This is a genomic window from Escherichia sp. MOD1-EC6475 (genome assembly GCF_003046645.1).
GTDB classification, from domain to species: Bacteria; Pseudomonadota; Gammaproteobacteria; order Enterobacterales; family Enterobacteriaceae; genus Escherichia; species Escherichia ruysiae.
The window spans coordinates 1-57671 of record NZ_PZKQ01000023.1; the positions used below are offsets into that span (position 1 = coordinate 1).

Sequence of the window (57671 nt, forward strand, 5' to 3'; positions counted from 1 at the left end):
AGCGAATCAGCAAGCTGATTCCTGTTACCGTTCGACTTGCATGTGTTAGGCCTGCCGCCAGCGTTCAATCTGAGCCATGATCAAACTCTTCAATTTAAAAGTTTGATGCTCAAAGAATTAAACTTCGTAATGAATTACGTGTTCACTCTTGAGACTTGATATTCATTTATCGTCCGAGGACGTTAAGAATCCGTATCTTCGAGTGCCCACACAGATTGTCTGATAAATTGTTAAAGAGCAGTGCCGCTTCGCTTTTTCTCAGCGGCGCGGGGTGTACATAATACGATTTCCCGCTTCGAAGTCAAGCATTTAATTTTGCTTTTCTTCGTGAGGTCCTCCGTGGAACCCCGCTGACCCGGCGGCTTGCGTGCCGTTGTTCCGTGTCAGTGGTGGCGCATTATAGGGAGTTATTCTGAGCTGACAAGAGGAAATTTAAAATAAATTTCCAACCGCGCAAGTTTCAACCAAATCAGTCTAAAACTGCCAATTTTTCGAGCGTTTTGAAGCCATAACGCTGTAAAACGGGCAATAATTGTTCTGCTTCTGGCGTCATTGCCATACAAAAGGCAACATTCGCATCGGCAGATTTTGCTTCCGGGGCTTCATGTTCTAACAACCAGGCCGTTCGGCGCGCAATTGCTGCGCCAGAATCTACCAGTCGGGTTCCCTCTGGCAGCACCTGTAACAGTTCATCTTGTAATAGAGGGAAATGAGTACAACCCAGAACAACGGTATCTGGTGGCTCTTTCATTCTTAACCATGGGCGCAGGATACGTTTTAGCGCATCCAGAGAAATTTCTTCGCCATGCAGCTTCGCTTCAGCCAGTTCAACCATTTCTGCCGAGCCCAGCATCTCTATCTGGCATTCATTAGCGAAACGCGCAATCAGCTCATGGGTATAAGAACGTTTCACCGTACCGCGTGTTGCCAGCAATCCAACAATACCATTAGCGGTCAAACGCGCTGCGGGTTTAATCGCCGGCACGACGCCGACAACCGGGAAAGCGAACTTTTCGCGCAAAGCAGGAAGTGAAACGGTGCTGGCGGTGTTGCAGGCCACTACAGCCAGCGCAAGGGGATAACGCTCTTGCACCGCAGTGACAATTTCCACTACGCGCTCAACAATAAACTCTTCGCTTTTTTCGCCATACGGGAAAGCGACATTATCGAAAGCATAAATGTAATGGAGATCCGGTAAGAGACGCCGGATCTCGTCATAGACCGACAGCCCACCGACGCCGGAGTCAAACACCAGCACGGTGGGACGTGGTTCAGAAGGTGTAGCTGCCAGACAAGGTGTATTCCCGTCCTGCAGTTTGGTAGCCATAGACTGTCTCGTAATCTTTGTCGAACAAGTTGGCTATTTTACCACGAACAGTCAGATGAGAGGTGACCGGATACGCAACCGCAAGATCCCACAAGCTCACACCGCCCATTTTAACGGTTTGATAAGGATAAGATGAGTAATCCTTATCATAGCGAGTGCCTAAATACTGATAAGTAATACCCCAGTCGAAGTCATACAGTTGCCAGTCGAGCTGATATTTCACCTGCTGTTTAGCGCGACGTAACAACGGCGTGTCGGTAATCGCGTTACGCGCATCGACATAATCATAACTCACCGTATGCGTCAGCGGTCCGGTATCAAAATTGGCGGTCGCCTCGACGCCCTTAATCCGCGCTTTCCCTTCGTTGTAGTATTTCAGGGTGTGATCATCGTAATCGATCAAGTCACTAACATCGTTACGATATCCGGAAATACGCCAGTTCACTCCAGCTGTTAAGCCTTCAAACGCCCCTTCCCACTGTTTGCTTTTCTCAGGATTCAGATCCGGATTACCGTAGAAGCCGTAGAGTTGCCCAAGATTAGGTGCCTTGTACGACGTGCCATAAGAAGCGATAAAACGATAGCCTTCGATGAATTCCCAACCGGCACTCGTTTGCCAGGTTCCATGACGACCAAACTGTGAGTTATCGTCGCTGCGTGCAGCACCTTCAAAGGTAAAATCGCCGACTTGTTGCAATCCGGTCAGATAGAGACCGGTGTTACGTTGATCATACCCATCCTCAACATAACCAGTACCCGGCGTCGTAGTCTGTTTCTGCCAGTCAACGCCCGCGCCAATATTACCGTGGCCAACGGTAACGTTATTTGCCCACTGGACGGTATATTGCTTCATTTCATCAAGCGTTGCGGACGAATCATAACGACCATAATGCGGATCGTAGTTGTAATCTTTGCTGTGGCTGTAGCTGGTAATCAGTTGTGATTTAATCAGCTCGCCGTTATAGCGCAGCCCGGCATCCCAGCTTTGGCTATAGAGTTTGCGAGTATCGAGCAGCGGCGAGCCTGGAGAATAATACGCGTCATAATTAGTACGATTATCATAGCCATAGCCGCGCACAAAGCCGCTCCAGGCATCGGTAAAATTATGTTCCAGCGCACCATAAAGCGTTTTGCTTAAGAAACCATCGTTATCTGGCTGCGCTTGCGTTCCGGTATTGCCATAGGCGACAACATCATAACCATGGGTATAAGCGTAATCGCCCAACAAGGTTACCCGAGTCTTATCCCCCAACTGCTGTTGCGTAGAGACATCGTAGTTCTGATAACTATTGCTTCCCCATCCCGCTGAAATTTCCGTTCCGGGTTCATCGCGTGTCGTGATGATATTCACCACCCCGCCTATTGCATCGGAACCATAAACGGCGGATCTCGGCCCACGGATATATTCAACACGCTGGACAAGCGCAATAGGGAACTGGCTAAGGTCAGCAGAACCACTCACCCCTGCCAGATTCAGGCGTACACCATCAATTAACACCAACACATGACTGGCGTTAGTGCCGCGAATAAAAATAGATGAGAGCTGACCTGAACCGCCGTTTTGGGTGATATCCACGCCCGGGAGACGGCGCAGCACATCATTGACTGAGGTCGATTGCCAGCGGTCGATATCCTGACGCGTCACAACGGTAGTGGGAGCAAGCACAGTGCTGCGCGGCTGTTCAAAACGGTTAGCAGTAACGACGAGAGTATCCGGGCTGGTATCCTGTGCCCAAGCGGAAAAGGCTGTGACAGAACACGCCGTCAGCAGCGAAGCTTTTTTAATCATTGTAAAGCATCCACAATAGAAGAAGGATGCCGCAGGTTTCATCAATATTACGCGATGATGAGAACCAGATGCGACGTTAGCCGGCAGGTCTTCGGGCTTGGAGGGGTATCTGAAGATACAAAGAGATGATGACTTCCCACCGGATGGCAGTGTCCGCATTACGCAATCATCGCACCTTTCCTTACCGCTGCGCGTCAGCTCCAGATTCGCACTGGATTCCCTATTAACTCACAGGACCGGCGAGAGGATGCTACAGGTTGTAACAAGTTGCTGTCCAGACGTAGCTCACAAATAGGAATACATCAAGATCTGGACATCTGATGAGCAATCCCTACAATCGCCGCGTACATTTCATTTTCAGGATACATCATGACCCCCGAACACCTTCCAACAGAACAGTATGAAGCGCAGTTAGCCGAAAAAGTGGTACGTTTGCAAAGTATGATGGCGCCGTTTTCTGACCTGGTTCCGGAAGTGTTTCGCTCGCCGGTCAGCCATTACCGGATGCGTGCAGAGTTCCGCATCTGGCACGATGGCGATGACCTGTACCACATCATTTTCGATCAACAAACCAAAAGCCGCATCCGCGTGGATAGCTTCCCCGCCGCCAGTGAACTTATCAATCAGTTGATGGGCGCGATGATTGCGGGTGTGCGCAATAATCCTGTTCTACGCCATAAGCTGTTCCAGATTGATTATCTCACCACGATGAGTAATCAGGCGGTGGTTTCCCTGCTGTACCATAAAAAGCTGGATGACGAATGGCGCCAGCAGGCAGAAGCCCTGCGCGATGCACTGCGAGCGCAGAACCTGAATGTGCATCTGATTGGTCGGGCAACGAAAACCAAAATCGAGCTGGATCAAGATTACATCGACGAACGTCTGCCGGTCGCAGGGAAAGAGATGATCTACCGTCAGGTGGAGAACAGTTTCACTCAGCCGAACGCGGCGATGAACATTCAGATGCTGGAATGGGCGCTGGACGTAACCAAAGGCTCAAAAGGCGATTTACTGGAGCTGTACTGCGGCAACGGTAATTTTTCATTAGCTCTGGCGCGCAATTTTGATCGAGTATTAGCCACCGAAATCGCTAAGCCGTCGGTCGCTGCTGCGCAATACAACATTGCCGCTAACCATATTGATAACGTACAAATTATTCGTATGGCAGCGGAAGAATTTACCCAGGCAATGAATGGTGTGCGCGAATTTAACCGTTTACAGGGTATCGATTTAAAGAGTTATCAGTGCGAAACCATTTTTGTCGACCCGCCGCGCAGCGGTCTGGACAGTGAAACCGAGAAAATGGTGCAGACGTATCCGCGTATTTTGTACATTTCCTGCAACCCGGAAACGTTATGTAAGAATCTGGAAACATTAAGCCAGACGCACAAAGTTGAACGTCTGGCTCTGTTTGATCAGTTCCCCTACACGCACCATATGGAGTGCGGCGTGTTACTGACGGCGAAGTAAAACCCATGCCGGATGCGCCAGCATCCGGCATCTTACCGATTACTCAGCAACTTCCTGCTTACGGTTACGCATCTTCGCGCCAATCCAGAACACCATAATGACCGACAACACAGCCGGGAAGAAGTTAGAACCGATATCCGGATATTCCGCACGAACCACGGTGCTGTACAGCAGAACGCCGAGAATAAAACAGGCGGCAGCCAGCCCCGGCAAGCCTACTGGCATAGTACGATTAAGATAACGTTGATGCAGGCAGTAAACTGTCAGCACCAGGGAAATAATCGGGAATACAGAAAATGGCACAATGGAGCTAAACAGCGCCGCAAAAGTACCATTGATCGATAAGCCTGCAACCAGCGCCAGCAGCAGCGTACCTCTATCTTGATTTGCTTGTTTCATTACTCGTCCTTCACATTTCCCGGAATAATTGCGGTTTTTTCTTGTTCACGGCGATACCAGTAATAAGCCCCTTTCGAAATCATTCGCAGTTGCAGTACCAGTCGCTCTTCTAATTGCCGACGTTGTTCGACGCCGACGTCCAACGCCTCAGCACCCGCACTGAAGACAATCGTCACCATTGCTTCGGCTTGCGCTTCAGTAAACGCACGAGGCATATGGTTTTCGAGTTCCAGATAGTCCGCAAGTTCCGCAATGAAGTGCTGAATTTCACGCGCAACAGCGGCACGAAACGCAGCGGAAGTGCCGGAGCGTTCCCGCAATAATAACCGGAAGGCGTTAGGATTATTACCGATGAACTCCATAAATGTGGAGACCGAGGTGCGGATCACACTCCCGCCTTTGGCAATACGCTGACGCGCCTGGCGCATGAGTTGGCGCAGCATCAAACCGCTCTCATCAACCATGGTCAGACCAAGTTCGTCTACGTCGCGGAAATGCCGGTAAAAAGAGGTGGGAGCAATGCCCGCTTCTCGCGCCACTTCACGCAAACTCAGGCTGGCGAAGCTGCGTTCAGCACTTAATTGGCTAAATGCGGCTTCCACCAGCGAACGGCGGGTTTTTTCTTTTTGTTGCGCTCTTACGCCCATCACAATGTCTGAATCCTTGCCAAAAGTACTGCTGGCACTATACCAGAGAATGAACATACTGGATTGCTCCAGTGTTGTGAATGAACGGTAACGCAATAAAACATATTTACTGAAGCTCTTTGGCTGGTTCTTTCACAAACAACAACGCCAGCATCGACAGCAACGTGCCTCCGCCCAGATACCACGCCGGAGCCGTCAGGCTATCCAGTAACACGATAGATTGCGTGGCGAAATATTGTGCAAAACCACCAAAAATTGCCACACCAATGCTATAAACCAGCGCGAAGCCCAATGCCCGAATCCGTTTCGGCAATAGTTCGGAAATCAGCAACATTACCGGCACACCGCCAAGCGTAGTAAAGCTGACCATCACGAAAACCACCGTCAGCAACATGCCAGGGCTTGGGTAATTCACCAACAGCCAGAACGAAGGCCAGCTACAGAGAAGCACCATCACACGGGAGATTAAAATCAGCTTTTTACGCCCGACCGAATCACACAGCATCCCCACCAGCAGCGCCCCCACAAAGGTAATAACACCCGCCAGTAACATCGCTGCATGAGAATAATGTTGAGGCATCGCCAGATACTTCGCCGCCCAGGTGCCGTAGTAAAAGAGGGAGATATAGGTTGCTACCGTACTGCCAATCGCGAGTAAAACACCGTTAGCGAGAGTCGCTTTATGTTGCAGAAGCAGGGAAAACGTACTTTCGCTGGCAGCAGCACTCTTCTTATTCGCCACTTCAGGCGCATCATTTTCCAGACTCAGGCGTAGCCAGCAACCGATGGGTGCTAACAGCACACCAATAAAAAACGGCACTCGCCAGCCCCATTCCGCCATTACGGTCTCTGAACCTGTGGCAAACGGCAGCCATGCACTCAACCCTAAAGCGACGACGCCACCAAAGGTCGTTGCCAGCCCCTGGGTCGCCAGCGACCAACTGCTGTAAAAGCCGCGACGATTTGCCGGCGCAGACTCAACCAGCAAAGACATTGAGGCGCCGACTTCACCACCTGCCGCAACGCCCTGAATCAGACGCGCCAGCACCAGCGTCGCCGTTCCCCAGTAGCCCGCCGTCGCATAGGTCGGCGCAATACCGATCATCAGCGTACCGAGGCTATCAGGGCAATAGTGAACACCATTGCCGGTTTGCGCCCGAAGCGATCGGCCCAGGCACCAACGATAATCCCACCGAGCGGGCGCATAAAAAAGCTCACGCCAAAAGTCGCAAATGCCAGTAACAGCGCGACGTTATGATCGGCACTGGGAGGAAAGAAAAGTGTACTGATATAGACCACAAAAAAGTTGTAAACGCCAAAATCAAAAAATTCGAGCGCATTGCCAAACGCCGAAGCAAAAATCACCCGCTTACCGCTGGGCTTTTTCTTTACGCCCACCGATTCATTTACGATCGCCGTCATTCCATGTTCCTTGCCAGAATGTGTTGTTGTGTGTTGTTTTATTTATTGCAACCAGGCTTCCACCAGCGCGCCCCAGTAGCTACTTGCCGGCACCAGACTTGCATCGTTGAAGTCGTATCCGGGGTTATGCACCATGCAGGAACCTTCCCCGACATCACCATTACCGAACAACAGGAAAGCGCCTTTTGGCTGGGCCTCCAGCATGAAAGAGAAATCTTCACTGCCCATCAGCGGCTTGATGCCAAACTCAGCCCTGTCTTCACCAAACGTTTCACAGGCCACCTGGCAGGCAAAGCGCGCCATCGCCTCATCATTCACTAATACCGGAGTGCCGTTAACATGCGTCACATCAGCCGTAGCGCCAAAGCTGACGGCCTGGGCTTGCGCCAATGCAGGAATACGGGACAGAAGGAGTTGCCGGGTTTCACGGCTAAGAGAGCGGACGCTGATTTTCATCTCAGCACTATCCGGAATGACGTTAGCAGCCTCACCCGCAACAATGCTGCCGACGGTAATTACCGCCGCTTCCAGTGGATCGACATTGCGCGACACAATGCTTTGTAATGCGGTGGTGATATGTGCCGCGACCAGCACCGGGTCGATGGCTTTGTGGGGGATCGCACCGTGTCCACCACAACCACGAACCGTAATGTGGAACTGATCCATTGACGCCATCAGCGCCCCGGGCTGGAAGTAAAACTTGCCAACCGGCAGACCCGGCATGTTGTGCATACCGAAAATCACATCGCAGGGGAAACGGTCAAAAAGCCCCTCTTTAACCATAATCTCACCGCCGTTGATCATCTCTTCGGCTGGCTGAAAGATGAGACGCAACGTGCCGTTAAAGCGGCGGGTTTCGGCAAGATAGCGCGCGGCACCCAGCAATATTGTGGTATGTCCGTCATGCCCACAGGCATGCATCAAACCAGGTTGTTTGCTGGACCAGGGTTTGCCGCTATTTTCATAAATCGGTAACGCATCCATATCCGCCCGCAAACCAATACTTTTCTCTCCGTCGCCCACTTTTAAGGTGGCAACCACGCCGGTCGTCGCCAGCCCTTGCTCTACCTCATAGCCCCACTGTCGCAGCTTTTCTGCTACCAACGCGCTGGTTTGAAACTCCTGTAACCCCAGCTCCGGGTTTTCATGGATCCGATGGCGAATCTCGCGCAGTTCTTCCTCAAACCCACGAATATAGTGTTCGATCATCTGCTATTCCCTTATTTATAGATAAACAGGCTAATTGACGGATTTTATTGATGGTATAAATACAAATGCGCCATCAATATAAAATATTTATATATTTGTTTTATAAGAAGATTTCACAAAGACAATAACAAAAAAGCACACTTCAGCAAGATAAAACTGCCAGTCACAAGAAAAAGCGATTAATAGTGAATTAATGAAATGAAAAAGGGGCAGACAACACAAAGGCCGCTCACGATATAGCCGGATAAATGACGGGGATCAATTGGCTTACTCGCGATAAAATGTTACCATTCTGTTGCTTTTATGTATAAGAACAGGTAAGCCCTACCATGCCACATTCCTACGATTACGATGCCATAGTAATAGGTTCCGGCCCCGGCGGCGAAGGCGCTGCAATGGGCCTGGTTAAGCAAGGCGCGCGCGTCGCAGTTATCGAGCGTTATCAAAATGTTGGCGGCGGTTGCACCCACTGGGGCACCATCCCGTCGAAAGCCCTCCGTCACGCCGTCAGCCGCATTATAGAATTTAATCAAAACCCACTTTACAGCGACCATTCGCGACTGCTCCGCTCTTCTTTTGCCGATATCCTTAACCATGCCGATAACGTGATTAATCAACAAACACGTATGCGTCAGGGATTTTACGAACGTAATCACTGCGAAATATTGCAGGGGAACGCCCGCTTTGTTGACGAACATACGCTGGCGCTGGATTGCCCGGACGGCACGGTCGAAACGCTGACCGCAGAAAAATTTGTTATTGCCTGCGGTTCTCGCCCATATCATCCAGCAGACGTTGATTTTACCCATCCACGCATTTACGACAGCGATTCGATTCTTAGCATGCATCACGAACCACGCCACGTGCTTATCTACGGAGCCGGGGTGATCGGCTGCGAATACGCATCGATCTTCCGTGGAATGGATGTGAAAGTGGATCTGATCAACACCCGCGATCGTTTGTTGGCTTTTCTTGATCAAGAGATGTCAGATTCTCTCTCCTACCACTTCTGGAACAGCGGTGTGGTCATTCGTCACAACGAAGAGTACGAGAAGATTGAAGGTTGCGACGACGGCGTAATCATGCACCTGAAGTCAGGCAAGAAACTGAAAGCCGACTGTCTGCTCTATGCCAACGGTCGCACCGGTAATACCGATTCACTGGCGTTACAGAACATTGGGCTGGAAACTGACAGTCGCGGACAGCTTAAGGTCAACAGCATGTATCAGACCGCACAGCCGCACGTTTACGCAGTGGGCGACGTGATTGGTTATCCGAGCCTGGCTTCGGCGGCCTACGACCAGGGGCGCATCGCCGCGCAGGCGCTGGTAAAAGGTGAAGCCACCGCGCATCTGATTGAAGATATCCCTACCGGCATCTACACCATCCCGGAAATCAGCTCAGTCGGTAAAACCGAACAGCAGCTGACCGCGATGAAAGTGCCGTATGAAGTGGGGCGCGCCCAGTTCAAACATCTGGCGCGAGCGCAAATCGTTGGTATGAACGTGGGTACGCTGAAAATCTTGTTCCATCGGGAAACAAAAGAGATTCTGGGGATCCATTGCTTTGGCGAGCGCGCTGCCGAAATTATTCATATTGGTCAGGCGATTATGGAACAGAAAGGTGGCGGCAACACCATTGAGTACTTCGTTAACACCACCTTTAACTACCCGACAATGGCGGAAGCCTATCGGGTAGCGGCACTAAACGGCTTAAACCGCCTGTTTTAACGCTTTATCGAAATGGCCATCCATTTTTGCGCGGATGGCCTCTGCCAGCTGTTCATAACGACTACGCAGCGGTGAGCCAGGACGATAAACCAGACCAATAGTGCGACGCGGTTCAGGTTTAATGCACGGCAGATAGACAATGCCGTCGCGTTTACGCTCCGGCGGCACTGCCAGCGCAGGCAGCAAGGTGATGCCGCTACCTGCCGCCACCATATTACGCAGCGTTTCCAGGCTGGTCGCACGGAAATGTGTATCTTCATCCGCCCCCGCTTCAAAGCAGAAGCCCATCGCCTGATCGCGCAGACAGTGACCATCTTCCAGCATCAGCAGTTTTTCCCCTGCCAGATCGGCCATTGGTACACATTCGCGGTTGGCCCACGGATGATCTTCGTAGATTGCCAGCAGCATTGGCTCATCAAACAACGGCACTTCAATGAATGCTTCGCTCTCTTTTACCAGCGCGAGGATCACGCAGTCGAGTTTGCCACTGTCCAGCTGCGTCAGTAACTGGTGGGTCTGCGCTTCATGCAGATACATTTCCAGCTTCGGGAAAGTCTGGTGCAGCATCGGGATAATATGCGGTAGCAGGTAAGGCCCGACCGTAGGAATCAAACCAATGTGCAACGGCCCGGACATGGTCTCGCCCTGCTGGCTTGCCATCTCTTTAAGGACTTTCACCTCGCGCAGCACGGTACGCGCCTGATCCACCAGCAGCATTCCCGCCTGGGTGAATAACACTTTACGGCTGGTCCGCTCCAGCAACATCACACCCAGCTCATCTTCCAGCTTACGAATTTGCCCGCTAAGCGTCGGCTGGCTAACGTGGCAGGAATCTGCCGCTCGCCGAAAATGGCGGTGTTCGGCCAGTGCCACCAGGTACTCAAGATCACGAATATTCATTATCCATCCTCCATCGCCACGATAGTTCATGGCGATAGGTAGCATAGCAACGAACGATTATCCCTATCAAGCATTCTGACTGATAATTGCTCACAGAAACGGAGCGGCACCTCTTTAACCCTTGAAGTCACTGCCCGTTTCGAGAGTTTCTCAACTCGAATAACTAAAGCCAACGTGAACTTTTGCGGATCTCCAGGATCCGCTTTTTTTTTATTTATTCCGACCCTCCAGCGGAGGGCCAGGCTGCCAGACTTACTCAATGCGATCTTTGACGATAAAGAAGTAACACAGTGCGCCAGTGAAGGTCACACAGGCTGCGATAACCAGCGCCAGATTAAATGAGTGCGTGGTATCCACCACCCAGCCGGTCACTATCGGGGCAAAGGAAGCAAAGACAAAACTACCAAAGTTTTGAATCCCGGCGATGGAAGCCACTTTTGTTTCTGACACCATCACCTGAACCAGTCCCCATGCAGATGTTCCCGCAAAATGCACACAGAACAGCGCCATTGAGATAAACGCCACCGCTTGCGCAGGCGAGGAAGATTGCACGACCAGCAACGTTCCTAATGCCGACATCATTAAACCGCAAACAATAGCCGTTTTACGCGTCTTCGCCAGGTCGTAGCCTTTTTTCGCCAGTCGATCGACAACAATACCGTTAACCCACATTCCGACTGCCGCCGCGAGGAAAGGAATCGCCGCCACCCAGCCCGTTTTCGCCAGACTGAAACCTTGCTCAGCCTGCAAATAGCCGGGTAACCACGCGATGTAGAGCCAACCGGTATAGTTAACGCCAGAGAAACCTAAAATCATCCCCCAGGTTGTCCGGTGCTTAAACAGCGCCAGCCACTCGCTAAATTGCAGCTGTGGACGCGGTTTAACCGACGCGGAGAGATACGTCCGTTCTTCGTCGGTCAGGACAAACTGCGCCCGGTTGCGATACCACGCGTACCAGCAGATCCCAACCAGAATCCCCGCTACGCCGATGATAACGAACATCGCCCGCCAGCCCCATGCCAGTTGCATCAATACAAGAGCAGGAGGCGCGATGGCCTGGCCGATAACGGTAGATGAGTTAAAAATCCCCAGCGCCGTGCCGCGTTCTTTTTGCGCATACCAGTCGGTAATAGATTTCACTCCCGCAGGCATAAACGGCGCTTCGCCAATACCCAATCCAATACGCATTAAAATAAAGTGGCTAAAAGAATTAACCATTCCTGTTAATGCCTGCATTAATGACCAGAATATTAAACCTGCGCCCAAGACTATTCGTGGACCAAAGCGGTCTAGCAAAATACCGGAAGGAAGTTGTGAAAAACCATAAGACAGAGAAAATGCAGAAAGCAAAACGCCAAATTCTGTCGCCGATAATCCTAACTCGCCACGAATTGCTTCTCCTGCCACACTCAACGACGAACGGTCGAGGAAATTAACGATCCCCGCCATAAATAATAAAACCAACGTCACTGTCTGAATACGACGAATCCGTTGCGGTTTATTACCCGCAACACTGGTTGACACATCAACGTCCATTTTTAGCTCCTTGAGCGGAATTAATCGATTTGATGATTATTCAGAAAATAATTAAGCGAACCGTTATTACCAGTTCCACAATGTGCCATCTTCCAGTCGTGCGACGGGGAGATACGCCGGGCCATACGGATATTTCGCCGCCAGTTTCTCATCGAAAGAAATACCCAGCCCAGGCGCGTCGCCCGGGTGCATATACCCCTCCTCGAAGCGCCAGCTATGCGGGAAGACTTCAAGCATTTGTTCGGAATAGCCCATGTACTCCTGAACGCCGAAGTTTGGCACCCAGAGGTCAAAATGCAGCGCCGCCGCATGGCAAATGGGCGATAAATCAGAAGGACCGTGCGAACCGGTACGTACCTGATAAAGCGATGCGAAATCAGCAATCCGCCGCATTCCGGTAATGCCGCCTGCATGGGTAATCGTCGTGCGAATATAGTCAATTAACTGCTCTTCGATTAACTGCTTGCAGTCCCAGATACTGTTAAACACTTCACCGACCGCAATCGGCGTCACGGTATGCTGGCGAATCAAACGGAAACATTCCTGATTCTCGGCAGGCGTTGGATCTTCCATCCAGAACAGGCGGTAATCCTCAATGCTCTTTCCAAAACGCGCCGCTTCGATGGGGGTAAGGCGATGGTGCATGTCATGCAACAGATGTTCGTTAAAACCGAACTTATTGCGCACCGCCTCGAATAACTTCGGCGTGAAATCGAGATATTTTTCCGTCGACCACAACTGCTCTTCCGGCCACTGACCTTTGGTTGCCGGTTCGTACGCCAGCCCTTTGCCCTTCGCCAGGCCATAGGTAGTTTGCATCCCAGGCACACCGCACTGCACACGAATCGCCTTAAAGCCCATCTGCTGATGCTTCGCATAGTCTTCAAGGACTTCATCAATCGTGCGCCCGGTGGTATGGCAATAAACCATCACGCCCTCACGAGAAGCACCGCCAAGCAATTGATACAGCGGCATATTGGCTGCTTTCGCTTTGATATCCCACAACGCCATATCAATGGCAGAAATGGCCGACATCGTGACGGGGCCACGTCGCCAGTAAGCGCCTTTATAAAAGAATTGCCAGATATCTTCGATACGGCTGGCATCGCGGCCAATTAATTGTAGGCAAAGATGATCTTTCAGATAAGAAGCGACCGACAATTCGCGACCATTTAACGTGGCATCTCCCAGCCCACAAAGTCCGCTTTCAGTGGTTATTTTAAGCGTAACGAAATTACGCCCGGGGCAAGTAACAAAAACGTCCGCAGCAATAATTTTCATTATTGCAATCTCCTGTGTTGTAAATAGACGCTTCAAACTTAATTTTGCGCCTACTACCATACAAGAGAGAAAGGGTGATTATTCAACCGTGATCACATTAAAAATAAAAATTTCCACCGAGGAGCAAAAACATCCTCAAATTTGACCTACACTATTAATCATCATCGTTAAAACAACGTGTTAAATAATCACATAATAAATACCATCAATCTTAAAAACAAACACAACAATAGAAATTAATTATATTCAATTAATTAAACTGTGTATCGCCTGGTATATTTAAAAATGATTTTTATAGAGAGAGTAAAGCAAGAATAAAAAGGCATGTAACAAATAATGGTTCTGGTTGGGCGTTAAATTTAAGGTCAACAGAATACTGCCTGATGCGACGCTGTCGCGTCTTATCATGCCTACAAAGTGCAACACTACGTAGACATGATAAACAAAGCGCATCAGGCAAACGCCCCATTCTCAGGGGAGCGTTACCCTAACCGAGCCTTTGCAAAAGCAATCGCCTGTGCCACCTGCTGCGGTGAAACACCGCCTTTTGCCGCGCGCTTGTCGAGGCACGATTGCAGCGACAGAATCGGATAGACATCTTCGCCAATCACCTGGCTGAATTTCTGCAACTCGGCGAGCGGCAGATCTTCCAGCGGTTTGCCCTGACGAATGGCTTCCACCACCGCCTCACCCACGATATGGTGCGCCTCGCGGAACGGCACGCCTTTCGCCACCAGGTAATCCGCCAGTTCAGTGGCGTTCGCGTAACCCTGCTGCGCCGCTTCCTGGCAACGCGGGCGTTTCACCTGAATACCGTCCAGCACCAGCGCCGCCATATGCAGGCAGTCCAGCCAGGTGTCGAGCGCGTCGAACAGACCTTCTTTGTCTTCCTGCATATCTTTGTTGTAAGCCAGCGGCAAACCTTTCAGCGTCATCATCATGCCGGTTAACGCGCCCTGCACCCGACCGCATTTACCGCGAATCAGCTCCAGCGCATCCGGATTTTTCTTCTGCGGCATTAATGATGAACCGGAAGTCACGCGGTCAGAAAGCTCCACAAATCCCGCTTCGCCGGTGTTAAAGAAAATCAGATCTTCGGCAAAACGCGACAGATGCACCATGCCGATGGCGGCAGCAGAAAGCAGCTCCAGCACATGATCACGGTCAGAAACGCTGTCCAGACTGTTACGTGTCGCCGAGGCAAAGCCCAGCCAGCCTGCTAACTGTTCACGATCGATTTCATAGGCCGTTCCCGCCAGTGCGCCACAGCCTAACGGGCTGACATCCAGACGCTTAAGCGCATCCTGCAAGCGGCTTTCATCACGCGCCAGCATCTCAACATAGGCCAGGCACCAGTGCGCGAACGTTACCGGCTGGGCGCGTTGCAGGTGCGTGTAACCCGGCATTACCGCATCCTGATTGTTTTGCGCGGTTTCCACCAGCGCCGATTGCAGCTGCCGGTTAGCCGTCAGCAACTCGCCAACGGTATCTTTGCACCACAACTTCAGATCGGTTGCTACCTGATCATTACGGCTACGCCCGGTATGCAGTTTTTTGCCTAACTGACCCACTTTGTCGATCAGTTTGCCTTCCACCCAGCTATGGATATCTTCGGCGTCGCTTTCAAGGATTTGTTGTGGCCTGGCGCGAACCTCTTCCAGCAGCACGTTCAGCGCCTCTTCCAGTTGCGCCTGCTCTTCTGCGGTCAACACGCCTACCGTTACCAGGGCTTTGGACCAGGCCACAGAGCCAACAATATCCTGCTCCGCCAGACGGTAATCAAAGCGCAGTGAGTCGTTGAATTGTTTGAACCGTTGATCTGCTGCCTGGGTAAAACGCCCGCCCCAAAGTGCCATAACTCTGTTTCCTTATTTTGAAATTCAATGCCGGAAAGCTGCGCCTCCGGCCAACAAAACTTAAGCTAAAATCCGCGTACCCATCGGCATACCGTTAAACAGTGCCGGAAGCTGTTCCGCATGACGCCAGGAGGCGATATCCACCGGGCGCCCCAGCGTGCGTGCAGCATCCAGCGCCGCATTCACTTTCACAATCATGCCGTCAGTAATAATGCCCTGCTCAATCAGTTGTTCTGCTTTCGCGGCGGTCATCTCAGCAATACGTTGCCCTTTGCCGTCGAGAATGCCGCTGACGTCGGAAAGCAAAATCAGATCCGCGCCCAGCGTTGCCGCCAGCGCCGTCGCGGCCTGGTCAGCATTGACGTTCATCAGTTGCCCTTCGTCGGTTACGCCAATGGAGCTAACCACCGGGAGATAACCGTTTTCCAGCAACGTATTGATAAGCTTAGGCGAACCTGGCTGCGCCAGTCCAACATGACCTAACTCTTCATCAAGCTGGGTCACTTTGACGCTGTCGCCGTCACCAAGAAACAAACCTACGGCAGCAATCTGATGTTTCTTCGCCCACGCCAGCAGGGTTTTATTTGCCGTTCCCGCCAGCGCCCCGGTGATAATGTCTATCTGATCCGCAGGCGTCACCCGCAGGCCGTTTTTCTTTTTCACCGGCAGATTCAGCCCTTTCATCAGCTCATCCACCACGCAGCCGCCGCCGTGGACAATCACCAGCGGACGCTGATGTGACTCACGATAATTCACCAGTGCGCTAAACAGACGTTCCAGCGCCTCTTCACTATCCAGCAATACGCCGCCCAGTTTTATAATTAATGGATTCATCATTGCACCCTTAAATAAGAGACTGCGTTTGGGCATAGCCAAAACGAATATTGGCGCACTGTACCGCTTGTGCCGCCGCACCTTTCAATAAATTGTCTTCGGTCGCCACAATAATCAGATGCTCGCCCTGAACGGCAAACCCGATATCGCAGAACGGCAGCCCGACGACGTTTTTTAGCGCCGGAACGCCTTTGTCATACAGACGCACCAGCGGTTGATGGGCATACGCCCGCTGTAACGCTTGCGCCACTTGCGCCTGGTTCACGCCAGGCTTCAGGCGGCAAGTAATGGTTTCGAGAATGCCGCGCGGGAAATTGCCCAGATGCGGGGTGAAGATAACGTCAGCACCGAGATGCGTGGCGATCTCCGGCTGGTGGCGATGGGTAAAGACACCATACGGTTGCAGGCTAACTTCACAAAAGCTGTTTGAAATCGCTGCCTTACGTCCCGCTCCGCTCACACCGCTGGTGGCGTTAATCACCGGCCACTGACTGAGGTCGAGAAGATCGGCATCAATCAACGGTTTCAGCGCCAGTTGTGCCGCCGTCGGATAACAGCCCGGCACCGCAATCAAGTTCGCTTCTTTTAATTTATTGCCACACCACTCCGCCAGACCATAAGCGGCCTGTTCCAGCAGTTCCGGGTATTGATGGGTAAAGCCGTAATATTTTTCATAGAAGGCAGCGTCGTTAACACGAAACGCGCCGGAAAGGTCGAACACCACGCAGCCCGCTTCAAGAAATTGCGGTGCTAAATCGTGGCTGACTTCATGGGCGGTGGCGAGAAACACCACGTCCACCCCTGGGCTAAACTCGCTGATATCCGACATCGGCTGCAACGGCAGATCAACGATGCCTTTTAGCTGCGGATGCAAATCGGAGATTAACTTTCCCGCATCATTGCTTTGCGCTGAAACAGTCAAAGCGGTTATGTTCATATGCGGATGGCGATTTACATAGGTCACTAGCTCTGCGCCAGCGTAGCCGCTGGCACCCACAATCAGCGTATTCAACATCGGGGCTATTCACCTTCTTATGTCTGGTTGCCAGGTTAAACGTAAAACATTCACCTTACGGCTGGTGGGTTTTATTACGCTCAACGTTAGTGTATTTTTATTCATAAATACTGCATGAATATTGATACTATCATGACCAGAGGTGTGTCAACAATGAAAAACAAATTACCGCCATTTATCGAGATTTACCGTGCTCTGATTGCCACACCTTCAATAAGCGCCACGGAAGAGGCACTCGATCAAAGCAATGCAGATTTAATCACTCTGCTGGCGGACTGGTTTAAAGATTTAGGCTTCAATGTGGAAGTGCAGCCTGTGCCAGGAACTCGCAACAAATTTAATATGCTGGCCAGTTGCGGACAGGGGGCTGGCGGCTTGTTGCTGGCGGGGCATACCGATACGGTGCCATTTGATGACGGTCGCTGGACGCGCGATCCGTTTACACTGACGGAGCATGACGGCAAGCTTTACGGCTTAGGCACCGCCGACATGAAAGGCTTTTTTGCGTTTATCCTTGATGCGCTACGCGATGTCGACGTCACGAAGCTTGCAAAACCGCTCTACATTCTGGCGACTGCCGATGAAGAAACCAGTATGGCAGGAGCGCGTTATTTTGCCGAAACTACCGCCCTGCGCCCGGACTGCGCCATCATTGGCGAACCGACGTCGCTACAACCGGTACGCGCGCATAAAGGCCACATCTCCAATGCCATTCGCATTCTGGGTCAGTCGGGGCATTCCAGCGATCCGTCGCGCGGAGTTAACGCTATCGAACTGATGCACGACGCCATCGGTCATATTTTGCAATTGCGCGATAACCTGAAAGAGCGTTATCACTACGAAGCGTTTACCGTGCCATATCCCACGCTCAACCTTGGGCATATTCACGGCGGCGACGCCTCTAACCGTATTTGCGCTTGCTGCGAGTTGCATATGGATATTCGTCCGTTGCCTGGCATGACGCTCAATGAACTTAATGGCTTACTCAACGACGCGCTGGCTCCGGTGAGCGAACGCTGGCCGGGTCGTCTGACGGTCGAAGAGCTGCATCCGCCGATCCCTGGTTACGAGTGCCCGCCGAATCATCAACTGGTTGAAGTGGTTGAGAAATTACTCGGTGCAAAGACCGAAGTGGTGAACTACTGTACCGAAGCACCGTTTATTCAGACGTTATGCCCGACGCTGGTACTGGGGCCGGGTTCCATCAATCAAGCCCATCAGCCTGATGAATATCTGGAGACACGGTTTATCAAGCCCACCCGCGAACTGATCACCCAGGTCATTCACCATTTCTGCTGGCATTAAAACGTAGTCCGGATAAGGCGCTCGCGCCGCATCCGGCACTGTTGCCAAACTCCAGTGCCACAATAACGTCGGATGCGATGCTTGCGCATCTTATCCGACCTACACCTTTGGTGTTATGTATGGTGATTTTTTAACATTCCCATAAGTTACGCTTATTTAAATCATCGTGAATTTAATGGCGTAAATTCCTGCTAGTTATTCGTTTGCTGAAGCGATTTCGCAGCATTTGACGTCACCGCTTTTACGTGGCTTTATAAAAGACGACGAAAAGCAAAGCCCGAGCATATTCGCGCCAATGCGACGTGAAGGATACCGGGCTTCAAACAATAAGATGGGGTGTCTGGGGTTATATGAACGAACAATATTCCGCATTGCGTAGTAATGTCAGTATGCTCGGCAAAGTGCTGGGAGAAACCATCAAGGATGCGTTGGGAGAACACATTCTTGAACGCGTAGAAACTATCCGTAAGTTGTCCAAATCTTCACGCGCTGGCAATGATGCTAACCGCCAGGAGTTGCTCACCACCTTACAAAATTTGTCGAACGACGAGCTGCTGCCCGTTGCGCGTGCGTTTAGTCAGTTCCTGAACCTGGCCAACACCGCCGAGCAATACCACAGCATTTCACCGAAAGGCGAGGCAGCCAGCAACCCGGAAGTGATCGCCCGCACCCTGCGTAAACTGAAAAACCAGCCGGAACTGAGCGAAGACACCATCAAAAAAGCGGTGGAATCACTGTCGCTGGAACTGGTTCTCACTGCGCACCCAACCGAAATTACCCGCCGTACACTGATCCACAAAATGGTGGAAGTGAACGCGTGCTTAAAACAGCTCGACAACAAAGATATCGCTGACTACGAACACAACCAACTGATGCGCCGCCTGCGCCAGTTGATCGCCCAGTCATGGCATACCGATGAAATCCGTAAGCTGCGCCCAAGCCCGATAGATGAAGCCAAATGGGGCTTTGCCGTAGTAGAAAACAGCCTGTGGCAAGGCGTACCGAATTACCTGCGCGAACTAAACGAACAACTGGAAGAGAATCTCGGCTACAAACTGCCCGTCGAATTTGTTCCGGTGCGTTTTACCTCGTGGATGGGCGGCGACCGCGACGGCAACCCGAACGTCACCGCAGACATTACCCGTCACGTACTTCTGCTCAGCCGCTGGAAAGCAACAGACCTGTTCCTGAAAGATATTCAGGTGCTGGTTTCTGAACTGTCGATGGTTGAAGCAACCCCTGAACTGCTGGCGCTGGTCGGCGAAGAAGGTGCCGCAGAACCGTATCGCTATCTGATGAAAAACCTGCGTTCCCGCCTGATGGCAACCCAGGCATGGCTGGAAGCGCGCCTGAAAGGTGAAGAACTGCCGAAGCCGGAAGGTCTGCTGACGCAGAATGAAGAACTGTGGGAGCCGCTCTACGCTTGCTACCAGTCCCTGCAAGCGTGTGGTATGGGCATTATCGCCAACGGCGATCTGCTCGATACTCTGCGCCGCGTGAAATGTTTCGGTGTACCACTGGTGCGTATTGATATCCGTCAGGAGAGCACCCGTCATACTGAAGCACTGGGTGAATTGACCCGCTACCTCGGCATCGGCGACTACGAAAGCTGGTCAGAGGCCGACAAACAGGCGTTCCTGATCCGCGAACTGAACTCCAAACGTCCGCTTCTGCCACGCAACTGGCAACCGAGCGCCGAAACGCGCGAAGTGCTTGATACCTGTCAGGTGATTGCCGAAGCACCGCAAGGTTCAATTGCCGCCTACGTGATCTCAATGGCGAAAACGCCGTCTGACGTACTGGCTGTCCACCTGCTGTTGAAAGAAGCGGGTATCGGGTTTGCAATGCCGGTGGCTCCGTTGTTTGAAACTCTCGATGACCTGAACAACGCTAACGATGTCATGACCCAGTTGCTGAATATCGACTGGTATCGCGGCCTGATTCAGGGCAAACAGATGGTGATGATTGGCTATTCCGACTCGGCAAAAGATGCGGGCGTGATGGCGGCTTCCTGGGCGCAATATCAGGCACAGGATGCGTTAATCAAAACCTGCGAAAAAGCAGGTATTGAACTGACGCTGTTCCACGGTCGCGGTGGTTCTATTGGTCGCGGCGGCGCACCGGCTCATGCGGCGCTGCTATCGCAACCGCCAGGAAGCCTGAAAGGCGGCCTGCGCGTGACCGAACAGGGCGAGATGATTCGCTTTAAATACGGTCTGCCGGAAATCACTGTCAGCAGCCTGTCGCTGTACACCGGGGCGATTCTGGAAGCCAACCTGCTGCCACCGCCGGAGCCGAAAGAGAGCTGGCGTCACATTATGGATGAACTATCGGTCATCTCCTGCGATCTCTACCGTGGTTATGTGCGTGAAAACAAAGACTTTGTTCCATACTTCCGCTCCGCCACGCCGGAACAGGAACTGGGCAAACTGCCGTTAGGTTCACGCCCGGCGAAACGTCGCCCGACCGGTGGCGTCGAATCACTGCGCGCAATTCCGTGGATCTTCGCCTGGACGCAAAACCGCCTGATGCTCCCAGCCTGGCTGGGTGCGGGTACTGCGCTGCAAAAAGTGGTCGAAGACGGCAAACAGAGCGAACTGGAAGCCATGTGCCGCGACTGGCCGTTCTTCTCAACGCGTCTGGGAATGCTGGAAATGGTCTTCGCCAAAGCAGACCTGTGGCTGGCGGAATACTATGACCAACGCCTGGTCGACAAAGAGCTGTGGCCGTTAGGTAAAGAGTTACGCAATCTGCAAGAAGAAGACATCAAAGTGGTGCTGGCAATTGCCAACGATTCCCATCTGATGGCCGATCTACCGTGGATTGCCGAGTCTATTCAGCTACGAAATATATACACTGACCCGCTGAACGTACTGCAGGCAGAGTTGCTGCACCGCTCCCGCCAGGCAGAAAAAGAAGGCCAGGAGCCGGATCCCCGCGTCGAACAAGCGTTGATGGTCACTATTGCCGGAATTGCAGCAGGTATGCGTAATACTGGCTAACCCCCATCCTCTCTCAACCCTCGTGCAATAGCGCGAGGGTTTTCTGAAATACTTCTGTTCTAACACCTTCGTTTTCAATATATTTCTGTCTGCATTTCACCCAGATTCTGGATATCCCTTCAGATATCCTTAAGGTTTTGTCCTTACATTCGGCGCTATTATCCAAAACGGGTTCTTACTATGCATTCCACTGAAGTCCAGACTAACCCCCTTTTTAGCTGGAAAGCCCTGGGTTGGGCACTGCTCTACTTTTGGTTTTTCTCTACCCTGTTACAGGCCATTATTTACATCAGCGGCTACAGCGGCACCAACGGCATTCGCGACTCACTGCTGTTCAGTTCGCTGTGGTTGATCCCGGTATTCCTCTTTCCGAAGCGGATTAAAATTATTGCCGCAGTGATCGGCGTGGTGCTGTGGGCGGCCTCTCTGGCGGCGCTGTGCTACTACGTCATCTACGGTCAGGAGTTCTCGCAGAGCGTTCTGTTTGTGATGTTTGAAACCAACACCAACGAAGCCAGCGAGTATTTAAGCCAGTATTTCAGCCTGAAGATTGTGCTTATCGCGCTGGCCTATACGGCGGTGGCTGTTCTGCTGTGGACACGCCTGCGCCCGGTCTATATTCCGAAGCCGTGGCGTTATATCGTCTCTTTTGCCCTGCTTTACGGTTTGATTCTGCATCCGATCGCCATGAATACGTTTATCAAAAACAAGCCGTTTGAGAAAACGTTGGATAACCTGGCATCGCGCATGGAACCTGCCGCCCCGTGGCAATTTCTGACCGGTTATTATCAGTATCGCCAGCAACTTAACTCGCTGACGAAGCTGCTGAATGAAAATAATGCATTACCGCCACTGGCTAATTTCAAAGATGAATCGGGTAACGAACCGCGCACCCTGGTACTGGTGATTGGCGAGTCAACCCAGCGTGGACGCATGAGTCTGTACGGTTATCCGCGCGAGACCACGCCGGAGCTGGATGCGCTGCATAAAACCGATCCGAATCTGACCGTGTTTAATAACGTGGTTACGTCTCGTCCGTATACCATTGAAATCCTGCAACAGGCGCTGACTTTCGCCAACGAAAAGAACCCGGATCTGTATCTGACGCAGCCGTCGCTGATGAACATGATGAAACAGGCGGGTTATAAAACCTTCTGGATCACCAACCAGCAGACGATGACCGCCCGCAATACCATGCTGACGGTATTTTCGCGCCAGACCGACAAGCAGTACTACATGAACCAGCAACGTACGCAGAGTGCACGTGAATACGACACTAACGTGCTGAAGCCGTTCCAGGAAGTGCTGAAGGACCCCGCGCCGAAGAAACTGATCATCGTTCATCTGCTGGGTACACATATCAAATACAAGTACCGTTACCCGGAAGATCAGGGCAAGTTTGATGGCAATACCGATCATGTCCCACCAGGATTAAGCGCAGAAGAGCTGGAGTCGTATAACGATTACGACAACGCTAACCTGTATAACGATCACGTGGTGGCAAGCCTGATTAAAGACTTTAAAGCGACCGATCCGAACGGTTTCCTGGTTTATTTCTCTGACCACGGTGAAGAGGTTTACGACACGCCGCCACACAAAACCCAGGGGCGTAACGAAGATAATCCGACGCGCCACATGTACACCATTCCGTTCCTGCTGTGGACGTCGGAAAAATGGCAGGCGACTCATCCGCGTGATTTCTCGCAGGATGTCGATCGTAAATACAGCCTGGCAGAACTGATCCACACCTGGTCGGATTTGGCGGGCTTATCTTACGACGGTTACGATCCAACCCGTTCGGTGGTGAACCCGCAGTTCAAAGAAACCACCCGCTGGATTGGCAACCCGTATAAGAAAAATGCGCTGATCGATTACGACACTCTGCCGTATGGCGATCAGGTGGGTAATCAGTAATTATCAGTCAGGTGCTATTTGCCGGATAAGGCGTTTACGCCGCATCCGGCAATACAACTGCCGCAATGTTTACATCGAACTCTCATCAGGCCACACTTTTCAGGTGGCCTTTTTTCATAATGCCAGTTACTGTTTTCCCGTCTACATACCTAAGGGAATAACATGTATCACGACGTCAGCTATCTGCTCTCCCGCCTGATAAACGGCCCGCTGTCGCTGCGCCAGATTTACTTTGCCTGCACCAACGGTCCGGCTCCCGATCTCGCATATCGGGTCGATTTTCCACGGCTGGAAATTGTGCTGGAAGGTGAGTTTGTTGATACCGGCGCTGGCGCAACGTTAGTTCCCGGCGATGTACTATACGTTCCCGCTGGCGGCTGGAACTTCCCGCAATGGCAAACACCCGCCACCACCTTCAGCGTACTGTTTGGCAAACAGCAGCTCGGATTCAGCGTCGTGCAATGGGATGGAAAGCAATACCAAAATCTGGCAAAGCAGCACGTCGCCCGACGCGGCCCGCGCATTGGTTCATTCTTGTTGCAAACGCTCAATGAAATGCAAATGCAGCCACAGGAGCAGCAAACGGCAAGGCTTATCGTCGCGAGTCTGCTTAGCCACTGCCGCGACTTGCTCGGCAGCCAAATCCAGACCGCCTCACGCAGCCAGGCACTATTTGAAGCGATTCGTGATTATATCGATGAACGCTATGCCTCCGCGCTAACCCGTGAATCTGTCGCGCAGGCATTCTATATTTCGCCCAATTACCTCTCCCATCTGTTTCAAAAAACGGGTGCGACGGGCTTTAACGAATACCTGAATCATACACGGCTGGAACATGCAAAAACGTTGTTGAAAGGCTATGACCTGAAGGTAAAAGAAGTGGCGCACGCCTGCGGCTTCGTCGACAGTAACTACTTCTGCCGTCTGTTTCGTAAAAACACCGAACGCTCGCCGTCGGAGTATCGTCGGCAGTATCACAGTCAACTGACAGAAAAACCGACTACTCCAGAATAAGATGGGTTTGCTGCGGCGCAGAGAGCACTTTTCGTACCGCGCTCATTACCCGCTGCGGCTCTCGCAGGAACGCGTAGATACCGCACTGAACATAGCGACAATGCTCAAATCGCTCGGCACCGGCAAGCTCGATATCCGTAATCAACAGCGCGACATCTGCCCGACGGATATCCTCGTCCGCTAAACGATTCTCCGTTCCCAGCGCCCCCTGGGTTTCAATGCTGACGCCCCACTTCTCTTGCTGGCATAATTTTTCCAGCCGTTCTGCCGCCATATAAGTATGCGCCACGCCGCTGACGCAGGCGGTTACTGCCACCAGGTATGCCATTTTACCCCCCCACGGTAACCTCAAATCCGGCTCGTTCTGCCATTTCGCGCATCGTTGCCACATCGGCTGACGAGGGCGCAGAAACCTCTTTCATCGACCATGTTTTCCCCAGCAGGCGGTATTTCGGTTCACCGTACTGATGAAACGGCAACAGGTGGATTTGCCTGATATTCAGCGGGATCAGCACGTCCAGCGCCTGCTGCATATTCTCCCGGCTGAGCGTGAAACCTGGGATCAGCGGTAAACGCGGGATCACGTTGACACCTTCGCTTACCAGCAAACGCAGGTTCTCCAGCACACGTGGCAGATTCATCTTCACCACATCCCGCGCCTGAGTCGCGTCCATAATTTTTAAATCGAACAACACTTCATCGCACAATTTCGCCAACGGTAGCAGCTTGCTGGCTGGCGCATCTCCGGCAGTTTCGATAGCGCATGAGACGCCCCACAGCCGCAGTCGCTGTAAAAAACGGGTCGCAAATTCCGCCTGCATTAACACTTCGCCGCCAGAAAGCGTGACACCACCGCCAGACGTGCGAAAGAAAATGTCATCTTTCATCACTTCCCGCTCCAGCGCATCGAGGCTGATATCGCGACCAATCCGTTCAAATGCCCCGGACGGACATTCATCCGCATCACGTAAACATTTCGCGCAGTGCAGACATTTCGCCTCTCTGCGTACCGTCTGGATTTTGCCGGAGATCGACTCCGGATTAGCACACCACGGGCAAAGATGCGGGCAGCCTTTAAAAAAGACCACCGTGCGAATGCCTTCACCGTCATTCAGCGAATAACGCTGAATGTTGAAAATGCGCGCCACGTCATCGCGGCGCGTTTCCACAACGTTACAGCTGATGCGCTGTCCGGCGGATGATGTCATCCTGGATCTCCTTCGACAGTTCGACAAAGAAGGCGCTGTATCCGGCAACGCGCACCACCAGCCCGGCATAGTCCTGTGGGCGTTGTTGCGCTTCCCGCAACGTGTCGGCATTCACCACGTTAAACTGAATATGCTGCAACTTAAGCTGGGTAAATGCCCGTAAGAAGTCGGCCAGTTTGCGTAATCCCGCTTCACCTTCCAGGGTCGCTGGAGTGAATTTCACGTTCAGCAATGTACCGTTAGAAAGCAGCGTGTTATCGAGCTTACTGACTGACTTCAGTACCGCCGTTGGCCCTTGTGCGTCCTGGCCCAGCATTGGCGACAAGCCACCGTCTGCCAGTTGCTCTCCGGCAAAACGACCGTCTGGCGTCGCGCCAACCACCGATCCCAACGGGACATGAGCAGAAACGGTATACGACCCCGGCGTGAAGTAGCCACCGCGCGGGTTCTGGTATTTTTCCACTTCTTTGCAGTAATGGCGCAGCAGTTCGGCGCTGATGTTATCCACCTCGTCAATATCGTTACCGTATTTCTCGAAGCGGTTAATTAAGCGAGCGCGGACTTTTTCGCCTTCTGGCGTTGCGAAGTTGGCTTTTAATACCGACAGCAATTCGTCAAAGCTTAAACGCTGTTGATCAAAAATCATCCCTTTCAACGCATGGAGAGAATCGCTCAGGTTAGCGATACCTATCCCCTGTACGCCGGAGAAGTTATAACGCGCGCCGCCATCGGTAATATCGCGGCCTTTTTCCAGACAATCGCTGATAAACGACGAAAGCAGCGGCACTGGCGCCCAGTCACGGTGACCGATATCGCAAATATTGCTGCCTTCAACCATCAGAGTGATGTAGTGGCTGATCTTGGCGCGGATCTGTTCCAGCAAACCTTCATAGCTCAGTGCGGCATTACCTTCATTTTCATGCAGGCAGATTTCCATCACTTTCAGCAGGTTAAACATTGCGATGTCATGCAAGCCGTAGGTTCTGCCAGGAATAGACAACTCTACGCAGCCCACGACGGAATAGTCGCGCGCATCTTCCAGCGAAACGCCACGGTTGAGGAACGCTGGCACCACCACTTCATCGTTAAAGATTTGCGGAATACCGGTGCCGAGGCGAATGGTTTCTGCGGTTTTCATCAGGAACGGCGTGTCGATCAAGGCGTTAGTGCGCACACCAAGGTTCGGTTGCGGTAATTGTACGCTTTGATAAGCATCGAGGCAGAGGAACGAAAGCACGTTCACCGCGCTACGTCCGTTCTCGGTTAAACCGCCGAGCAGTGCGGTATAGCCGGTCGGGAAACCTGCGAAATAGCGCGCGCTGCTGGTGGAGCGTAACAGCACGATGTCGTTGCACTTCACCCATAAAGATTCGAGCAATTCTTTCAGGAACGCCGGATCTTCGCCCTGGGTTAATGATGCCTGATAGAACGGCAACATATACTGGTCAAAGCGCCCTAACGACAGCGAACTGGCGTTGGATTCGTATTGCAGAATGATGTTCATGTACCAGAACAACTGGCACGCCTGCCAGAACGTCTGCGGCTTATGTTGCGCGTTATGACGGGAGATCTCTGCAATAGTCAGCAGTGCTTCACGACGCTGAGCATCGGTGCAGTTTGCCGCCATCGTTTCCGCCAGTTCGGCATAACGCAAAATGTGTTTTTGTGAAGCTTCCAGCAGTAACAGCGCGGCCTGATAAAAGTGATTATCCGGCTGTTGCTGGCAATGTTGCTGCATCTGCGCCACCAGTTCACCCAGCCCGTGATTCAGCAGGCGCGGGTAATCAATAATGATGTGCCCCTGGCCTTTATCCGTCTGGTTGATGCTGAAAATCTGCGTGCTGGTTGCGACTTTTACTTCATCCGTCATCTGCCCGTTGATGAAATCTTTCATCGAACGTTTTTCCCAGTACGGGAACAACTCTTCGCGGTAGATACGTTTATCTTCTTCGCTGATGGCGAAGCGATCCTGCGGTCGCGTCGGGAATTGATCCAGCTCTTTCAGCAGCCAGTAAGGGTCCATTTCCGGCGACATAATCCCGGCGCGAGGTTTTACGGTGCGGTTACCGGCAATCAGTTCTTCATCACGAATCGAAATTTCAACGTGTTCCAGGATATACGCTGTGGCTTTTGCCCGACGAATAATCACCGGTTCGCCTTCGGTTTGCTTATGGCTGGCGGTATAAAGCAGCGCACGCTCCAGCGAGATTTCACGGGTATTGGCAAACAGTGCAGTTTTAAGGCGAGAGATACGATTCGTCATGAGGAACTCCTGTAGGAAAGCGAACCCGCCCTTGCGGGCGGGATAAGAACTTAAGCGGTTTGCGCCAGGTGAGCTTCAATTTTGCTCATGATGGCATCAGCGCGTTTTACTGCATCGCTGATGTTGACGCGCACGATGGTCTTGCCAGCAAAACGCTCTTCAAACTTGATGCCGATATCTTTGGTCAGAATCACCATATCGGCGCTCGCCACGTCTTCAGCAGTCAGTTCATTTTCCAGACCGATCGAGCCCTGGGTTTCTACTTTCACTTCCCAGCCTTTCGCTTTCGCGGCACTTTCCAGCGCCTCTGCAGCCATATAGGTATGGGCAACACCTGAAGGACATGCGGTTACTGCAATAATTTTCGTCATGGCTCGTTCCTCAATTAATTAATTTCAAAATCCAGATCCAGGTCGTCTTCCTTCTCATCAGTCGAAGACCCATTTTTACGCGCCAGACTTTTCAGTACGTTCACGCAGACTGCCGTCACAACCGCCCCGACAGCCACTGCCGCGATATAACCCAACTTACCTTCAACCACCGGCAGCACAATCAGACCACCCCAGCCTGCATAGCACTGCGCACCGACCAGCGCCGCAGTTACCGCACCACAAACAGAACCGACCATGATGGAAGGAATGACACGCAGCGGATCGGCAGCGGCGAAAGGAATCGCCCCTTCGGTGACGCCAACGCACCCCATCACCAGCGCCGCTTTGCCGGTTTCGCGCTCTTCAGCAGAGAAATTTTTACGACCAATCAGCGTCGCCAGCCCCATACCCAGCGGCGGGATACAAATACCCACAGCGGCAATGGCCACCACGGTATAAACCCCCTGAGCAACGCAAATCAGCATGAACGCATAGGCCACTTTGTTAACCGGACCGCCCATATCGAACGCCAGCATCAGTCCCATGATCACCGCCAGCATAACAATGCTGCCCTGCTGCATCCCCTGAAGCCACTGGGTCAGACTATTGGTCAATGCACCCACTGGCTCGCCCAGCCCCCACATCATGACGCCAGCGGTAATCAGTGTGCCGACGATCGGGATGATGAAGATTGGCATGACGGAACGCAGAACTTTATGCACCGGAATTTTCTTCAGGTAATGCACCACGATGCCGCCGATAATCCCGGCGATCAGCGCACCAAAGAAGCCCGCGCCAAAACTGTTGCCGACCCAGGCACCGATAGCACACGGAGCCAGCGCAGAGCGTTCAGCAATGGAGTAACCGATGTACGCCGCGAGGAAAGGCACCATCAGCGTCAAACCCGCGACGCCGATATCAAACAGTTTTTTCAGATTCGGATCGGCTACGGCATCCGGCACTGCGCCTTTGCCATACAACATGACGGAAACCGCCAGCAAAATACCGCCCGATACCACGAAGGGAATCATGTGTGAAACGCCCGTCATTAAGTGCTGACGGGTATTTTTCAGGATCTGCACCAACTCATTCATAAGTCGCTCCCGGGCTTAGTAAAGCCCATGTCCATATTTTTGATGGCAGAAACAATAGGCAATCGCAGGCAGGGCAAACAGTGGATAAAAAGGCCATTTACTGGATTTTTGTAATGTCTGTACAAAAATGCGATCCGCCTCATAACTTGCGTTAACTCGGAATCATGCCGGAGTGGCGCGTCTTGTGAGACGCGTCGCAAATTAGCGGTTACATTACATTTGTCCAGCTTTTGGCAGATTTGTCACATGGCAGGCCGTTGCCATGCGCTCTTATCCTGTAAACAGAAAACCGTACCGGGAGAAAGGCAATGGCCCTGATTGTAGAATTTATTTGTGAGCTACCTAACGGCGTACATGCACGTCCGGCAAGCCACGTTGAAACGCTGTGTAATACTTTTTCATCACAAATTGAGTGGCATAACCTGCGCACCGATCGCAAAGGCAACGCCAAAAGCGCCCTGGCGCTAATTGGCACCGATACGCTGGTGGGCGATAACTGCCAGTTACTGATTTCCGGAGCAGACGAACAGGAAGCGCACCAGCGTTTAAGCCAATGGCTGCGCGATGAATTTCCCCACTGTGACGCGCCACTGGCGGAAGTTAAATCTGACGAACTGGAGCCGCTGCCGGTTTCACTGACCAACCTGAATCCGCGAATTATCCGCGCCCGCACCGTATGCAGCGGTAGCGCAGGCGGCATTCTGACGCCAATCTCTTCTTTAGATCTTAACGCGCTGGGTAATCTTCCCGCAGCCAAAGACGTTGACGCCGAGCAATCCGCGCTGGAAAACGGCCTGACGCTGGTGATGAAAAACATTGAGTTTCGTCTGCTTGATAGCGACGGCGCCACCAGCGCGATTCTGGAGGCACACCGCTCACTGGCAGGTGACACTTCGCTGCGTCAACACCTACTGGCGGGAGTCAGCGAGGGATTAAGCTGCGCCGAAGCGATTGTTGCCAGTGCGAATCACTTTTGCGAAGAGTTCGCCCGTTCCAGCAGCAGCTACCTGCAAGAGCGAGCCCTGGATGTGCGCGACGTCTGCTTCCAGTTACTCCAGCAAATTTACGGTGAACAACGCTTCCCGGCACCGGGCAAGCTGACGCAGCCCGCCATTTGTATGGCAGATGAACTGACCCCCAGCCAGTTCCTCGAACTGGATAAAAATCACCTCAAAGGTTTGTTACTCAAAAGCGGCGGCACCACGTCACATACGGTAATTCTTGCCCGTTCGTTCAACATTCCGACGCTGGTTGGCGTGGACATCGACACGCTTACTCCGTGGCAGCATCAAACGATTTATATCGACGGCAACGCCGGGGCGATTGTGGTCGAACCGACAGACGCGGTAGCGCGTTATTATCAACAAGAAGCCCGCGTACAGGACGCCCTGCGTGAGCAGCAACGTGTCTGGCTGACCCAGCAAGCCCGCACCGCTGACGGTATCCGCATTGAAATTGCCGCTAACATCGCCCACTCCGTGGAAGCGCAGGCCGCATTTGGCAATGGCGCGGAAGGTGTTGGCCTGTTCCGCACTGAAATGCTCTATATGGACCGCACCAGCGCACCGGGCGAAAGCGAGCTGTACAACATTTTTTGTCAGGCGCTGGAGTCCGCCAACGGGCGCAGCATTATTGTGCGTACCATGGACATTGGCGGCGACAAACCCGTTGATTATCTGAATATTCCCGCAGAAGCTAACCCGTTCCTCGGTTATCGCGCCGTGCGTATTTATGAAGAGTACGCCTCGCTGTTTACCACGCAGCTACGGTCGATCCTGCGCGCCTCTGCTCACGGCAGCCTGAAAATCATGATCCCGATGATCTCCTCAATGGAAGAGATCTTATGGGTGAAAGAAAAACTGGCAGAAGCTAAACAGCAACTGCGTAACGAACACATCCCGTTTGATGAGAAGATCCAGCTCGGTATCATGCTGGAAGTACCGTCGGTGATGTTCATCATCGATCAGTGCTGCGAAGAGATTGATTTCTTTAGTATCGGTAGTAATGACCTGACGCAATATCTGCTGGCAGTCGATCGCGATAACGCCAAAGTCACCCGTCACTACAACAGCCTGAATCCGGCATTCTTGCGGGCGCTCGATTACGCCGTGCAGGCGGTGCATCGCCAGGGCAAATGGATTGGTCTGTGCGGTGAACTGGGGGCGAAAGGTTCCGTGCTGCCGCTGCTGGTCGGTTTAGGGCTGGATGAACTCAGCATGAGCGCGCCGTCAATTCCGGCAGCAAAAGCGCGCATGGCGCAACTTGATAGCCGCGAATGCCGCCAGTTACTCAACCAGGCGATGGCCTGCCGTACTTCGCTGGAAGTGGAACACCTGCTGGCACAATTCCGCATGACACAACAGGACGCACCACTGGTCACCGCCGAGTGCATCACGCTGGAAAGCGACTGGCGCAGCAAAGAAGAAGTGCTGAAAGGCATGACCGATAACCTGCTGCTGGCAGGCCGCTGCCGCTATCCGCGTAAACTGGAAGCCGACTTGTGGGCGCGCGAGGCCGTTTTCTCTACCGGTCTGGGCTTTAGTTTCGCTATTCCGCACAGCAAATCGGAACATATTGAGCAGTCCACCATCAGCGTGGCGCGTCTGGCAGCACCGGTACGCTGGGGTGATGATGAAGCGCAATTCATCATTATGTTAACCCTGAACAAACACGCTGCGGGAGATCAGCATATGCGCATTTTCTCGCGCCTCGCTCGCCGCATCATGCACGAAGAATTCCGTAACGCGCTGGTTAACGCCGCCTCTGCCGACGCTATCGCCAGCCTGCTGCAACATGAACTGGAACTTTAAAAGGAAACATCATGGAACTGTATCTGGACACCGCTAACGTCGCAGAAGTTGAACGTCTGGCACGCATATTCCCGATTGCCGGGGTGACAACTAACCCGAGCATTATCGCTGCCAGCAAGGAGTCCATCTGGGAAGTGCTGCCGCGTCTGCAAAAAGCGATTGGTGATGAGGGCATTCTGTTTGCTCAGACCATGAGCCGTGACGCGCAGGGTATGGTGGAAGAAGCGAAGCGTCTGCGCGACGCCATTCCGGGCATTGTGGTGAAAATCCCGGTGACCGCCGAAGGTCTGGCAGCAATTAAAATACTGAAAAAAGAAGGTATTACTACGCTTGGCACCGCTGTATATAGCGCCGCACAAGGGTTATTAGCCGCGCTGGCAGGCGCCAAATACGTTGCTCCGTATGTTAACCGCGTAGACGCCCAGGGCGGTGACGGTATTCGCACGGTTCAGGAGTTGCAAGCATTGCTGGAAATGCACGCGCCAGAAAGCATGGTGCTGGCTGCCAGCTTTAAAACACCGCGTCAGGCGCTGGATTGTTTGCTGGCAGGATGTGAATCCATCACCCTGCCCTTAGATGTAGCGCAACAAATGCTCAACACGCCTGCGGTAGAGTCAGCTATAGAGAAGTTCGAACACGACTGGAATGCCGCATTTGGCACTACTCATCTCTAAAGGAGCAATTATGGACCGCATTATTCAATCACCGGGTAAATACATCCAGGGCGCAGATGTCATTAATCGTCTGGGCGAATACCTGAAGCCGCTGGCGGAACGCTGGTTAGTGGTGGGTGACAAATTTGTTTTAGGTTTTGCTCAATCCACTGTCGAGAAAAGCTTTAAAGATGCTGGACTGGTAGTAGAAATTGCGCCGTTTGGCGGTGAATGTTCGCAAAATGAGATCGACCGTCTGCGCGGCATTGCGGAAACCGCTCAGTGTGGCGCAATTCTCGGTATCGGCGGCGGCAAAACCCTCGATACCGCCAAAGCACTGGCGCACTTTATGGGTGTTCCGGTAGCAATCGCGCCGACCATAGCCTCTACCGACGCACCGTGTAGCGCACTGTCTGTTATCTACACTGATGATGGTGAGTTTGACCGCTATCTGCTGCTGCCGAACAACCCGGAACGCGTCATTGTCGACACCAAAATCGTTGCTGGCGCACCTGCACGCCTGTTAGCGGCGGGTATCGGTGATGCGCTGGCAACCTGGTTTGAAGCACGTGCCTGCTCTCGCAGTGGCGCGACCACCATGGCGGGCGGCAAGTGCACCCAGGCGGCGCTGGCGCTGGCTGAACTGTGCTACAACACCCTGCTGGAAGAAGGCGAAAAAGCGATGCTTGCCGCCGAACAGCATGTGGTAACTCCGGCGCTGGAGCGCGTGATTGAAGCGAACACCTATTTGAGCGGCGTGGGCTTTGAAAGCGGTGGTCTGGCTGCGGCACACGCTGTGCATAACGGCCTGACCGCTATCCCGGACGCGCATCACTATTATCACGGCGAAAAAGTGGCGTTTGGTACGCTGACACAGCTGGTGCTGGAAAACGCGCCGGTTGAGGAAATCGAAACCGTCGCGGCGCTGTGTCATGCCGTTGGTCTGCCAATTACCCTGGCGCAACTAGATATTAAAGAAGATATTCCGGCGAAAATGCGGATTGTAGCGGAAGCATCTTGTGCGGAAGGTGAAACTATTCACAACATGCCAGGCGGCGCAACGCCAGATCAGGTTTACGCCGCACTGCTGGTAGCCGACCAGTACGGTCAGCGTTTCCTGCAAGAGTGGGAATAACCTATGCCAAACTCCCGGCTTGTCCGGGAGTTTGAACGCAAAATTGCCTGATGCGCTACGCTTATCAGGCCTACGTAATCTCTGCAATATATTGAATTTGCGTGCTTTTGTAGGCCGGGTAAGGCGTTCACGCCGCATCCGGCACTCTGTGCCAGTAATCTGAAACTCCCACGTTGTTCGGGAGTTTTTTATCCGCTTCTGGACACTTTCTCCACAGAACAATCGTCAGCCCGGAAGGTCGAATCTGTGACTCTTATTTTCACGGACGAAACAGATGAAAGCTTCACTGGCGCTGGTCAGCCTTCTGACAGCCTTTACCAGCCACTCCTTAAAATCTCCCGCTGTTCCACCAACCGTGGTACAAATTCAGGCCAACACCAACCTTGCCATCGCGGATGGCGCCCGACAGCAAATTGGCAGTACGCTGTTTTACGATCCGGCATATGTGCAGCTTACCTATCCTGGCGGCGATGTCCCGCAGGAGCGCGGCGTATGCTCCGATGTAGTGATCCGCGCCCTGCGCAGCCAGAAGGTCGATTTGCAGAAGCTGGTGCACGAAGATATGGCGAAGAATTTTGCCGATTATCCACAAAAGTGGCAGTTAAAACGCCCTGACAGCAACATCGATCACCGTCGGGTGCCGAACCTGGAAACCTGGTTTACCCGCCATGATAAAACACGCCCCACCAGCAAAAACGCCAGTGACTATCAAGCGGGCGATATTGTCTCCTGGCGATTAGATAACGGGCTGGCACATATCGGTGTGGTTTCAGATGGTTTTGCCCGCGACGGTACGCCGCTGGTGATTCATAACATCGGCGCAGGTGCGCAGGAAGAAGACGTGCTGTTTAGCTGGCGGATGGTGGGGCACTATCGTTATTTTGTTCAATAAGCGATCGCCCCACGTGAAGAAAAAATTCAGACCCTATTTACGCTGACGGCTTCTTTTTTCTTACGGCTCACCAGCGCCAGTGCCAGCACAATCAGCACAATACCGCTACCTTCAACCGCGCCGGGATTCTCACCGAGCAGCCACCAGGAAAAGAGTACCCCGCAAACGGGAACCGCCAGTGTGCTTAAGCTGGCGATACTGGCGGGTAAGTTTTTCAGCACGAACAACCATAAGCTCCAGGCCAGCGCCGTCGCCAGAATCGCACTGTATACCAGCGCCCAGAACACGGTGGGTTGCCAGTCAATTTCACGTTGCGGCACCAGTAAAGCGACCACACTCATCACCAGCGCCGCATAAAGCATCTGCCAGGATGTTAATGACAATAAATCCACGCGCGGATGGCGGGCATAAAGGCGTTTAGCAACAATCGCGCTCGCCCCCCAACTGACGCCGGAGAGGATTGCCAGGATGGCGCTTTTCATCGAGGAGAAATCGAGTTGCCACGGCTGCAACACCAGCAATAAACCAACGGCAGCAATCAGAATCGCGAAATATTGCCCGCGTCGCAGTCGTTCACCGAGAAACAACGCCGCGAGAATCACCACCCAGAACGGCATGGTATAACTCAGGATAGCCACTTTTCCCGCACCGCCGCTGACCAGTGCCCATTGCGCCAGCCCTACCATCCCGCAGGTTTGTAACAGGGCAATGGCTAAAGTGTATTTAAACGGCGTCGGGCGCATCCCACGACCACGTAATAAAAGGACGATGAACAGAACGAGAGCGCCGAAAATGCAGCGTAAGGCGGTAAAGTCGAAGGCACCGATGTAGCTGGTAACTTGCTTCATAAAAATCCAGCTATAACTCCAGATAAGTGTGAGCACAACCAGGCCACTGATTGCCAGTGGGTTGCTCTTTCCCGTAGTAGGCATGAGAGATCCAGCGTGTAGTAGTTTTGTTAGCGACACTATACGCCGGTAAAGAAACTTCAGCGACTGCCTGAAAGGCAGTCGCTGAAGGAGGTCAGATTACAGCAGGTCGAAACGGTCGAGGTTCATGACTTTCACCCATGCCGCCACGAAGTCTTTAACAAACTTCTCGTGGGCATCGCTGCTGGCGTAAACTTCTGCCACCGCGCGCAGGACAGAGTTAGAACCAAATACCAGATCCGCACGGCTGGCAGTGTATTTCACTTCGCCGGTTTCACGGTCACGGCCTTCGAAAAGTTCTTTCGATTCGTCGGTCGCTTTCCACTCGTAACGCATATCCAGCAAGTTCACAAAGAAGTCATTGCTCAATACGCCCACGCGGTCAGTAAAGACGCCGTTTTTGCTGCCGTCGAAGTTGGCACCCAGTACGCGCATCCCGCCCACCAGCGCGGTCATTTCCGGCGCGGTCAGTGTCAGTTGCTGTGCTTTATCAATCAGCAGTGACTCGGTGGTGGAAACATCCAGGCGAGCGCGATAGTTACGGAAGCCGTCAGCAATCGGCTCCAGCAGCTCGAACATCTCAATGTCGGTCTGATCCTGACGCGCATCGACGCGACCCGGCGCAAATGGTACATGAATGCTCAACCCTGCGGCGCTTGCGGCTTTCTCTACGCCAACCACACCAGCCAGCACGATGATATCCGCCAGCGAAGCTTTGCCAGACTCTTTCTGAATTTTCTCCAGAACTGGCAGAGCACGAACGGCTGCTGCGTTCACATCCCAGTCGCGCTGCGGCATTAATGCCAGACGTGCACCATTGGCACCACCACGTTTGTCGCCACCACGGAAGGTAGAAGCAGACGCCCAGGCCACCGATACCAGCTCGCTGACAGACAGACCAGAATCCGCAATCGCGAATTTCAGATCGATAATGTCCTGCTCGGTCGGGTTGTAGATCGGCTGCGGCAGCGGATCTTGCCAGATCAGATCTTCTTTCGGCACTTCCGGTCCGATGTAGCGAGATTTCGGCCCCATATCCCTGTGCGTCAGTTTGAACCAGGCACGGGCAAAGGCTTCGTTGAACGCCTGCGGATCGTTGAGGAAACGACGAGAGATCTTCTCGAACTCAGGATCAAAACGCAGCGTCAGGTCGGTCACCAGCATCGTCGGTTTACGTTTCTTCGACGGATCAAACGGATCCGGGATAATTTCCGGTGCGTCTACCGCTTCGAACTGGATTGCGCCAGCCGGGCTGCGGGTCTGTACCCACTCATACTTGAACAGGTTCTCGAAGAAATAGTTGCTCCACTGGGTCGGCGTCTGGGTCCAGACTACTTCCAGACCAGAGGTAATGGCATCTGCGCCAACGCCGCTGCCGTAAGTGCTCGCCCAACCTAAACCTTGTTCTTCAATCGGTGCAGCTTCCGGGTCAGGGCCAACGTTAGATGTCGGACCTGCACCGTGGGTTTTACCCAGCGTGTGTCCACCCGCGATCAGCGCCACGGTTTCTTCGTCGTTCATCCCCATGTTGCCAAAGGTCGCGCGGATAGCCGCCGCCGCCGAAAGCGGTTCGCCGCTGTGATCCGGGCCTTCCGGGTTAACGTAAATCAGCCCCATCTCGGTTGCGCCCAGCGGTGCTTTCGCCAGTGCTTCCGGATGACGGTGGGTCAGCCAGGCTTTTTCATCACCCCAGTTAACGTCGAGATCCGGTTCCCAGACGTCTTCACGACCGGCACCAAAACCGAAGGTACGGAAGCCGGAATTTTCCAGCGCCACGTTACCCGCGAGGATAAACAGGTCTGCCCAGGAGATTTTCTGACCATATTTCTGTTTGATTGGCCACAACAGGCGACGCGCTTTATCGAGGCTAACGTTATCCGGCCAGGAGTTCAGCGGTGCAAAACGTTGCTGACCACGACCTGCGCCGCCGCGTCCGTCGATGGAACGGTAAGTCCCCGCGCCGTGCCAGGCCATACGAATAAATAAGCCCGCATAGCTGCCCCAGTCGGCAGGCCACCACGGCTGAGATTCTGTCAGCAGGGCTTTCAGATCTTTTTTCAGGCCGTAGTAATCTAATTTGCTGAATTCTTTGCGGTAGTCAAAGTCCTCACCCAGTGGGTTAGAACGATTAGAATGTTGGTTTAACAGGTCAACACGGAGTTGATTTGGCCACCAGTCGCGAGTGGTTGTGCCCCCACCTGCGCTCTGGTCATGACCGCCCTGATGGAACGGGCATTTGCCGGTGGCTGTCGTGTTATGGATATCGTCTGACGTGCTCATCAATGTGCTCCCCTCTACAGTGTTACCGTTACGATACACAGCGTTAGAGAGAAGTTATAATTGAATTAATCCACGGATGCGATAGTTGAGATCTTACATATTGTTGGTTAAAGAGATGTAGATCAAATTGATCGTAATTAAGCCTTTTTGATTATGTCCGATTTAGGACAAATACTTTATAAAAAAGGGTTTTAGCTTCGCATACTTCAAGGGAGGAGGGAGAAAACAAGGCTGACTACCTTATTTTCCCTCTCTCATTTCGAGGCAGCATTTTGTGCTCTGTTTAAAATTTGTGATCACTGTGTGATTTTCACAAAAGCCACAATATTTATAAACCAGGTCGAACACCCAGCGTATGACAAATCGCGTAACTCATTTCAGCGCGGTTAAGCGTATAGAAGTGGAAATCTTTAACCCCTTCCCGGCTTAAAATCTTCACCATGTCCATGGCAATATTCGCACCCACCAGCTTGCGGGTTTCGGCATCGTCATCCAGACCGTCAAACATTTGCGCCATCCACGCCGGAATACGCACGTTAGTCATGTCGGCAAATTTCTTCGCCTGTTTAAAGTTAGAGACCGGCAAAATGCCCGGAATAATTTCCACATCGATACCCGCCGAGACGCAGCGATCGCGAAAACGCAGGTAGCTTTCGACATCGAAGAAGAACTGAGTAATCGCACGGTTGGCACCGGCATCGACTTTACGTCTCAGGTTAAGCAAATCTGCCTGGGCACTTTTCGCTTCCGGGTGAACTTCCGGATACGCCGCCACGGAGATATCGAAATCAGCGACTTCTTTTAACAGCGTCACCAGGTCAGAGGCATACATTTCCGGCTTACCGCTTCCCGGCGGCAGGTCGCCACGCAGCGCCACAATATGGCGAATGCCGTTATTCCAGTAGTCACGAGCGATGGTGCGCAGCTCATCGGGAGTCGCATCAATGCAGGTGAGATGCGGCGCAGCTTCGAGACCAGTGCGATCTTTAATGCCTTTAATAATGCTGTGTGTACGGTCGCGCTCGCCAGAGTTCGCGCCATAGGTCACCGATACAAACTTCGGTTTCAGGCTGCTAAGGCGATCAATGGAGTTCCACAGGGTCTGCTCCATTTCACTGGTACGCGGCGGGAAAAACTCGAACGAAACGTTAATCTGCCCCTGGACTTCTGCCAGGCTCTGATTCAGGGCATCCCGCTGGCTGGCGTGAAAAAAGCTCATACCTTACCTCATCAATCGCTTATCGTTATATGTTGTGTTGTGAACATCTATCCATTTAGACGTCCAGATGTAAAGATGAAGGAAAAGCCGAAGGGCGTCAACCGAAAAATGACCAATGATGGTGAGGAAAAATCAGGGAAGATGAAAAAGATTCAGGATGGGAATTACAAGAAACCTGGCAGACGGATTTATTGTTTCTTGCCGGATGCAGCGTGAACGCCTTATCCGGCTTACAACGCAAGGATAATTAGGTAAATTATGTTAAGCCCAATAAGCATGTGCATTATGCCTTATTGGGCTCCTGAAATTACAACAACTGCGCCAGCCGATTAATATCCGACTGAATCGCCCCAGCGGTGACATCGCGCCCTGCGCCTGGCCCACGGATCACCAGCGGGTTATCGCGATACCAGCGGCTTTCGATGGCAAAGACGTTATCGCACGGTAGCAGTGATGCCAGCGGATGATCTTCACGCACCGCTTCCACGCCCACACGCGCTTTGCCGTTGGCATCGAAACGCGCCACGTAGCGCAGCACCAGCCCCATTTCGCGGGCAGCTTCCAGCCGTTGTACCATCTGCTCGTTCAGCTCATCGCCATTTTCAAAGAAATGGTCGATGCTGCCGCCTTCGCAATGGGCAGGCACCAGCGATTCCACGCGCACTTGATCCGGTTCGATGTTGTAACCCGCTTCACGCGCCAGAATCACCAGTTTGCGCATCACGTCTTTGCCGGAAAGGTCATCACGCGGGTCAGGTTCAGTTAACCCTTGCTGCCACGCCTGATCCACCAGCTCGGTAAACGGCACGCTACCGTCAAATTGCAGGAACAGCCAGGAGAGCGTGCCGGAGAAGATCCCGCTGATCGATAAAATGGTATCGCCGCTGTCGATCAGATCGCGCACGGTATGGTTGATCGGCAAGCCTGCGCCGACGGTGGCGTTATACAGCCAGTGACGCCCGGTTTTTTCGAACGCGTCGTGGATCTGGCGATATTTATTGCTGTCGCTCGCTCCCGCCAGTTTGTTGGCGCTGATAACGTGGAAACCGTGGCTGGCGAAATCGAGATATTGATCGGCAAGCTGCTGGCTAGCGGTCACGTCCAGCACCACTAAATCATCATACGGATGGGCGCGCATCCACAGGAACAGCGACTCTTCATCCTGCTCGACCGCTTCATCGTTGAAGAAGGCTAACGCGCGGCTGGCGTCCAGCCCGTCATAACTCAACAGGCTGCGGCGGCTGTCCACCACGCCTGCCAGCACAAATTCAAATCCGGTACGCGCCGAAAGCGTACTCTGCTCACGAGCGAACAGTTCCAGCCAGCGGGAACCGATATTGCCCTTGCCGAACAGGACCAGGCCAATGCGTTTTTCCGCGCGGAAGACGGACTGATGCAGCCCCTGGATCAGGCTTTCGGTCGGGCCAGTGCGCAGTACTGCCACCAGGCTGATACCGTCATCGGACTGCCAGGTAAATTCGACCGGCTGGCCTTTCAGTTGCTGCCAGAAGCGGTGGCAATGCAGCGGGTTACGGGTGACGCCCGCCCCGACCATCGCCACCAGCGCCAGCCCCTGACGCAAGCGCAGCTCGCCAGGTAATCCCGCTTCGTCGAGAATTTTCAGGGCACTGTCCGCCACTTCCGAGGTGTAGCAAAATTGCAGCAACTGGCGATCGTTATGCACGCCAACCGCCAGTGGACGCACCTGCGCGCGTTTCAGGATCTGGTCGATTTCTTTATGCGCCAGTTTGAAGTCCTGGCTGGCGGGCACCTGAAACTCAATCAAACAGACATCATCGTGACTGGTGACAATACGCGCTCCTGTACCGGAAGCCAGCACGCGTTCAATGCGTGTAGAGCCTTGATCCGGCGTGTAGCTACAGCGCAGTTGCAGGTCGATTTCACTACCGGATACAGGCTGTAAAGTACGGGCGTGGAGGACAGGTGCCGCCAGACGAGCCAGCTCGCTGGCCTCATCAAGACGCAGCAACGGCAGCAGGCAGGCATCTTTCACTTTACGCGGATCGGCGCTGTATACCCCGGCAACGTCGCTCCAGATAGTTACGCGGGAAACGCCTGCCAGCGCACCGATTTGGGTGGCGGAATAGTCGGAACCGTTACGCCCCAGCAGCACCGTTTCACCGGCGTTGTTGCGGCTGATAAATCCGGTCACTACCAGACGTTTGCCCGGATGCTGCACCAGCAGTTGTTGCAGCAGCGGGTACGAAAGGCCTTCATCAACCTGCGGTTGCGCAGCGCGTTCAGCACGTAAAAACTCGCGGGCATCAAGCCAGGCCGCAGGCAGTCCTTGTTGGTTAAGCACCGCAGACATCAGGCGCGCCGACCACACTTCGCCGTGACCCACCACTTCCGCATACACCGCGTCGTTAATACCGCTGTCGAGCAGCGCCGCCAGGCGTTCAAGATCGCTGACAAAGGCGCTAATGAGGCTATCGGCTTCTTCGGCAGGTAACAGGCCGCTAATCAGATCGCATTGATAACGACGTAGCGTTTGTTGAACCTGATGCGCAGAGAGACGATCGGTCTGGCTTAGTTTCAACCAGTTAATCAACTGGTTAGTGGTGCTACCGGCGGCGGAAACCACCATCATATCGTCGGGCTGAGAGTACTCCGCCATAATGCCCGCGACACGCAAATAACACTTCACATCAGCCAGACTACTGCCACCAAATTTATGCAGTTGACGACCTTTCGCCCCTGCCTGCGCAATCACACTCATTTTTACCCCTTGTTTGCAGCCCGGAAGCCATTTTCCAGGTCGGCAATTAAATCTTCGCCATCTTCAATACCGGTGGAGATACGCAACAGCGTCTCGGAGATCCCGGCGGCAGTACGCGCTTCTGGCGCCATGCCTGCATGTGTCATGGTTGCGGCGTGAGAGATTAAACTTTCCACTCCCCCTAACGATTCCGCCAGCGTAAACAACGACAGCCCGCCCAGGAAACGACGCAGCGTCTGCTCATCGCCATCCAGTTCAAAACTCAACATTGCGCCAAAGCCTTTTTGCTGGCGCACGGCAATTTCATGCCCCTGATTTTCCGGCAGCGATGGGTGATAAAGTTTTTTCACCAACGGCTGGGTTTGCAGATATTTCACAATCGCCTGCGCGTTGCGCTGAGCCAGCTCCATACGCGGCACCAGAGTACGCAGACCGCGCAGCAGCAGATAGCTGTCAAACGCGCCGCCCGTTACGCCAATATTGTTTGCCCACCAGGCCAGTTCGGTAACCACGTCTGGATCTTTAGCAATCACCACGCCCGCCACCACGTCAGAGTGACCGTTCAGATATTTCGTACATGAATGCAACACCAGATCGGCACCTAATGCCAGTGGATTTTGTAATGCCGGGCTTAAGAAGGTGTTATCCACCACGCTCACCGCCCCGACTTCCCTTGCCAGATGGCAGATTTTCGCAATATCCACGACGCGTAACAATGGATTACTTGGGCTTTCTACCAGCACCAGTTTAGGTTTTTCTGCCAGTGCCGCCCGTAATGCCTGCTCATCACCCTGATCAACAAACAACACGCGATAGCAACCGCGTTTTGCCAGGCTATCGAACAGGCGATAGCTGCCACCGTAGCAGTCGTGCGGCGCAACCAGCAGATCGCCGGGTTTCAAAAAGACGGTCGTGACCAGGTGAATAGCTGACATGCCGGTATTGGTTAGCACCGCACCTGCACCGCCTTCCAGTTCTGCCAGCGCACGCTGGACCACATCGCGCGTTGGGTTGCCGCGACGCGAGTAATCATGCGCGCGTGGTTCGTTAAATCCGGTAAAGTTATAGGTGCTGGAAAGATGGATAGGCGGGACAACGCAACCATACTGTTCGTCGTCATTTAACCCGCTACGCACTGCGATGGTGGCCTGTTTACGCGTCATGTGATGAAGTTTCCTGGGCTTTGTTGGTGAAATGTCAGGCACCAGAGTAAACATTGTGTTAATGGACGTCAATACATCTGGACATCTAAACTTCTTTGCGTATAGATTGAGCAAATCCGAAATTGCCGTTAAAATTATATGCATTATCACACTGGCAGGCGCATTACACGATGTCACGGTAGCGCCTGTGCGGTAAACTATGCGGGTTTATGACCAGTGCCCTTATAAACTGTGTGGTCTGGTCTCAATTTATTGACGAAGAGGATTAAGTATCTCATGGCTGAATGGAGCGGCGAATATATCAGCCCATACGCTGAGCACGGTAAGAAGAGTGAACAAGTCAAAAAGATTACGGTTTCCATTCCTCTTAAGGTGTTAAAAATCCTCACCGATGAACGCACGCGTCGTCAGGTGAACAACCTGCGTCACGCTACTAACAGCGAGCTGCTGTGCGAAGCGTTTCTGCATGCCTTTACCGGGCAACCTCTGCCGGATGATGCCGATCTGCGTAAAGAGCGCAGCGACGAAATCCCGGAAGCGGCAAAAGAGATCATGCGTGAGATGGGGATTAACCCGGAGACGTGGGAATACTAAAGCGGAAAAGAGCGGCGCGGAGAGTGGAATCGCCTGATGCGCTACGCTTATCAGGCCTACGTCATATTGCAATTTATTGAATTTGCACGAACTTGTAGGCCGGATAAGGCGTTCACGCCGCATCCGGCATAAACAACGAGCACGTTGTCAGCGGCTCTGCTCTAACCCACCGCTTTTTATACATGGACGTTTAACTATGAAAAACAGGCTACTGCTCCCCGGCCTGCTGGTTTCTGTGCCTGCCCTTGCCTGGCAACCGCAAACCGGCGACATCATCTTTCAAATTTCTCACTCATCGCAAAGTAAAGCAATCCAACTGGCGACCCATTCCGATTACAGCCACACCGGTATGCTGGTTATACGCAATAAAAAACCCTACGTCTTTGAAGCGGTCGGCCCGGTGAAATACACCCCGCTCAAGCAGTGGATCGCCCACGGTGAAGATAGCAAATATATTGTTCGCCGCGTTGAAGGTGGGTTAACAACCGAACAACAGCAAAAACTGGCGCAAACGGCAAAACGTTATCTGGGTAAACCGTATGACTTCAGTTTTTCGTGGAGCGACGATCGCCAGTACTGTTCAGAAGTGGTGTGGAAGGTTTATCAGAACGCGCTGGGAATACGCGTGGGCGAGCAGCAAAAACTAAAAGAGTTCGATCTTAGTAACCCGCTGGTTCAGGCAAAGCTCAAAGAACGCTACGGCAAAAATATCCCGCTTGAAGAAACAGTAGTCTCACCGCAAGCCGTTTTCGATGCGCCGCAACTCACTACCGTTGCTAAAGAATGGTCGCTGTTTTCATGGTAATGGGCCAATCACATCATAACTGGCCCCCCTAAAACCTAACTTTTGCTGGTCTGAAGCTCTTGCGATAATTCAGCAACGTCATTTTGACGCTGTCGTTCCATGGCGATCGCGCCAAAGTGCGTTAACGTACAGAAAATAATGCAGCAGATAACACCAGCAAGCAGAAGATAAAAACCGCCATCCCAACCAACCTGATCGACCATAACACCAAACAGACTTGTTCCAAGCGTTGCGCCAAGAATATAGCTCATAAAACCACGCAAACCGACTGCAGAACCCACGGCAAAACTGGGGACAATTTCCATTGTCTGAACAGAAGCCAGGAACTGCGGAACATAAATAAGGCAGCCTACGCAGGCAGCAAAAATGGTAATAGAGAGCAGAGAGTCACTTTTCCAGTAGCCCAGCAGGCAGAAGAAAATCAATACCATACTGATAATAGCGGGTGGCATACGGCGACCATGAAATAATTTATCACTCAACCAGCCAGCAAATAACGTAGTTGGAATCGCCGCCCATTCGAAGATTAAAAATGCCGTGCTCATTTCAGTCTTCGTAAAATGTTTCACACTTAACAGGTAAATAGGCAACCAACTGATAATTCCGAAACGCACCATATAGACAAAAACATCAACGAAAGAGACGAACCATGCATTCTTGTTTTTTAGCACATAGGTACAAAAAATTTGCCAGGCAGTCATATCTTCCGGCGCACGCTCATCTTTTGCTTTAATGCTGACGTCGTCCGGGACGATTTCGCTTAATGGCGGCAAACCTTCACTTACGGGCGAACCTTTACCTGACATGAGTACCACAATAGCAATAACAACAGAGACAATCGCTGGAACAACATATGTTGCTATTTTCCAGTGTTCAGTACCCAGCACAGCAAATGCACCACCAACAATCGGAGCAACAATACCGCCCCCAACATTGTGCGAAATATTCCAGACCGCACCGACGATGCCCCGTTCTTTACGAGGGAACCAGTTGGCTATTGTAATAAACGAAGGACCAACCCCCATCCCTTGAAAGAGACCATTTAAAATAACAAGTCCCGCAAACATCCAGAAAGCAAAACTAAAACCAAGCGCCACGTTAACGAGAGCACAAAGAACCAACCCCACAGCCATATAAACTTTAGGGTTCGCTTTATCTGCCAGACTACTCATTACCCCTTTACTAATACCATAGGCGATCAGCATACAACTGCTAAGTAGACCTATTTGAGTCGCAGACAGATTAAGATCTTGCTTTAAATAAGGTGTGGAGAGAACAAAGTTATTCCTGACAATATAATACGAAAGATAACCGATAAACACGCTAAATAGCGCCTGCATACGATAACGATTATAGGTATTCTTTATTTCACTTTCAGGAACCTTATGTGTTGCCACTTTAGGTTTCAATAGAGAAAGCATATATCACCTTCCAGTTCATAGAGTTATTTAAAACAGCAATACCAGTTGCTACTCTCTGATGAGTATTGCAAAAGCCCTTGCTTCATTGGTTTTGAAGATAGTGAAGCAAGTGAGTTTAAGTTACAATACAGGGCATATGAGTCAAAACTGACTCAAAAATACAGATGTCATGTTCCATTTCTTTCCCATTTTTATATCTCAAAATAGAACGAAGCCATTATTCCGGCATTAACGGGTTACAACAGCCCCAATAAAAAAATAATTACTTTTATTAATTTTTTCAGTTTTTGAGGTCAGTCACATATTTTGTATCCATATACGTGATCATTGAAGAGGCTCGATTTTACCCTGTTGGAGGATCATGCTACACAACATGAAAATTTCCATCACCGTTCAACAACAGGCAGGGCTTAAACATTTTCATGTTAACCCTCGTGACAAGTACATTTGCGCTCGAATTAAAGCCATTCTTCCGACTTCTGAAGGCTGGCGCAAAGAAACAATAGAATCCGGTCAGGGCCTGAATCCGATAGCACAAATGTCGAAATTAATTACCGGGAATAGCCGTAACAATCGCTATTTCCGTAAGATACACATGTTCAGAGGTGCAATATTGATCTTTTTTTGATAACCGCTTCCAGATATAGTGACGCTAGTTACATCTGAATTAATGAAATTTCCGATACTGACATCAGCGTCTTACAGTCATTGTGTATATTAGCTAACGGATAATGATATGAATTACAGCGTAAGAGTTTTTCTCTCGTTAATGGGATTTTTGACATGATTCGTATTATACAGCGAGCATTAATCTGTTGGGTTTTATGCGTCAATGTCACCTCAGCGCAAGAGCTGGTGATTGCTACAACGCTTTCTTCGGAAGCGACGGAGCACATTATCAGTCAATGGCAAAAACAACCACTGGCAACCAAAATCCGAACGCTTAACCGAACCAGTGCATCCATTGAGCGCCTGCTAGAAAATCCATTGGGTGAAAATATTGATCTGGTACTGAGTTCATCTCCCATGTTGCTACAGCGGTTGCAAAGTAAAAATCTGCTCCAGCCATTTAATAATCAAATAGAAACAAGCAGAAAGTTAGTACCCGAATCTATTCGTTCAACCACCGTTGCGGTTGCAGTATCGGGCTATGGCATCCTGATCAATGTGGCGCATCTGGAAGATAAAAATGAACCAGTACCGACTTCATGGAAGGAATTGAGCAGGTCACGTTATCAAGGAACACTATTAATGAGCAGCCCTTCACGTTCAGATACCACACATCTGATGATTGAAGATCTCCTGCAACAACAAGGATGGAGTAATGGTTGGGGTACTCTACTGAAAATAGGCGGCAATCTCGCTACCATTTCATCACGCAGCTTTGGCGTAGCAAATAAGATCAGTACAGGGCTGGGAGACGCTGGTCCAGTCATCGACAATTACGCTAACGTACTGCTTAATAATTCAACTTTACGTTTCAGTTATTTCCCCAACTCTCGCGCAGCACCAATGTTTATTGCCATCGCAAACGGTAGTAAACATCCACAGGAGGCGGGGCGTTTTATTAATTTTTTGTTGAGCCAGGAAGGACAACAGGCATTAAGCGATTCTGATTCAGGAAAGTATCCGGTATATCCGCTACCCTCCGGTACTCCACTCGCGGATCAACAACTGCGATTATTTGCCTCCCCTTCCCTTGATTATCCGTTGATTATGCAGCGTCAAAAGCTTGTGCAACTGTTATTTGATAATGCGATTACTTTTCGCCTTACCGAGCTTCAAAACAGTTGGAAATCATTATATGCCGCAGAACATCGGCTTAAGCGTAAATTGCCAGATGTGCGCGCATTATTAACAGCAGTTCCTGTTACCCCGGAGCAGTCCGTTAATGCCATGTACCTGCAGCAATTCGAACTGCAATCAGGCTTTCGTGAAGCTCAGCTCATGGCATGGCAGCAGTTTTTCCTGCATCAGCAGCAATTGGTGAACACACAACTTGAGTCGTTAAAGTGAAACAACTACATACTATAGGGACGAGCTTACGGCTCGCCTTTGTTTTTAGCGCCGTTCTTACGCTATTCGTTAGCGTAGTCAGCCTCTATTCCTGGTATGAACAAAATTCTCAGGTTCGCTACGCGCTTGATGATTATTTCCCGAGGATTCAGGCTTCATTTCTTTTTGAAGAAAACCTCACCGCATTGGTAAACGAATTTAATGAGCTACAACAGACAACCAATACCGCTAGTCGTCTTCAGGTAAGGGAGCAGATTGAACAACGGCTACAAAAAATTAAGGCTATTAACCCTCATCTTGATTCAGTACATCAACGTGCGCTTAACCAACAGGTCGCCAGTAGTGCCAGACTGCTTAACAAGCTCGATAACGCATTGAACAACAACAATCAGGAAAAAGGGAAACTCGACGTTATATCCTCAAGAGTTAACTGGCTGCATGATGACTTTAATAATGAACTCAACTCACTTACTCAGGATTTAAGTTGGCAACAATCGTCGTTGCTAAATCAACTCAGCCAACGAAAAGATCTACCCGAAAAACAGAGTTTGCAAAATGCTCAGCAAACCATTCAAAAAGAACTGCAGCTCGTTTTCGAACTTTCACATATAGAAACCCAAATCGTCAGTACGCTAAAGGAGATGCTTAACACGCATAGCGGAGATATAGGCGCGTTAAAACAACATATTCAGTATTTGAATTTTTTGAAACACAGCATTGACGAAAATGTGCGGTCGTTATCTTCTTATTCCAGTACCATTACATTACACCAGACAGTTTATTCCTTGTGGGAGTTGGGTACTCAGCAAAATTATCTACCCGGAACCCTGGCCGCCTGGCAACAAGCTCAACAAACTCTCATGAGTACTATCGGGGATAAAGAGCGTGTATTTACGCAAATACGCGGTCAATTAGAAACGCAATTAGGTAATAGCCATCAACAATTGCAAACATTCAATCTCCGATTGGAAAAAATAATGCAAATCAGCGGGCTATTGATTTTGGCGGCTATGGTTACCGCCTTACTGTTCGTCATTCTGGTAAATTACCTCTACATTCGTCCCAGAATGATCCGCCGATTTCAGTTACTGAATGATGCCGTTGTCAAGTTAAGCAATGGTGAACTCGATGCTGATATCCCGGTCTCCGGCAACGATGAACTTGGGAGAATTGCCAACCTGCTCCGCCAGACTATTGAGAAAATTAATCAACAGCAACGTCAACTGGGACAGGAAATATGCGAGCGTATTGCGACAGAAAAAAACCTTCGTACAACACAAAGTGAATTGATCCAAACTGCAAAACTGGCCGTGGTTGGGCAGACAATGACAACACTGGCACATGAAATTAATCAACCACTTAATGCATTATCTATGTATCTTTTCAGCGCCAACCGCGCGCTGGAACAACAAGACGTTGGTTTGGTGAAAAATTATATTGTCACAATGCGATCGTTGGTCGAGCGCATGGATAACATCGTTAAAAGATTGCGCAACTTTGCCCGCCGTCGAGATAGTGAACTGGCTGGCGGTGCAATCAATTTACAGCAGGTAATTTATTCATCCTGGGAACTTCTGGCGTTGAAACATCGACCACTGAAGGCCTCTCTTCACTACCCTGATAATTTCCCTGCCGTTTATGGCGATGATGTTTTGATTCAACAAGTTTTAGTTAATTTGTTTACGAATGCCCTGGAAGCCACTCTGGAGCAATCACCCACAATAACCATCAGCTTTGAAGAAGAAGCCTCCACTGTAACGCTATATATTGCTGATAATGGAAAAGGCTGGCCAGTGCATCTGGCTGATCGACTATTAACGCCTTTTACCACGGACAAAGCTGTAGGTTTGGGTATTGGCCTTTCGATTAGTCATTCTATTATGCGCCAGTGCCAGGGAGAGTTATATATCGCGTCAACTCTCGACCGCCATGCGCTGGTTATTCTACGTTTCAGGAAACTTTAAGCATGACAGACACCACCCCAACAATTCTGTTAATTGATGACGACAATGATGTTCTGCAAGCCTACAGCACTCTCTTACAACAAGAGGGTTATGTCGTATGTACCTGTAGCAACCCTTCTGAGGCTCTACAATTACTGCAAAACACGTGGGAAGGCATCGTGGTGTGCGACGTTTGTATGCCGGATATTTCAGGCATTACGCTACTGGAAAAAATAATGCTGATTGACCCTAATCTTCCCATTCTGATGATCACCGGGCATGGCGATGTCCCCATGGCAGTTGAAGCAGTAAAAAAGGGAGCGTGGGATTTCCTGCAAAAGCCGATCAATCCGGAACAATTTCTATCGCTTATCGAAAAAGCACTGGCTGAACGTGAAGCTTATCTGGAACAAAAAAAATGGCGACACGCTCAGTTTAATCGGCACTTAATCGGTAACAGTGGTTGGATTCGCCAGACACGTCAACAGCTTGAAACGCTGGCAGAAACCGATCTTCCCGTCTGCTTTTACGGCGAACCTGGCACAGGAAGAACATTAGCCGCCCACTATCTTCATCAATTTAGTTCTCGCAAGGAAAGACCTTTAATTGAACGCACACTCAGCGCCAATAGCCCGCAGCCCCTGGAAGAATGGGTGAAAGAAGCAAAAGGTGGCACGCTGTTATTAAAAGAACTTGAGCATTTAACGCCAGAAAATCAGCGCGCCTTGATCCAATACCAGGAAAGACCCCAGGATCGGTCATTTCGTCTGATTGTTGTTAATCAAAGCCCTCTGGCTGAACTGGCTGCCGCACAAAAAATTATTCCTGCATTGTATTTTCTTTTTTCACTCACCCACATTGAATGCCCACCACTCAGCCAGCGACCGGGGGATATTGAACCTATTTTTCACCATTATCTGACCCTCACCTGTAAACGATTAAATCGCCAGCAGCCGCTGTTGGGAAAAGCTTTTTATAAGCGACTGATGGCGCGTACCTGGCCTGGTAATATTATTGAATTGGTGAATGCGGCAGAACTGGTGGCAGTCGGCGTTTTAATGCTGGACGATTCGGTCAGTTTGCAGATGATGGAGACGGATCCAGCACCGCTGGATGAACTCGTAGAATCTTATGAAAGACAAATAATTATTGATGCACTCAACTTCCATCAGGGTCGTATCAACGACGTTGCCGATTACTTTCAGATACCCAGAAAAAAGCTGTATTTGCGCATGAAAAAATACGGTATTGATAAAATGGATTTTCGCTATGAGAAGAAAGATAAAAAGACACAAACTCAATAAGTTATGTTGCTAATGTAGATTTTCAGGCACAAAAAAAGCGCCGTGCGGCGCTTTTTTCGGAAATCCGGTCTTATTTGCTGCCCGGGATGCTGAAACGCTTGTTGAAGCGGTCAACACGGCCACCGGTAGCAACATCACGCTGTTTGCCAGTGAAGAACGGGTGGCACTTGCTGCACACGTCGAGGTTCAGGTCATGACCAACGGTGGAGCGGATTTTCATTACGTTACCGCAAGAGCAGCTAGCAGTAATTTCTTCGTATTTCGGGTGAATATCTTTTTTCATGGGAAAACCTCGGTTTAAGGCCGCGTCGCTCTTCCAGCCCTAACGCCAGACACCACGCGATGTTTAAAGTATAGTTTCAATACGATCATTTCGTATCAAAGGCGCCGAATCATACAGAAATTAACCAGCGTATGCAAACTGATCCGCACTCCTCTACGGCAATGTGTATACTGTTCCACCGAATTTCAAGTCAGGATGATGCTATGCCCGTTGCTCACGTTGCCTTGCCCGTTCCGCTTCCCCGAACCTTTGACTATCTGCTGCCTGAAGGCATGACGGTTAAAGCCGGGTGTCGCGTGCGCGTGCCGTTTGGTAAACAGCAAGAACGCATCGGGATTGTGGTGTCCGTTAGCGATGTCAGCGAGCTGCCGCTCAACGAGCTAAAAGCGGTAGTTGAAGTGCTGGACGTTGAGCCTGTATTTACTCACTCCGTCTGGCGATTACTGCTATGGGCGGCAGATTACTATCATCATCCGATTGGCGATGTGCTGTTTCATGCCTTGCCGATTTTACTACGCCAGGGGCGGCCTGCGGCGAACACGCCGATGTGGTACTGGTTTGCCACTGAACAAGGCCAGGCGGTGGATCTTAACAGCCTGAAACGTTCACCCAAGCAACAACAGGCGTTGGCGGCGTTACGGCAAGGGAAAATCTGGCGCGACCAGGTCGCCACGCTCGAATTTAATGATGCCGCGTTGCAGGCGCTGCGCAAAAAAGGTCTGTGCGAACTGGCAAGCGAAACACCGGAATTTATTGACTGGCGAACGAACTATGCCGTTTCTGGCGAGCGGTTGCGACTAAATACTGAACAAGCCACCGCCGTTGGTGCCATCCATAGCGCGGCAGATACATTTTCCGCCTGGCTGCTGGCGGGCGTCACCGGCTCCGGTAAAACGGAAGTTTATCTCAGCGTGCTGGAAAACGTGCTCGCTCAGGGCAAACAGGCGCTGGTAATGGTGCCGGAAATCGGCCTGACACCACAAACTATCGCCCGTTTTCGTGAACGCTTTAATGCGCCCGTAGAAGTTCTGCATTCTGGCCTGAACGACAGCGAGCGTCTTTCGGCGTGGCTGAAAGCAAAAAATGGCGAGGCGGCGATTGTGATCGGCACCCGCTCCGCGCTGTTTACGCCGTTTAAAAATCTCGGCGTGATTGTCATCGACGAAGAACATGACAGCTCCTACAAGCAACAGGAAGGCTGGCGCTATCATGCCCGCGACCTGGCGGTGTATCGTGCGCACAGCGAGCAAATCCCGATTATTCTTGGCTCCGCAACGCCCGCGCTGGAAACGTTGTGCAACGTCCAGCAGAAAAAATACCGCCTGCTGCGCCTGACGCGCCGGGCGGGGAATGCGCGTCCGGCAATTCAACATGTGCTGGATTTAAAAGGTCAGAAGGTGCAGGCGGGGCTGGCTCCGGCGTTAATCACCCGTATGCGCCAGCATTTACAGGCCAATAACCAGGTCATTCTCTTTCTTAACCGCCGTGGCTTTGCGCCTGCGCTACTGTGCCACGACTGTGGCTGGATAGCCGAATGCCCGCGCTGCGATCACTACTACACATTGCATCAGGCGCAGCACCATCTGCGCTGCCACCACTGTGACAGTCAGCGTCCGGTGCCGCGCCAGTGCCCTTCCTGCGGTTCCACACACCTAGTGCCCGTGGGGCTGGGCACCGAACAGCTTGAACAGACGCTCGCGCCAATGTTCCCTGGTGTACCCATTTCACGTATTGATCGTGACACTACCAGTCGCAAAGGCGCGCTGGAGCAACAATTGGCGGAAGTGCATCGCGGCGGCGCGCGGATTTTGATTGGCACGCAAATGCTGGCGAAAGGCCACCACTTTCCGGATGTCACACTTGTGGCGTTACTGGACGTGGACGGCGCGCTGTTTTCTGCCGATTTTCGTTCCGCAGAACGTTTCGCCCAGCTTTACACCCAGGTCGCCGGTCGTGCCGGGCGTGCGGGTAAACAGGGCGAAGTGGTGCTGCAAACGCATCATCCAGAACACCCGCTATTGCAAACGTTGCTCTATAAAGGCTACGACGCCTTTGCCGAACAGGCACTGGCTGAACGACGCATGATGCAACTGCCGCCGTGGACCAGCCATGTGATTGTGCGCGCGGAGGATCATAACAATCAGCACGCGCCGCTGTTCCTGCAACAGTTGCGAAATCTCATCCTCTCCAGCCCGCTTGCAGACGACAAACTGTGGGTTCTCGGTCCGGTTCCGGCACTGGCACCCAAACGTGGCGGTCGCTGGCGCTGGCAAATCCTGCTACAACATCCTTCCCGCGTGCGCTTACAGCACATCATTAACGGTACGCTGGCGCTTATTAATACAATACCGGATTCACGGAAAGTGAAATGGGTGCTGGATGTCGATCCTATTGAGGGTTAAACCGCTAACGATGCGAGGCGGATCGAAAAATTAAATATTCATCACACTTTTCATGAAAATTCTGTAACCGTTTTCACGCGCTATCTGCTAAAAATGTTGCCGATGTGAAGTAAACACGGATGTAGTACGCCTGACGTGCCAGGCGAGGAGTGAGTGTGAAAGCGAAGAAGCAGGAAACTGCCGCAACCATGAAAGACGTCGCCCTGAAAGCAAAAGTTTCTACGGCGACCGTCTCCCGAGCGTTAATGAATCCAGATAAGGTCTCCCTGGCGACTCGTAACCGGGTTGAAAAAGCCGCCCGGGAAGTGGGTTATTTACCGCAGCCGATGGGGCGTAACGTCAAGCGTAATGAATCCCGCACCATTCTGGTGATTGTCCCGGATATCTGCGATCCCTTCTTTAGCGAAATTATTCGCGGTATCGAAATTACGGCAGCAAGTCATGGATATCTGGTACTGATTGGCGACTGTGCACATCAAAACCAGCAGGAAAAAACCTTTATCGATTTGATAATCACTAAGCAAATTGATGGCATGTTGCTGCTTGGTTCAAGGCTGCCGTTTGATGCCAGCATTGAGGAACAGCGTAATCTGCCGCCGATGGTGATGGCGAACGAATTTGCACCGGAGCTGGAACTGCCTACAGTTCATATCGACAACCTGACTGCTGCATTTGATGCGGTAAATTACCTGTATGAACAGGGGCATAAATTGATCGGCTGTATTGCTGGTCCGGAAGAAATGCCGCTGTGTCACTATCGCCTGCAAGGTTACGTTCAGGCGCTGCGTCGCTGCGGAATTATGGTTGATCCACAATATATCGCCCGTGGCGACTTCACCTTCGACGCCGGAAGTAAAGCCATGCAGCAGTTGCTTGACCTTCCGCAACCGCCAACTGCTGTTTTCTGTCATAGCGATGTGATGGCACTTGGCGCGCTTTCGCAGGCGAAACGTCAGGGGCTGAAAATTCCTGATGACCTTTCCATAATCGGTTTTGATAACATCGACCTGACGCAATTTTGTGATCCGCCACTGACAACCATCGCACAGCCGCGCTATGAAATTGGTCGGGAGGCAATGTTGTTATTGCTTGACCAAATGCAGGGGCAAACGGTCGGCAGCGGCTCACGTTTAATGGACTGCGAGCTTATTATCCGGGGATCGACACGCACATTGACTTAAAGTAAACCTTTAAGGCTTCCGTGACTGGTCAAAGGCCCGCCGCTTAAGTAACATGGCGGGCTGACGAACGAATAAATACAGCGAAACGATAGTGGCACAACGAGATTATGTACGCCGCAGCCAACCGGCACCTTCGCGGCGAAAAAAGAGTACCTCACGGAAAAAGCAACGAAATCTGCCTGCGGTTTCTCCCGCAATGGTCGCTATTGCTGCCGCCGTTCTTGTGACCTTTATCGGTGGTCTGTACTTCATTACGCATCACAAGAAAGAAGAGTCCGAGACGCTGCAAAGCCAGAAAGTGACCGGAAACGGACTACCTCCGAAACCGGAAGAACGCTGGCGCTACATTAAAGAGCTGGAAAGTCGCCAGCCGGGTGTGCGTGCGCCAACAGAACCTTCTGCCGGTGGTGAAGTAAAAACGCCGGAGCAACTGACACCAGAACAGCGCCAGCTTCTTGAACAAATGCAGGCCGATATGCGCCAGCAGCCAACGCAGTTAGTTGAAGTTCCATGGAATGAGCAGACGCCAGAACAGCGCCAGCAAACGCTACAACGCCAGCGTCAGGCGCAGCAGTTAGCGGAACAGCAACGCCTGGCTCAGCAGTCGCGTACGACCGAACAAAGCTGGCAACAACAGACGCGTACGTCGCAAGCCGCGCCGGTTCAGTCACAGCCGCGCCAGTCTAAACCGGCTTCTACTCAGCAGCCGTACCAGGATCTGCTGCAAACCCCTGCACACACTACCGCGCAGTCGAAGCCGCAGCAAGCTGCGCCAGTTGCTCGTGCAGCTGACGCGCCAAAACCGACGGCAGAGAAAAAAGATGAACGCCGCTGGATGGTACAGTGCGGTTCGTTCAGAGGCGCAGAACAGGCAGAGACGGTACGTGCTCAGCTGGCGTTCGAAGGCTTTGACTCGAAAATTACCACCAACAATGGCTGGAATCGTGTGGTCATTGGCCCGGTGAAAGGCAAAGAGAACGCAGACAGCACCCTCAATCGCCTGAAGATGGCGGGTCATACAAACTGCATTCGGCTCGCCGCCGGGGGTTGAAACCCTCAAAATCCCCCCCATCTATAATTGCATTATGCCCCGTACTTTTGTACGGGGTTTGTACTCTGTATTCGTAACCAAGGGGTCAGCTCGTGACAACTATAGTAAGCGTACGCCGTAACGGCCATGTGGTCATCGCTGGTGATGGTCAGGCCACGTTGGGCAATACCGTAATGAAAGGCAACGTGAAAAAGGTCCGCCGTCTGTACAACGACAAAGTCATCGCGGGCTTTGCGGGCGGTACTGCGGATGCTTTTACGCTGTTCGAACTGTTTGAACGTAAACTGGAAATGCATCAGGGCCATCTGGTTAAAGCCGCCGTTGAACTGGCAAAAGACTGGCGTACCGATCGCATGTTGCGCAAACTTGAAGCACTGCTGGCAGTCGCGGATGAAACCGCTTCGCTGATCATCACCGGTAATGGTGACGTAGTGCAGCCAGAAAACGATCTTATTGCTATCGGCTCCGGCGGGCCTTATGCCCAGGCGGCGGCGCGCGCACTGTTAGAAAACACTGAACTGAGTGCTCGTGAAATTGCTGAAAAGGCGTTGGATATTGCAGGCGATATTTGCATCTATACCAACCATTTCCATACCATCGAAGAATTAAGCTACAAAGCGTAAGGATCTCCCATGTCTGAAATGACCCCACGCGAAATCGTCAGCGAACTTGATAAGCACATCATTGGCCAGGATAACGCCAAGCGTTCCGTGGCGATTGCACTGCGTAACCGCTGGCGTCGTATGCAGCTCAACGAAGAGCTGCGCCATGAAGTGACCCCGAAAAATATCCTGATGATCGGCCCGACTGGCGTCGGTAAAACTGAAATCGCCCGTCGCCTGGCAAAACTGGCAAACGCGCCGTTCATCAAAGTTGAAGCGACCAAATTCACCGAAGTCGGTTATGTGGGTAAAGAAGTCGATTCTATCATCCGCGATCTGACCGATGCCGCCGTGAAAATGGTGCGTGTACAAGCTATCGAGAAAAACCGCTATCGCGCTGAAGAACTGGCAGAAGAGCGCATTCTCGACGTGCTGATCCCACCAGCTAAAAACAACTGGGGACAGACCGAACAGCAGCAGGAACCGTCCGCTGCCCGTCAGGCATTCCGCAAAAAACTGCGTGAAGGCCAGCTCGATGACAAAGAAATCGAGATCGATCTTGCCGCAGCACCGATGGGCGTTGAAATTATGGCGCCTCCGGGAATGGAAGAGATGACCAGCCAGTTGCAGTCCATGTTCCAGAACCTGGGCGGTCAGAAGCA

Annotated in this window: 45 protein-coding genes, 1 rRNA gene, 1 pseudogene and 1 riboswitch (1 of these 48 running past the window's edge); of the genes and pseudogenes, 22 read left to right on the forward strand and 25 right to left on the reverse strand. The window is 51.8% G+C overall.

Annotation, left to right across the window (positions count from 1 at the left end; translation table 11 throughout):
• The 3 genes from A7589_RS07535 to btuB all read right to left on the reverse strand — a co-directional run.
• Window positions 1–96, reverse strand: a 16S ribosomal RNA gene (locus A7589_RS07535); the annotation flags it as partial.
• 373 nt (window positions 97–469) lie between these two features.
• Window positions 470–1327 carry a glutamate racemase gene (gene murI / locus A7589_RS07540; protein ID WP_016231501.1) on the reverse strand — a complete coding sequence of 286 codons (858 nt, stop codon included), beginning with the start codon at window positions 1325–1327 and terminating at the stop codon, window positions 470–472.
• Window positions 1272–3116: a TonB-dependent vitamin B12 receptor BtuB gene (btuB, locus tag A7589_RS07545; protein WP_010356873.1), complete on the reverse strand. Its 1845-nt coding sequence runs from the start codon at window positions 3114–3116 to the stop codon at window positions 1272–1274. The genes murI and btuB overlap by 56 nt, the downstream gene beginning before the upstream one ends.
• Before the next feature lie 65 nt (window positions 3117–3181).
• Window positions 3182–3372: riboswitch (cobalamin riboswitch) on the reverse strand.
• Between the two features lie 113 nt (window positions 3373–3485).
• On the opposite strand from btuB, the gene trmA reads away from it, so the two are divergent.
• Window positions 3486–4586, forward strand: coding sequence for a tRNA (uridine(54)-C5)-methyltransferase TrmA (trmA, locus tag A7589_RS07550; protein WP_000186993.1), 1101 nt, complete (start codon window positions 3486–3488; stop codon window positions 4584–4586).
• A 39-nt stretch (window positions 4587–4625) separates the two neighbouring features.
• On the opposite strand, the gene A7589_RS07555 is transcribed toward trmA, so the two are convergent.
• The 4 genes and pseudogenes from A7589_RS07555 to A7589_RS07570 all read right to left on the reverse strand — a co-directional run bounded on the left by A7589_RS07555 (window position 4626) and on the right by A7589_RS07570 (window position 8263).
• A complete protein-coding gene (locus A7589_RS07555) occupies window positions 4626–4985 on the reverse strand; it encodes a YijD family membrane protein (RefSeq protein WP_000806411.1) in 360 nt (119 codons plus the stop codon).
• Window positions 4985–5635, reverse strand: a complete 651-nt coding sequence (gene fabR / locus A7589_RS07560; protein ID WP_001309117.1) for an HTH-type transcriptional repressor FabR — start codon at window positions 5633–5635, stop codon at window positions 4985–4987. Before fabR ends, A7589_RS07555 begins: the two co-directional genes overlap by 1 nt.
• 103 nt (window positions 5636–5738) lie before the next feature.
• Window positions 5739–7054, reverse strand: a pseudogene (locus A7589_RS07565) (citrate-proton symporter).
• A gap of 42 nt (window positions 7055–7096) precedes the next feature.
• Window positions 7097–8263 (reverse strand): M20 aminoacylase family protein, encoded by a 1167-nt coding sequence (locus tag A7589_RS07570; RefSeq protein WP_000569590.1) that lies wholly within the window; start codon window positions 8261–8263, stop codon window positions 7097–7099.
• A 329-nt stretch (window positions 8264–8592) separates the two neighbouring features.
• Between A7589_RS07570 and sthA the strand changes: the two genes are divergently transcribed.
• Window positions 8593–9993, forward strand: a complete 1401-nt coding sequence (gene sthA, locus A7589_RS07575; protein WP_001120822.1) for a Si-specific NAD(P)(+) transhydrogenase — start codon at window positions 8593–8595, stop codon at window positions 9991–9993.
• Here the strand turns inward: sthA and oxyR are convergent.
• The 6 genes from oxyR to argC form a co-directional block, all read right to left on the reverse strand.
• Complete coding sequence (oxyR, locus tag A7589_RS07580; RefSeq protein WP_001025945.1) at window positions 9976–10893, reverse strand: DNA-binding transcriptional regulator OxyR; 918 nt, start codon at window positions 10891–10893, stop codon at window positions 9976–9978. The two genes, sthA and oxyR, sit on opposite strands and share 18 nt — an antisense overlap.
• A gap of 252 nt (window positions 10894–11145) precedes the next feature.
• Window positions 11146–12429 carry an MFS transporter gene (locus A7589_RS07585; protein WP_105282707.1) on the reverse strand — a complete coding sequence of 428 codons (1284 nt, stop codon included), beginning with the start codon at window positions 12427–12429 and terminating at the stop codon, window positions 11146–11148.
• Between the two features lie 66 nt (window positions 12430–12495).
• The gene (gene manD / locus A7589_RS07590; RefSeq protein WP_108188793.1) at window positions 12496–13710 is read right to left on the reverse strand and encodes a D-mannonate dehydratase ManD; all 1215 of its coding nucleotides are present in this window, start codon (window positions 13708–13710) and stop codon (window positions 12496–12498) included.
• Window positions 13711–14192: 482 nt separating this feature from the next.
• Complete coding sequence (gene argH / locus A7589_RS07595) at window positions 14193–15566, reverse strand: argininosuccinate lyase (protein WP_001230104.1); 1374 nt, start codon at window positions 15564–15566, stop codon at window positions 14193–14195.
• 60 nt (window positions 15567–15626) lie between these two features.
• Complete coding sequence (argB, locus tag A7589_RS07600; RefSeq protein ID WP_001362445.1) at window positions 15627–16403, reverse strand: acetylglutamate kinase; 777 nt, start codon at window positions 16401–16403, stop codon at window positions 15627–15629.
• Window positions 16404–16410: 7 nt separating this feature from the next.
• On the reverse strand, window positions 16411–17415 hold the full coding sequence (argC, locus tag A7589_RS07605) for an N-acetyl-gamma-glutamyl-phosphate reductase (RefSeq protein ID WP_000935357.1): 1005 nt from the start codon (window positions 17413–17415) through the stop codon (window positions 16411–16413).
• A gap of 153 nt (window positions 17416–17568) precedes the next feature.
• Between argC and argE the strand changes: the two genes are divergently transcribed.
• From argE to A7589_RS07625, 4 genes are all read left to right on the forward strand, one after another.
• Window positions 17569–18720, forward strand: coding sequence for an acetylornithine deacetylase (argE, locus tag A7589_RS07610; protein ID WP_010353983.1), 1152 nt, complete (start codon window positions 17569–17571; stop codon window positions 18718–18720).
• 350 nt (window positions 18721–19070) lie between these two features.
• Entirely contained in the window at window positions 19071–21722 is a 2652-nt protein-coding gene (gene ppc, locus A7589_RS07615) for a phosphoenolpyruvate carboxylase (protein ID WP_001005563.1), read from the forward strand.
• 180 nt (window positions 21723–21902) lie between these two features.
• Entirely contained in the window at window positions 21903–23636 is a 1734-nt protein-coding gene (locus A7589_RS07620) for a phosphoethanolamine transferase CptA (protein ID WP_000556329.1), read from the forward strand.
• 162 nt (window positions 23637–23798) lie between these two features.
• Window positions 23799–24650 carry an AraC family transcriptional regulator gene (locus tag A7589_RS07625; protein ID WP_000274606.1) on the forward strand — a complete coding sequence of 284 codons (852 nt, stop codon included), beginning with the start codon at window positions 23799–23801 and terminating at the stop codon, window positions 24648–24650.
• Here A7589_RS07625 and A7589_RS07630 read toward each other — a convergent pair.
• Genes A7589_RS07630 through A7589_RS07650 form a run of 5 tightly spaced genes read right to left on the reverse strand, consistent with a single transcriptional unit; the run spans window position 24637 to window position 29586 of the window.
• Window positions 24637–24978 carry a PTS fructose-like transporter subunit IIB gene (locus A7589_RS07630; protein WP_000323855.1) on the reverse strand — a complete coding sequence of 114 codons (342 nt, stop codon included), beginning with the start codon at window positions 24976–24978 and terminating at the stop codon, window positions 24637–24639. The two genes, A7589_RS07625 and A7589_RS07630, sit on opposite strands and share 14 nt — an antisense overlap.
• Window position 24979: 1 nt before the next feature.
• Complete coding sequence (locus tag A7589_RS07635; RefSeq protein ID WP_000204106.1) at window positions 24980–25858, reverse strand: [formate-C-acetyltransferase]-activating enzyme; 879 nt, start codon at window positions 25856–25858, stop codon at window positions 24980–24982.
• Window positions 25824–28121, reverse strand: a complete 2298-nt coding sequence (locus A7589_RS07640) for a formate C-acetyltransferase (protein ID WP_000184791.1) — start codon at window positions 28119–28121, stop codon at window positions 25824–25826. The genes A7589_RS07635 and A7589_RS07640 overlap by 35 nt, the downstream gene beginning before the upstream one ends.
• A 50-nt stretch (window positions 28122–28171) precedes the next feature.
• Window positions 28172–28492: a PTS fructose-like transporter subunit IIB gene (locus tag A7589_RS07645; RefSeq protein ID WP_000161265.1), complete on the reverse strand. Its 321-nt coding sequence runs from the start codon at window positions 28490–28492 to the stop codon at window positions 28172–28174.
• A gap of 14 nt (window positions 28493–28506) precedes the next feature.
• A complete protein-coding gene (locus A7589_RS07650; RefSeq protein WP_001004463.1) occupies window positions 28507–29586 on the reverse strand; it encodes a PTS fructose transporter subunit EIIC in 1080 nt (359 codons plus the stop codon).
• A gap of 308 nt (window positions 29587–29894) precedes the next feature.
• Between A7589_RS07650 and ptsP the strand changes: the two genes are divergently transcribed.
• The 4 genes from ptsP to A7589_RS07670 all read left to right on the forward strand — a co-directional run bounded on the left by ptsP (window position 29895) and on the right by A7589_RS07670 (window position 35076).
• Window positions 29895–32396: a phosphoenolpyruvate--protein phosphotransferase gene (ptsP, locus tag A7589_RS07655; protein WP_001185143.1), complete on the forward strand. Its 2502-nt coding sequence runs from the start codon at window positions 29895–29897 to the stop codon at window positions 32394–32396.
• Window positions 32397–32407: 11 nt separating this feature from the next.
• Window positions 32408–33070 (forward strand): fructose-6-phosphate aldolase, encoded by a 663-nt coding sequence (gene fsa / locus A7589_RS07660; protein WP_000424833.1) that lies wholly within the window; start codon window positions 32408–32410, stop codon window positions 33068–33070.
• Window positions 33071–33080: 10 nt separating this feature from the next.
• The gene (gene gldA / locus A7589_RS07665; protein ID WP_000373988.1) at window positions 33081–34184 is read left to right on the forward strand and encodes a bifunctional L-1,2-propanediol dehydrogenase/glycerol dehydrogenase; all 1104 of its coding nucleotides are present in this window, start codon (window positions 33081–33083) and stop codon (window positions 34182–34184) included.
• A 274-nt stretch (window positions 34185–34458) separates the two neighbouring features.
• Window positions 34459–35076 (forward strand): DUF1287 domain-containing protein, encoded by a 618-nt coding sequence (locus A7589_RS07670; protein WP_000647903.1) that lies wholly within the window; start codon window positions 34459–34461, stop codon window positions 35074–35076.
• Window positions 35077–35102: 26 nt separating this feature from the next.
• Here A7589_RS07670 and yijE read toward each other — a convergent pair whose 3' ends face one another.
• The 3 genes from yijE to metF form a co-directional block, all read right to left on the reverse strand.
• Entirely contained in the window at window positions 35103–36008 is a 906-nt protein-coding gene (gene yijE / locus A7589_RS07675; RefSeq protein WP_001143321.1) for a cystine transporter YijE, read from the reverse strand.
• Between the two features lie 96 nt (window positions 36009–36104).
• On the reverse strand, window positions 36105–38285 hold the full coding sequence (katG, locus tag A7589_RS07680) for a catalase/peroxidase HPI (RefSeq protein WP_001296626.1): 2181 nt from the start codon (window positions 38283–38285) through the stop codon (window positions 36105–36107).
• A 328-nt stretch (window positions 38286–38613) separates the two neighbouring features.
• Window positions 38614–39504, reverse strand: a complete 891-nt coding sequence (gene metF, locus A7589_RS07685) for a methylenetetrahydrofolate reductase (RefSeq protein WP_000007526.1) — start codon at window positions 39502–39504, stop codon at window positions 38614–38616.
• A gap of 75 nt (window positions 39505–39579) precedes the next feature.
• Between metF and A7589_RS23225 the strand changes: the two genes are divergently transcribed.
• On the forward strand, window positions 39580–39720 hold the full coding sequence (locus A7589_RS23225) for a hypothetical protein (RefSeq protein ID WP_000660583.1): 141 nt from the start codon (window positions 39580–39582) through the stop codon (window positions 39718–39720).
• A 91-nt stretch (window positions 39721–39811) separates the two neighbouring features.
• On the opposite strand, the gene metL is transcribed toward A7589_RS23225, so the two are convergent.
• Both metL and metB read right to left on the reverse strand, forming a co-directional pair.
• Window positions 39812–42244: a bifunctional aspartate kinase/homoserine dehydrogenase II gene (gene metL, locus A7589_RS07690; protein ID WP_000110772.1), complete on the reverse strand. Its 2433-nt coding sequence runs from the start codon at window positions 42242–42244 to the stop codon at window positions 39812–39814.
• Between the two features lie 2 nt (window positions 42245–42246).
• Window positions 42247–43407 (reverse strand): cystathionine gamma-synthase, encoded by a 1161-nt coding sequence (metB, locus tag A7589_RS07695; RefSeq protein WP_010353977.1) that lies wholly within the window; start codon window positions 43405–43407, stop codon window positions 42247–42249.
• 276 nt (window positions 43408–43683) lie between these two features.
• Here metB and metJ point away from each other — a divergent pair, with 276 nt between their 5' ends.
• Window positions 43684–44001 (forward strand): met regulon transcriptional regulator MetJ, encoded by a 318-nt coding sequence (gene metJ / locus A7589_RS07700; RefSeq protein ID WP_000852812.1) that lies wholly within the window; start codon window positions 43684–43686, stop codon window positions 43999–44001.
• Between the two features lie 196 nt (window positions 44002–44197).
• Window positions 44198–44806: a YiiX family permuted papain-like enzyme gene (locus A7589_RS07705; RefSeq protein ID WP_000797357.1), complete on the forward strand. Its 609-nt coding sequence runs from the start codon at window positions 44198–44200 to the stop codon at window positions 44804–44806.
• A 35-nt stretch (window positions 44807–44841) separates the two neighbouring features.
• Here A7589_RS07705 and pgtP read toward each other — a convergent pair whose 3' ends face one another.
• A complete protein-coding gene (pgtP, locus tag A7589_RS07710) occupies window positions 44842–46227 on the reverse strand; it encodes a phosphoglycerate transporter PgtP (protein WP_000949934.1) in 1386 nt (461 codons plus the stop codon).
• Window positions 46228–46600: 373 nt separating this feature from the next.
• Here pgtP and A7589_RS07715 point away from each other — a divergent pair, with 373 nt between their 5' ends.
• The 4 genes from A7589_RS07715 (at window position 46601) to pgtA (ending at window position 51490) form a co-directional block, all read left to right on the forward strand.
• Window positions 46601–46855: a hypothetical protein gene (locus A7589_RS07715; RefSeq protein ID WP_235613310.1), complete on the forward strand. Its 255-nt coding sequence runs from the start codon at window positions 46601–46603 to the stop codon at window positions 46853–46855.
• Window positions 46856–47010: 155 nt separating this feature from the next.
• Complete coding sequence (locus tag A7589_RS07720) at window positions 47011–48243, forward strand: ABC transporter substrate-binding protein (protein ID WP_000619302.1); 1233 nt, start codon at window positions 47011–47013, stop codon at window positions 48241–48243.
• The gene (locus A7589_RS07725) at window positions 48240–50207 is read left to right on the forward strand and encodes a sensor histidine kinase (RefSeq protein ID WP_000811382.1); all 1968 of its coding nucleotides are present in this window, start codon (window positions 48240–48242) and stop codon (window positions 50205–50207) included. The genes A7589_RS07720 and A7589_RS07725 overlap by 4 nt, the downstream gene beginning before the upstream one ends.
• 2 nt (window positions 50208–50209) lie before the next feature.
• Window positions 50210–51490 carry a two-component system response regulator PgtA gene (pgtA, locus tag A7589_RS07730; RefSeq protein ID WP_000132857.1) on the forward strand — a complete coding sequence of 427 codons (1281 nt, stop codon included), beginning with the start codon at window positions 50210–50212 and terminating at the stop codon, window positions 51488–51490.
• 70 nt (window positions 51491–51560) lie between these two features.
• Here the strand turns inward: pgtA and rpmE are convergent, their stop codons facing one another.
• Window positions 51561–51773 (reverse strand): 50S ribosomal protein L31, encoded by a 213-nt coding sequence (gene rpmE / locus A7589_RS07735; protein WP_000710770.1) that lies wholly within the window; start codon window positions 51771–51773, stop codon window positions 51561–51563.
• 203 nt (window positions 51774–51976) lie between these two features.
• Here rpmE and priA point away from each other — a divergent pair, with 203 nt between their 5' ends.
• The 5 genes from priA to hslU all read left to right on the forward strand — a co-directional run.
• On the forward strand, window positions 51977–54175 hold the full coding sequence (gene priA, locus A7589_RS07740; RefSeq protein ID WP_010353975.1) for a primosomal protein N': 2199 nt from the start codon (window positions 51977–51979) through the stop codon (window positions 54173–54175).
• Window positions 54176–54330: 155 nt separating this feature from the next.
• Entirely contained in the window at window positions 54331–55356 is a 1026-nt protein-coding gene (gene cytR / locus A7589_RS07745; RefSeq protein ID WP_000644886.1) for a DNA-binding transcriptional regulator CytR, read from the forward strand.
• Window positions 55357–55447: 91 nt separating this feature from the next.
• Complete coding sequence (ftsN, locus tag A7589_RS07750) at window positions 55448–56407, forward strand: cell division protein FtsN (RefSeq protein ID WP_000068842.1); 960 nt, start codon at window positions 55448–55450, stop codon at window positions 56405–56407.
• Between the two features lie 92 nt (window positions 56408–56499).
• Complete coding sequence (hslV, locus tag A7589_RS07755; RefSeq protein WP_000208242.1) at window positions 56500–57030, forward strand: ATP-dependent protease subunit HslV; 531 nt, start codon at window positions 56500–56502, stop codon at window positions 57028–57030.
• Between the two features lie 9 nt (window positions 57031–57039).
• Window positions 57040–57671, forward strand: partial view of an ATP-dependent protease ATPase subunit HslU gene (gene hslU, locus A7589_RS07760; protein ID WP_001293348.1) — the start only. The gene runs 700 nt beyond the window's last position; the window shows 632 of its 1332 coding nt (coding positions 1–632); the start codon lies at window positions 57040–57042; the stop codon falls past the right edge of the window.

Bases quoted from the DNA above. Each gene is read 5' to 3' on its own strand.
- pgtA (WP_000132857.1), top strand. From the start codon at position 50,210: ATGACAGACACCACCCCAACAATTCTGTTAATTGATGACGACAATGAT.
- yijE (WP_001143321.1), bottom strand. From the start codon at position 36,008: ATGCCTACTACGGGAAAGAGCAACCCACTGGCAATCAGTGGCCTGGTT.
- btuB (WP_010356873.1), bottom strand. From the start codon at position 3,116: ATGATTAAAAAAGCTTCGCTGCTGACGGCGTGTTCTGTCACAGCCTTT.
- A7589_RS07705 (WP_000797357.1), top strand. From the start codon at position 44,198: ATGAAAAACAGGCTACTGCTCCCCGGCCTGCTGGTTTCTGTGCCTGCC.
- A7589_RS07720 (WP_000619302.1), top strand. From the start codon at position 47,011: ATGATTCGTATTATACAGCGAGCATTAATCTGTTGGGTTTTATGCGTC.
- rpmE (WP_000710770.1), bottom strand. From the start codon at position 51,773: ATGAAAAAAGATATTCACCCGAAATACGAAGAAATTACTGCTAGCTGC.
- A7589_RS07670 (WP_000647903.1), top strand. From the start codon at position 34,459: ATGAAAGCTTCACTGGCGCTGGTCAGCCTTCTGACAGCCTTTACCAGC.
- oxyR (WP_001025945.1), bottom strand. From the start codon at position 10,893: ATGAATATTCGTGATCTTGAGTACCTGGTGGCACTGGCCGAACACCGC.
- argB (WP_001362445.1), bottom strand. From the start codon at position 16,403: ATGATGAATCCATTAATTATAAAACTGGGCGGCGTATTGCTGGATAGT.
- argE (WP_010353983.1), top strand. From the start codon at position 17,569: ATGAAAAACAAATTACCGCCATTTATCGAGATTTACCGTGCTCTGATT.
- trmA (WP_000186993.1), top strand. From the start codon at position 3,486: ATGACCCCCGAACACCTTCCAACAGAACAGTATGAAGCGCAGTTAGCC.
- metJ (WP_000852812.1), top strand. From the start codon at position 43,684: ATGGCTGAATGGAGCGGCGAATATATCAGCCCATACGCTGAGCACGGT.
- sthA (WP_001120822.1), top strand. From the start codon at position 8,593: ATGCCACATTCCTACGATTACGATGCCATAGTAATAGGTTCCGGCCCC.
- A7589_RS07635 (WP_000204106.1), bottom strand. From the start codon at position 25,858: ATGACATCATCCGCCGGACAGCGCATCAGCTGTAACGTTGTGGAAACG.
- pgtP (WP_000949934.1), bottom strand. From the start codon at position 46,227: ATGCTTTCTCTATTGAAACCTAAAGTGGCAACACATAAGGTTCCTGAA.
- A7589_RS07625 (WP_000274606.1), top strand. From the start codon at position 23,799: ATGTATCACGACGTCAGCTATCTGCTCTCCCGCCTGATAAACGGCCCG.
- murI (WP_016231501.1), bottom strand. From the start codon at position 1,327: ATGGCTACCAAACTGCAGGACGGGAATACACCTTGTCTGGCAGCTACA.
- A7589_RS07630 (WP_000323855.1), bottom strand. From the start codon at position 24,978: ATGGCATACCTGGTGGCAGTAACCGCCTGCGTCAGCGGCGTGGCGCAT.
- fsa (WP_000424833.1), top strand. From the start codon at position 32,408: ATGGAACTGTATCTGGACACCGCTAACGTCGCAGAAGTTGAACGTCTG.
- katG (WP_001296626.1), bottom strand. From the start codon at position 38,285: ATGAGCACGTCAGACGATATCCATAACACGACAGCCACCGGCAAATGC.
- metB (WP_010353977.1), bottom strand. From the start codon at position 43,407: ATGACGCGTAAACAGGCCACCATCGCAGTGCGTAGCGGGTTAAATGAC.
- manD (WP_108188793.1), bottom strand. From the start codon at position 13,710: ATGAAAATTATTGCTGCGGACGTTTTTGTTACTTGCCCCGGGCGTAAT.
- A7589_RS07715 (WP_235613310.1), top strand. From the start codon at position 46,601: ATGAAAATTTCCATCACCGTTCAACAACAGGCAGGGCTTAAACATTTT.
- A7589_RS07640 (WP_000184791.1), bottom strand. From the start codon at position 28,121: ATGACGAATCGTATCTCTCGCCTTAAAACTGCACTGTTTGCCAATACC.
- A7589_RS07650 (WP_001004463.1), bottom strand. From the start codon at position 29,586: ATGAATGAGTTGGTGCAGATCCTGAAAAATACCCGTCAGCACTTAATG.
- argC (WP_000935357.1), bottom strand. From the start codon at position 17,415: ATGTTGAATACGCTGATTGTGGGTGCCAGCGGCTACGCTGGCGCAGAG.
- A7589_RS07645 (WP_000161265.1), bottom strand. From the start codon at position 28,492: ATGACGAAAATTATTGCAGTAACCGCATGTCCTTCAGGTGTTGCCCAT.
- ppc (WP_001005563.1), top strand. From the start codon at position 19,071: ATGAACGAACAATATTCCGCATTGCGTAGTAATGTCAGTATGCTCGGC.
- A7589_RS07620 (WP_000556329.1), top strand. From the start codon at position 21,903: ATGCATTCCACTGAAGTCCAGACTAACCCCCTTTTTAGCTGGAAAGCC.
- argH (WP_001230104.1), bottom strand. From the start codon at position 15,566: ATGGCACTTTGGGGCGGGCGTTTTACCCAGGCAGCAGATCAACGGTTC.
- A7589_RS07555 (WP_000806411.1), bottom strand. From the start codon at position 4,985: ATGAAACAAGCAAATCAAGATAGAGGTACGCTGCTGCTGGCGCTGGTT.
- metL (WP_000110772.1), bottom strand. From the start codon at position 42,244: ATGAGTGTGATTGCGCAGGCAGGGGCGAAAGGTCGTCAACTGCATAAA.
- metF (WP_000007526.1), bottom strand. From the start codon at position 39,504: ATGAGCTTTTTTCACGCCAGCCAGCGGGATGCCCTGAATCAGAGCCTG.
- gldA (WP_000373988.1), top strand. From the start codon at position 33,081: ATGGACCGCATTATTCAATCACCGGGTAAATACATCCAGGGCGCAGAT.
- A7589_RS07585 (WP_105282707.1), bottom strand. From the start codon at position 12,429: ATGGACGTTGATGTGTCAACCAGTGTTGCGGGTAATAAACCGCAACGG.
- priA (WP_010353975.1), top strand. From the start codon at position 51,977: ATGCCCGTTGCTCACGTTGCCTTGCCCGTTCCGCTTCCCCGAACCTTT.
- ptsP (WP_001185143.1), top strand. From the start codon at position 29,895: ATGGCCCTGATTGTAGAATTTATTTGTGAGCTACCTAACGGCGTACAT.
- A7589_RS07570 (WP_000569590.1), bottom strand. From the start codon at position 8,263: ATGATCGAACACTATATTCGTGGGTTTGAGGAAGAACTGCGCGAGATT.
- A7589_RS23225 (WP_000660583.1), top strand. From the start codon at position 39,580: ATGAAGGAAAAGCCGAAGGGCGTCAACCGAAAAATGACCAATGATGGT.